General features: G+C 59.1%; 52 protein-coding genes and 2 pseudogenes (2 of these 54 running past the window's edge). 22 read left to right on the forward strand and 32 right to left on the reverse strand.

Annotated elements, in window-relative coordinates; genetic code table 11:
* The 3 genes in view from plsB to GIV26_RS15410 are tightly spaced (at most 51 nt apart) and all read left to right on the forward strand, a layout consistent with a single transcriptional unit that may run on beyond the window.
* Nucleotides 1-1,146, forward strand: partial view of a glycerol-3-phosphate 1-O-acyltransferase PlsB gene (plsB, locus tag GIV26_RS15400; RefSeq protein WP_236281398.1) — the end only. The gene continues 1,374 nt to the left of window position 1, outside the view; 1,146 of the gene's 2,520 nt are visible here — the last part of the coding sequence; its start codon lies beyond the left edge, outside the window; it ends in the stop codon at nt 1,144-1,146.
* Nucleotides 1,147-1,197: 51 nt separating this feature from the next.
* On the forward strand, nt 1,198-1,599 hold the full coding sequence (locus GIV26_RS15405) for a YbaY family lipoprotein (protein WP_014717218.1): 402 nt from the start codon (nt 1,198-1,200) through the stop codon (nt 1,597-1,599).
* 27 nt (nt 1,600-1,626) lie between these two features.
* Nucleotides 1,627-2,316, forward strand: coding sequence for a DUF4197 domain-containing protein (locus GIV26_RS15410; RefSeq protein ID WP_003189124.1), 690 nt, complete (start codon nt 1,627-1,629; stop codon nt 2,314-2,316).
* A 593-nt stretch (nt 2,317-2,909) separates the two neighbouring features.
* Here GIV26_RS15410 and GIV26_RS15415 read toward each other — a convergent pair.
* Together GIV26_RS15415 and GIV26_RS15420 are read right to left on the reverse strand one after the other, a co-directional pair.
* Nucleotides 2,910-5,975, reverse strand: a complete 3,066-nt coding sequence (locus GIV26_RS15415; RefSeq protein WP_054897123.1) for an efflux RND transporter permease subunit — start codon at nt 5,973-5,975, stop codon at nt 2,910-2,912.
* Between the two features lie 5 nt (nt 5,976-5,980).
* A complete protein-coding gene (locus tag GIV26_RS15420) occupies nt 5,981-7,081 on the reverse strand; it encodes an efflux RND transporter periplasmic adaptor subunit (protein ID WP_236281401.1) in 1,101 nt (366 codons plus the stop codon).
* A gap of 93 nt (nt 7,082-7,174) precedes the next feature.
* On the opposite strand from GIV26_RS15420, the gene GIV26_RS15425 reads away from it, so the two are divergent.
* From GIV26_RS15425 to GIV26_RS15435, 3 genes are all read left to right on the forward strand, one after another.
* Entirely contained in the window at nt 7,175-7,831 is a 657-nt protein-coding gene (locus GIV26_RS15425) for a TetR/AcrR family transcriptional regulator (protein WP_034126815.1), read from the forward strand.
* 1,303 nt (nt 7,832-9,134) lie between these two features.
* Nucleotides 9,135-10,865, forward strand: coding sequence for an S-type pyocin domain-containing protein (locus GIV26_RS15430; RefSeq protein WP_442962910.1), 1,731 nt, complete (start codon nt 9,135-9,137; stop codon nt 10,863-10,865).
* Between the two features lies 1 nt (nt 10,866).
* Nucleotides 10,867-11,136, forward strand: a complete 270-nt coding sequence (locus GIV26_RS15435; protein WP_034126525.1) for a hypothetical protein — start codon at nt 10,867-10,869, stop codon at nt 11,134-11,136.
* A gap of 76 nt (nt 11,137-11,212) precedes the next feature.
* Here GIV26_RS15435 and tnpC read toward each other — a convergent pair.
* Nucleotides 11,213-11,920 (reverse strand): annotated as a pseudogene (gene tnpC / locus GIV26_RS15440) (IS66 family transposase); the annotation flags it as partial.
* Nucleotides 11,921-11,952: 32 nt separating this feature from the next.
* Between tnpC and GIV26_RS15445 the strand changes: the two are divergent.
* A pseudogene (locus GIV26_RS15445) lies at nt 11,953-12,522 on the forward strand (transposase); the annotation flags it as partial.
* 128 nt (nt 12,523-12,650) lie between these two features.
* Here GIV26_RS15445 and GIV26_RS15450 read toward each other — a convergent pair.
* The gene (locus GIV26_RS15450; RefSeq protein WP_014717213.1) at nt 12,651-13,433 is read right to left on the reverse strand and encodes a class I SAM-dependent methyltransferase; all 783 of its coding nucleotides are present in this window, start codon (nt 13,431-13,433) and stop codon (nt 12,651-12,653) included.
* A 96-nt stretch (nt 13,434-13,529) separates the two neighbouring features.
* Here GIV26_RS15450 and GIV26_RS15455 point away from each other — a divergent pair, with 96 nt between their 5' ends.
* Nucleotides 13,530-14,150 carry an energy transducer TonB gene (locus GIV26_RS15455; RefSeq protein WP_236281407.1) on the forward strand — a complete coding sequence of 207 codons (621 nt, stop codon included), beginning with the start codon at nt 13,530-13,532 and terminating at the stop codon, nt 14,148-14,150.
* A gap of 3 nt (nt 14,151-14,153) precedes the next feature.
* Here the strand turns inward: GIV26_RS15455 and GIV26_RS15460 are convergent, their stop codons facing one another.
* The 6 genes from GIV26_RS15460 to ppc all read right to left on the reverse strand — a co-directional run bounded on the left by GIV26_RS15460 (nt 14,154) and on the right by ppc (nt 20,536).
* Nucleotides 14,154-14,852 carry an extensin-like domain-containing protein gene (locus GIV26_RS15460; protein WP_236281410.1) on the reverse strand — a complete coding sequence of 233 codons (699 nt, stop codon included), beginning with the start codon at nt 14,850-14,852 and terminating at the stop codon, nt 14,154-14,156.
* A gap of 10 nt (nt 14,853-14,862) precedes the next feature.
* Complete coding sequence (locus GIV26_RS15465) at nt 14,863-15,723, reverse strand: DUF72 domain-containing protein (RefSeq protein WP_057976012.1); 861 nt, start codon at nt 15,721-15,723, stop codon at nt 14,863-14,865.
* The gene (locus tag GIV26_RS15470) at nt 15,723-16,025 is read right to left on the reverse strand and encodes a hypothetical protein (protein ID WP_089041283.1); all 303 of its coding nucleotides are present in this window, start codon (nt 16,023-16,025) and stop codon (nt 15,723-15,725) included. The genes GIV26_RS15465 and GIV26_RS15470 overlap by 1 nt, the downstream gene beginning before the upstream one ends.
* 160 nt (nt 16,026-16,185) lie before the next feature.
* The gene (tsaB, locus tag GIV26_RS15475; RefSeq protein ID WP_236281413.1) at nt 16,186-16,872 is read right to left on the reverse strand and encodes a tRNA (adenosine(37)-N6)-threonylcarbamoyltransferase complex dimerization subunit type 1 TsaB; all 687 of its coding nucleotides are present in this window, start codon (nt 16,870-16,872) and stop codon (nt 16,186-16,188) included.
* 90 nt (nt 16,873-16,962) lie between these two features.
* Nucleotides 16,963-17,610, reverse strand: coding sequence for an adenylate kinase (adk, locus tag GIV26_RS15480; protein WP_003189104.1), 648 nt, complete (start codon nt 17,608-17,610; stop codon nt 16,963-16,965).
* Between the two features lie 280 nt (nt 17,611-17,890).
* Entirely contained in the window at nt 17,891-20,536 is a 2,646-nt protein-coding gene (gene ppc, locus GIV26_RS15485; RefSeq protein ID WP_236281416.1) for a phosphoenolpyruvate carboxylase, read from the reverse strand.
* Between the two features lie 197 nt (nt 20,537-20,733).
* Between ppc and GIV26_RS15490 the strand changes: the two genes are divergently transcribed.
* The 3 genes from GIV26_RS15490 to GIV26_RS15500 all read left to right on the forward strand — a co-directional run bounded on the left by GIV26_RS15490 (nt 20,734) and on the right by GIV26_RS15500 (nt 22,629).
* Complete coding sequence (locus GIV26_RS15490; protein WP_034126518.1) at nt 20,734-21,078, forward strand: hypothetical protein; 345 nt, start codon at nt 20,734-20,736, stop codon at nt 21,076-21,078.
* Between the two features lie 283 nt (nt 21,079-21,361).
* Entirely contained in the window at nt 21,362-21,787 is a 426-nt protein-coding gene (locus tag GIV26_RS15495) for a DUF4398 domain-containing protein (RefSeq protein WP_034126517.1), read from the forward strand.
* A 56-nt stretch (nt 21,788-21,843) separates the two neighbouring features.
* Nucleotides 21,844-22,629: an OmpA family protein gene (locus tag GIV26_RS15500; RefSeq protein WP_034126516.1), complete on the forward strand. Its 786-nt coding sequence runs from the start codon at nt 21,844-21,846 to the stop codon at nt 22,627-22,629.
* Between the two features lie 292 nt (nt 22,630-22,921).
* Here the strand turns inward: GIV26_RS15500 and GIV26_RS15505 are convergent, their stop codons facing one another.
* From GIV26_RS15505 to prfB, 7 genes are all read right to left on the reverse strand, one after another.
* Nucleotides 22,922-23,242 carry a hypothetical protein gene (locus GIV26_RS15505; RefSeq protein WP_034126514.1) on the reverse strand — a complete coding sequence of 107 codons (321 nt, stop codon included), beginning with the start codon at nt 23,240-23,242 and terminating at the stop codon, nt 22,922-22,924.
* 109 nt (nt 23,243-23,351) lie between these two features.
* Nucleotides 23,352-23,678: a hypothetical protein gene (locus GIV26_RS15510; protein ID WP_034126513.1), complete on the reverse strand. Its 327-nt coding sequence runs from the start codon at nt 23,676-23,678 to the stop codon at nt 23,352-23,354.
* Nucleotides 23,675-24,580 carry an alpha/beta hydrolase gene (locus GIV26_RS15515; protein WP_054897115.1) on the reverse strand — a complete coding sequence of 302 codons (906 nt, stop codon included), beginning with the start codon at nt 24,578-24,580 and terminating at the stop codon, nt 23,675-23,677. Before GIV26_RS15515 ends, GIV26_RS15510 begins: the two co-directional genes overlap by 4 nt.
* Before the next feature lie 154 nt (nt 24,581-24,734).
* Nucleotides 24,735-26,012: a flavohemoglobin expression-modulating QEGLA motif protein gene (locus tag GIV26_RS15520; RefSeq protein ID WP_014717201.1), complete on the reverse strand. Its 1,278-nt coding sequence runs from the start codon at nt 26,010-26,012 to the stop codon at nt 24,735-24,737.
* A 128-nt stretch (nt 26,013-26,140) separates the two neighbouring features.
* Nucleotides 26,141-26,857, reverse strand: coding sequence for a TetR/AcrR family transcriptional regulator (locus GIV26_RS15525; RefSeq protein WP_072447663.1), 717 nt, complete (start codon nt 26,855-26,857; stop codon nt 26,141-26,143).
* Nucleotides 26,858-27,000: 143 nt separating this feature from the next.
* Nucleotides 27,001-28,503, reverse strand: coding sequence for a lysine--tRNA ligase (gene lysS / locus GIV26_RS15530; RefSeq protein WP_003189082.1), 1,503 nt, complete (start codon nt 28,501-28,503; stop codon nt 27,001-27,003).
* A 79-nt stretch (nt 28,504-28,582) separates the two neighbouring features.
* Nucleotides 28,583-29,678 (reverse strand): peptide chain release factor 2 gene (gene prfB / locus GIV26_RS15535; RefSeq protein WP_096001736.1). Its coding sequence is split into 2 segments (ribosomal slippage): nt 28,583-29,605 and nt 29,607-29,678, totalling 1,095 coding nucleotides; the frame shifts between segments, so codons are not numbered across the junction.
* Between the two features lie 532 nt (nt 29,679-30,210).
* Between prfB and GIV26_RS15540 the strand changes: the two genes are divergently transcribed.
* Nucleotides 30,211-32,475: an S-type pyocin domain-containing protein gene (locus GIV26_RS15540; protein WP_236281419.1), complete on the forward strand. Its 2,265-nt coding sequence runs from the start codon at nt 30,211-30,213 to the stop codon at nt 32,473-32,475.
* Between the two features lie 2 nt (nt 32,476-32,477).
* Nucleotides 32,478-32,729, forward strand: coding sequence for a bacteriocin immunity protein (locus tag GIV26_RS15545; protein ID WP_054917816.1), 252 nt, complete (start codon nt 32,478-32,480; stop codon nt 32,727-32,729).
* 144 nt (nt 32,730-32,873) lie between these two features.
* Here GIV26_RS15545 and GIV26_RS15550 read toward each other — a convergent pair whose 3' ends face one another.
* The 8 genes from GIV26_RS15550 to GIV26_RS15585 form a co-directional block, all read right to left on the reverse strand.
* A complete protein-coding gene (locus GIV26_RS15550) occupies nt 32,874-33,875 on the reverse strand; it encodes a response regulator (protein WP_034126509.1) in 1,002 nt (333 codons plus the stop codon).
* Nucleotides 33,876-33,927: 52 nt separating this feature from the next.
* Nucleotides 33,928-34,938, reverse strand: coding sequence for a chemotaxis response regulator protein-glutamate methylesterase (locus GIV26_RS15555; RefSeq protein ID WP_089041286.1), 1,011 nt, complete (start codon nt 34,936-34,938; stop codon nt 33,928-33,930).
* Nucleotides 34,935-37,214: a hybrid sensor histidine kinase/response regulator gene (locus GIV26_RS15560; protein ID WP_236281422.1), complete on the reverse strand. Its 2,280-nt coding sequence runs from the start codon at nt 37,212-37,214 to the stop codon at nt 34,935-34,937. Before GIV26_RS15560 ends, GIV26_RS15555 begins: the two co-directional genes overlap by 4 nt.
* The gene (locus tag GIV26_RS15565; RefSeq protein ID WP_236281425.1) at nt 37,211-37,912 is read right to left on the reverse strand and encodes a chemotaxis protein CheW; all 702 of its coding nucleotides are present in this window, start codon (nt 37,910-37,912) and stop codon (nt 37,211-37,213) included. Before GIV26_RS15565 ends, GIV26_RS15560 begins: the two co-directional genes overlap by 4 nt.
* Nucleotides 37,909-39,171 (reverse strand): CheR family methyltransferase, encoded by a 1,263-nt coding sequence (locus tag GIV26_RS15570; RefSeq protein WP_127882179.1) that lies wholly within the window; start codon nt 39,169-39,171, stop codon nt 37,909-37,911. Before GIV26_RS15570 ends, GIV26_RS15565 begins: the two co-directional genes overlap by 4 nt.
* On the reverse strand, nt 39,168-39,680 hold the full coding sequence (locus GIV26_RS15575; RefSeq protein ID WP_127882178.1) for a chemotaxis protein CheW: 513 nt from the start codon (nt 39,678-39,680) through the stop codon (nt 39,168-39,170). The genes GIV26_RS15570 and GIV26_RS15575 overlap by 4 nt, the downstream gene beginning before the upstream one ends.
* Nucleotides 39,680-41,302, reverse strand: coding sequence for a methyl-accepting chemotaxis protein (locus GIV26_RS15580; protein ID WP_003189070.1), 1,623 nt, complete (start codon nt 41,300-41,302; stop codon nt 39,680-39,682). The genes GIV26_RS15575 and GIV26_RS15580 overlap by 1 nt, the downstream gene beginning before the upstream one ends.
* Nucleotides 41,303-42,038: 736 nt before the next feature.
* Nucleotides 42,039-42,746: a tellurite resistance TerB family protein gene (locus GIV26_RS15585; protein ID WP_054897107.1), complete on the reverse strand. Its 708-nt coding sequence runs from the start codon at nt 42,744-42,746 to the stop codon at nt 42,039-42,041.
* 304 nt (nt 42,747-43,050) lie between these two features.
* Here GIV26_RS15585 and GIV26_RS15590 point away from each other — a divergent pair, with 304 nt between their 5' ends.
* Nucleotides 43,051-44,676, forward strand: coding sequence for a glucan biosynthesis protein D (locus GIV26_RS15590; RefSeq protein ID WP_054897106.1), 1,626 nt, complete (start codon nt 43,051-43,053; stop codon nt 44,674-44,676).
* A 53-nt stretch (nt 44,677-44,729) separates the two neighbouring features.
* On the opposite strand, the gene GIV26_RS15595 is transcribed toward GIV26_RS15590, so the two are convergent.
* From GIV26_RS15595 to GIV26_RS15610, 4 genes are all read right to left on the reverse strand, one after another.
* Nucleotides 44,730-44,915: a hypothetical protein gene (locus GIV26_RS15595; protein WP_014717190.1), complete on the reverse strand. Its 186-nt coding sequence runs from the start codon at nt 44,913-44,915 to the stop codon at nt 44,730-44,732.
* 204 nt (nt 44,916-45,119) lie between these two features.
* Nucleotides 45,120-45,656 (reverse strand): GNAT family N-acetyltransferase, encoded by a 537-nt coding sequence (locus tag GIV26_RS15600; protein ID WP_054917808.1) that lies wholly within the window; start codon nt 45,654-45,656, stop codon nt 45,120-45,122.
* Nucleotides 45,657-45,759: 103 nt separating this feature from the next.
* Entirely contained in the window at nt 45,760-46,866 is a 1,107-nt protein-coding gene (locus GIV26_RS15605) for an NADH:flavin oxidoreductase/NADH oxidase (protein WP_236281428.1), read from the reverse strand.
* Nucleotides 46,867-46,992: 126 nt separating this feature from the next.
* Complete coding sequence (locus GIV26_RS15610) at nt 46,993-48,894, reverse strand: potassium transporter Kup (RefSeq protein ID WP_236281431.1); 1,902 nt, start codon at nt 48,892-48,894, stop codon at nt 46,993-46,995.
* A 414-nt stretch (nt 48,895-49,308) separates the two neighbouring features.
* Here GIV26_RS15610 and GIV26_RS15615 point away from each other — a divergent pair, with 414 nt between their 5' ends.
* The 7 genes from GIV26_RS15615 (at nt 49,309) to tsaA (ending at nt 54,204) form a co-directional block, all read left to right on the forward strand.
* Entirely contained in the window at nt 49,309-49,632 is a 324-nt protein-coding gene (locus GIV26_RS15615; protein WP_034126497.1) for a type II toxin-antitoxin system RelE/ParE family toxin, read from the forward strand.
* Complete coding sequence (locus GIV26_RS15620; RefSeq protein ID WP_034126496.1) at nt 49,629-49,964, forward strand: addiction module antidote protein; 336 nt, start codon at nt 49,629-49,631, stop codon at nt 49,962-49,964. Before GIV26_RS15615 ends, GIV26_RS15620 begins: the two co-directional genes overlap by 4 nt.
* A gap of 181 nt (nt 49,965-50,145) precedes the next feature.
* Entirely contained in the window at nt 50,146-51,486 is a 1,341-nt protein-coding gene (rimO, locus tag GIV26_RS15625; RefSeq protein ID WP_003231334.1) for a 30S ribosomal protein S12 methylthiotransferase RimO, read from the forward strand.
* 100 nt (nt 51,487-51,586) lie between these two features.
* Nucleotides 51,587-52,057: a GNAT family N-acetyltransferase gene (locus tag GIV26_RS15630; protein ID WP_236281434.1), complete on the forward strand. Its 471-nt coding sequence runs from the start codon at nt 51,587-51,589 to the stop codon at nt 52,055-52,057.
* Nucleotides 52,058-52,264: 207 nt separating this feature from the next.
* Nucleotides 52,265-52,975 (forward strand): rRNA pseudouridine synthase, encoded by a 711-nt coding sequence (locus GIV26_RS15635; protein WP_034126494.1) that lies wholly within the window; start codon nt 52,265-52,267, stop codon nt 52,973-52,975.
* Nucleotides 52,976-53,043: 68 nt separating this feature from the next.
* A complete protein-coding gene (locus tag GIV26_RS15640; protein WP_005785469.1) occupies nt 53,044-53,505 on the forward strand; it encodes a DUF1456 family protein in 462 nt (153 codons plus the stop codon).
* Nucleotides 53,506-53,508: 3 nt separating this feature from the next.
* Nucleotides 53,509-54,204 (forward strand): tRNA (N6-threonylcarbamoyladenosine(37)-N6)-methyltransferase TrmO, encoded by a 696-nt coding sequence (tsaA, locus tag GIV26_RS15645; RefSeq protein WP_057976027.1) that lies wholly within the window; start codon nt 53,509-53,511, stop codon nt 54,202-54,204.
* A gap of 181 nt (nt 54,205-54,385) precedes the next feature.
* Here tsaA and fpr read toward each other — a convergent pair whose 3' ends face one another.
* Complete coding sequence (gene fpr / locus GIV26_RS15650) at nt 54,386-55,165, reverse strand: ferredoxin-NADP reductase (protein ID WP_003189055.1); 780 nt, start codon at nt 55,163-55,165, stop codon at nt 54,386-54,388.
* A gap of 125 nt (nt 55,166-55,290) precedes the next feature.
* Here fpr and GIV26_RS15655 point away from each other — a divergent pair, with 125 nt between their 5' ends.
* Nucleotides 55,291-56,217, forward strand: coding sequence for a LysR family transcriptional regulator (locus tag GIV26_RS15655; RefSeq protein WP_003189054.1), 927 nt, complete (start codon nt 55,291-55,293; stop codon nt 56,215-56,217).
* 3 nt (nt 56,218-56,220) lie between these two features.
* Here the strand turns inward: GIV26_RS15655 and GIV26_RS15660 are convergent, their stop codons facing one another.
* Entirely contained in the window at nt 56,221-56,583 is a 363-nt protein-coding gene (locus tag GIV26_RS15660) for a diacylglycerol kinase (protein WP_003189051.1), read from the reverse strand.
* 75 nt (nt 56,584-56,658) lie between these two features.
* Nucleotides 56,659-57,117: the 3' portion of a response regulator transcription factor ErdR gene (gene erdR / locus GIV26_RS15665; RefSeq protein WP_003189050.1), read on the reverse strand. It continues 192 nt past the right edge of the window; the window shows 459 of its 651 coding nt (coding positions 193-651); its start codon lies off the right edge, out of view; the stop codon is at nt 56,659-56,661.

Here is a 57,117-nt window from a genome sequence, read left to right on the forward strand (position 1 = left end):
GTGGTCGGCGCGCTCAAGCAGCGCTTCGGCCAAGTGGCGGTCAACTTCGGTGAGCCGATCAAGCTGGCGGAGTTCCTCGACGCCGAGCAACCGGACTGGCGCGCCCAGGAACTGGGGCCGAACTACAAACCGGCCTGGCTCAACGAAACCACCAATCGCCTCGGCGAACAGGTGGCGCGCCACTTGAACGAAGCCGCTGCGGTGAACCCGGTGAACCTGGTGGCGCTGGCCCTGCTGTCCACCACCCGCCTGGCCCTGGATGAACAGGCCATGGCCCGCCAGCTGGACCTGTACCTGGCGCTGTTGCGTCGTGTGCCCTACTCGCCCCATACCACTTTGCCGGAGGGCGATGGCCTGGCGCTGATCAAGCACGTCAAGGACATGAACCTGTTGTCCGAACAGAGCGACGCCCTGGGCAAAATCGTTTATCTGGATGAGCAGAATGCCGTCCTGATGACCTACTACCGCAACAATGTGCTGCACATCTTCGCCCTGCCAGCGTTGCTGGCGAGCTTCTTCCAGAGCAGTTCGCGCATGACCCGCGAACAGATCCTGCGCTACACCCACGCGCTCTACCCGTACCTGCAATCGGAGCTGTTTATCCGTTGGTCGCTGGAGGATCTGGACAGCGTGGTCGACCAGTGGCTGGTCGCGTTTGTCGAACAAGGCCTGCTGCGTTTCGAAAACGCCGTATACCTGCGCCCGGCGCCGAGTTCGCGGCACTTTGTGCTGCTGACGCTGCTGTCCAAGAGCATCGCCCAGACCCTGCAACGTTTCTACATGGCGATCTCGTTACTGCTCAACAGCGGCCAGAACAGCATCAGCGCCGAAGAGCTGGAAGACCTGTGCACGATCATGGCCCAGCGCCTGTCGATCCTGCACGGCCTCAATGCCCCGGAATTCTTCGACAAGAGCCTTTTCCGACATTTTATCCAGACGTTGCTGGAGCAAGATGTGCTGCGCCGCGATGAAGCCGGCAAGCTGGGCTATCACGACCTGCTCGGCGAACTGGCCGAAGGCGCCGCCAAACGCGTACTGCCGGCGGATATTCGCCTGTCGATCCGCCAGGTTGCCTTGCACCGCGTGGACGGCGCAGCCGAGGCTGCGGCCGAACCGGTTGCCGTCAACCCTGAAGCACAGCGCTAGACTGAATGAGGCGCCGGGCGGATTCCGGCGCCGTTGAAAAGGAGCCGCACCTTGAAAAAACTCATCCTCCTGGGCCTGACCGCCCTGCTCGGAGCCTGCCACTCGATGACCCCAACCCCGAAGGCCAGCCTCGACGGCGAAGTGTTCTACCTGCAACGCATCGCCCTGCCGCCAGCCGCCACCTTGAGTGTCAGCCTGCAGGACGTGTCCCTGATGGACGCCCCGGCCGTGACCCTCGCCGAACAGAAAGGCCCGGTCAAAGGCCAGGTGCCGCTGCCGTTTCACCTGAGCTATGACCCGGCCCAGGTTAAGCCAGGCCACACATACTCGGTCAGCGCTCGCATCGAGCTGGACGGCAAGCTACTGTTTATCACCACCGAGCGGCACACCGTGCAGCTCAACGGCCAGGACCCACAACCGCTGCGCCTGCGCGTGGATGCGGCTGCACACTGATCATTCCCACTTCATAAGGAAGCGCCCATGCTCCGCAAATCTCTTCGCCTCACCGCCCTGTGTGCTGGCTTGCTATTCGGCGCCAACGCCATGGCCCTGGATCTCGGCAGCCTGTCCCAGGGTGACGCCAGCGGCGGCCTCAAGGATGCCTTGACCCAAGGTGCACAGATTGCTGTGAAACAGCTCGGGACGCCCGGTGGTTTCAGCAACAACCCGGACGTGAAGATCGGCCTGCCGGGCAAACTCGGCAAAGTCGCCGACAAGTTGAAAATGTTCGGCATGGGTGACCAGGTCACGCAGCTGGAAACCAGCATGAACAAGGCAGCGGAAACCGCCGTGACTCAGGCCCAGCCGATCCTGGTCAACGCTGTGAAGAACATGAGCGTGACCGACGCCAAGGGCATTCTCAGCGGTGGCCAGGACTCCGCCACCCAGTACCTGAACAAAAGCAGCCGTGAAGAGATTCGCGCCAAGTTCCTGCCTATCGTCAAGGCCGCCACCGACAAAGTCGGCGTGGCCCAGCAGTACAACGCCCTCGCCGGCAAGGCCGCGGCCTTTGGCGCGGTGGACGCCAAGAGCGCCAACGTTGAGAACTACGTGACCGAGCAGGCCCTGGATGGTTTGTTCAAGATGATTGCGCAGCAGGAAGAAACGATTCGCAAGAATCCAGCGGCTGCGGCTACCAGCTTGGCCAAGAAGGTGTTTGGCGCGCTGTAAAACCTGCCGATCTGCCCTGCCCCCCCCACAAGCGCCTCGTATTCTCGAGGCGTTTGCGCAAAAAAGAGCCTCAAAGTCAGTAATTTATGGCCGCCTTCATGACAATCGTCAGCTCAACGGTTTTTATGTAGCAACACTTCGGAGGGGGCTCGGGATTGCACTCTTCAGGAGGTTTGGGTTTGCATTCCTCAGGAGGCTTGGGTCTGCATTCCTCAGGAGGCTTGGGTCTGAAACTCTCAAGGGGCTTGGGTTTGCAATACCCAGGGCGCTTGGGCTTACAACGTTCCGGAGGGCTGGGTTTACACTTTTCAGGAGGTTTTGGCCTGCTGGGCGGACGCAGAAAAGCCTTCAAACTAGCTATACACATGGCGAACTCCTTAAATTCATTCCAATCACTACTGTTTCTGCCGACGAGCAAGAGCAGTAGGTACCTGCCAACCAGGTAACATTGAGTGGCAATCAATAAGGAAAGGTTCCTAGGCCCGTGTAGTGAGCTTCCTATCTCTCACATAGGAAAATTGCTCATTCTGCCGCATGCCCACGGTGACGGGGCGCGTACTCTCTACGCCCCGACAACCGAGATGACAGCCTGATTATCCAGCGTCCTTTTTGACGCGAAACCACGCGGCATAAAGCGCCGGGAGAAAGAGCAAGGTCAATGCCGTAGCCACGATCAACCCTCCCATGATCGCCACGGCCATCGGCCCGAAGAACACACTGCGCGACAGCGGAATCATCGCCAGCACCGCCGCCAGTGCCGTCAGAACAATCGGGCGAAAGCGTCGGACCGTAGCTTCGATAATCGCCTGCCAAGGTGCCAGGCCGGCCTTGATGTCTTGCTCGATCTGGTCCACCAAAATCACCGAGTTACGCATGATCATTCCTGACAGCGCGATGGTGCCAAGCATGGCGACGAAGCCGAAGGGTTGGTGGAATACTAGCAGGAACAGGGTCACGCCGATCAGCCCCAACGGTGCGGTGAGAAAGACCATCGCCGTGCGCGAAAAGCTGCGCAGTTGCAGCATCAGCAAGGTCAGCACCACCACGATAAACAGCGGCACGCCGGCCTTCACCGAGTTTTGCCCACGCGCTGAATCTTCAACCGTGCCGCCCACTTCCAGCAGGTAGCCATCCGGCAGTTCGGCACGTACATCGGCGAGCGTCGGCAAGATCTGCTGCACGAGGGTCGCCGGCTGTTCCTTGCCATAGATATCGGCCCGCACAGTCACCGTGGGCAAGCGGTTGCGATGCCAGATGATGCCTTCTTCGAAGCCATATTCAAGGGTGGCAATTTGCGACAGCGCCACGCTTTTACCATTGTCGGTGGGCACAGCAAGGCTCGGCAGGCGCGACAGTTCGCTACGCTCATGCACCGTGCCGCGCAGGAGGATCTCGATCAATTCGTTGTCCTCACGGTATTGGCTGACGCTGGAGCCGGTCAGGGAACTCTGCAGGAATTTCGCCAGGTTGGCAGTGCTCACGCCGAGGGCGCGGGCACGGTCCTGGTCGATATTCAGGTACACGATTTTGCTTGGCTCTTCCCAGTCCAAGTGCACATTGACCACATGGGTATTTTCGCGAACCTTCGCCGCCACTTTGCGCGCCAGCGCGCGCACCTCTTCGATGTGCTCGCCGGTCACGCGAAACTGCACCGGGTAGCCTACGGGTGGGCCGTTCTCCAGCCGTGTGACACGCGAACGCAGGTCGGGAAATTGCTCGTTGAGGGTTTCGATCAGCCAGGTGCGCAGGCTTTCTCGCTCCTCGATGGTGTTAGCCAACACCACAAACTGGGCGAAGCTGGCAGCGGGCAATTGCTGGTCCAGTGGCAGGTAAAACCGCGGCGAACCGGTGCCCGCGTAGGCGACATAGTTGTTGATGCCGGCATGCTCCTTGAGCAACGCCTCCAGGCGTTTGACCTGTTCGGCGGTGTTGCTGAGCGAAGCGCCCTCGGCCAGTTTCAGGTCGACCATCAACTCCAGGCGACCGGAAGCCGGGAAGAACTGTTGCGGCACGAAGCGGAACAGTGCAACCGAGCCGATAAACAGCAGCAAGGTCAGCACGATCACGGTTTTACGCCGTTGCACGCACCACTCCACCAGACGTCTTACACGCTGATAGAAGGGTGTGCCGTAAGGGTCCGGGCCGTCGGTACCGTGTTTGGCGGCGTGAATCTTCGCCAGGTCGGGCAGGAGTTTTTCCCCCAGGTACGGCACAAACACCACGGCTGCCACCCAGGAGGCCAGCAGTGCGATGGTCACCACCTGGAAGATCGAGCGGGTGTATTCCCCGGTGCTCGATTGCGCGGTGGCAATTGGCAAGAAGCCCGCCGCCGTGATCAGGGTGCCGGTGAGCATAGGGAACGCGGTACTGGTCCAGGCGAAACTTGCAGCCTTGAGCCGGTCGTAGCCCTGCTCCATTTTGATCGCCATCATTTCCACGGCGATGATCGCGTCATCTACCAACAAGCCCAGTGCCAGGACCAAGGCGCCAAGGGAAATCTTGTGCAGGCCGATGCCCAGGTAATACATGCTGGCAAAGGTCATCGCCAGTACCAGCGGAATCGTCAGGGCAACGACCATGCCGGTGCGCACACCGAGGGAGAAAAAGCTCACCAGCAAAACAATCGCCAACGCTTCAGCCAGTACCTGGACAAACTCGCCGACGCTGGTCTTTACCGCTGCTGGTTGGTCCGACACTTTGCGCAGCTCCATCCCTGCCGGAAGGTTCTTTTGCAGGCGTGCGAATTGCGCTTCAAGGGCCTTGCCCAATACGAGGATGTCGCCACCGTCGCGCATGGCCACGGCCAAGCCGATGGCATCTGCGCCCATGTAGCGCATGCGCGGTGCCGGTGGGTCGTTGAAACCTCGATGGATGTCAGCCACGTCACCGATGCGGAAAGTGCGATCCCCCACGCGTATCGGAAAGTTGCGGATCTCTTCCACCGTCTTGAAGTTGCCAGAAACGCGCAATTGCACGCGCTCGGTAGGGGTTTCAAAGAAGCCGGCGGTGGACACCGCATTTTGTTCCTGCAACGCCTGCTGTACCGCAGCCAAAGGCAAGCCGAGGGTAGCGAGCTTGAGGTTGGACAGCTCGATCCAGATCTTCTCGTCCTGCAAGCCGAGCAACTCGACCTTGCCCACATCCGGGACGCGTTGCAGCTGGATCTGGATACGGTCGGCGTAGTCCTTGAGCACGGCATAGTCGAATCCGTCGCCGGTCAGGGCGTAGATATTGCCGAACGTGGTGCCGAACTCATCGTTGAAAAACGGCCCCTGAATATCCGGCGGCAAGGTGTGGCGGATGTCGCTGATTTTCTTGCGCACCTGATACCACAGCTCGGGAATCTGCGCCGAACGCATCGAATCACGGGCAATAAAGGTGACCTGGGATTCACCGGGGCGGGAGAACGACACGATGCGTTCGTACTCACCGGTCTCCATGAGTTTTTTCTCGATTCGCTCGGTGACCTGGCGCGATACCTCCTGGGCCGTGGCCCCGGGCCAGTTGGTCTTGATCACCATGGCCTTGAAGGTAAAGGGCGGGTCTTCGCTTTGCCCCAGCTTGGTGTAGGACAAGGTGCCAACCACGGCCAGCAGGATCATCAGGAACAGTACGATCTGGCGATTACGCAACGCCCATTCGGAAAGATTGAAACCCATGGGGACTACTCCTTGGCCGCCAGATTAACCACACGGTTGGAGCGATCCACCGGGCGCACTAATTGGCCCTCATGGAGTACATGCACGCCTGCGGCAACCACCCAATCGGTGGCGGCCAATCCTTCCAGTATCGGTACGGTGTTCTCGCCAAAGGCACCAATGCGCACGGGAGTGCGTTCAAGGGTATTGTCCGGTTGTACGCGCCAGACGTAGGACGCGCCGTTTTCGGCACTCAGGGCAGACAAGGGTACCGACAGCGCAATGACACCGTCGGCCTGGATGAAAACCCGCGCACTTTGACCCAGTTCGGCGGGCACTTTGCCGCCGGTGAAGGCCACACGCGCGGCGAAAGTGCGGGATTTGGGGTCGGCTGCGGGAGACAGCTCACGAATGCGCCCGGCAAAACGTTGCTCTGGCTGGCTCCATAACTCCACCGACACTGGCTGGCCGACCTTGAAGCGGCCAAAGCCCTGTTCAGGCAGGCTGATCAACACTTCACGCTCGCCATCGGTGGCCAGGGTGAACACGGTCTGGCCAGCGGAAACCACTTGCCCCACTTCGACGGCACGCTTGGCGACCACCCCGTCCTGAGGCGCACGCAGCACGGCGTAGCCGGCCTGGTTGCTCGACACATCGAACTCGGCCTTGATCTGCTTGAGGCGCGCTTCACCGGCTCGGTAGAGGTTTTCGGAATTATCGTACTGCGACCGACTGACCATCTGCCGGTCCATCAAGGTCTTGTAGCGATCTCGCTCCGCACGCACCAGGCTGAGATTGGCCTCTGCAGCGGCTACTTGAGCGCGGGTCGCTTCCAGTTGCAGGCGCACGTCCTGGGGGTCGAGTTCGGCCAGCGGCTGGTTGACCTTGACCCGCTCGCCCTCCTCCACCAGGCGCTTGCTGACTTTACCGCCGATGCGAAAGGCCAGGTCCGGCTCATAACGGGCACGCACCTCACCGGGGTAGCTGTCCATCGCCTGTGCCGAAGGCTGCGGTTGCACCACCATGGCCGGACGTACGGTGGTCTGGGCCGCTTCTTCATGGCCGCACGCGGCCAACAGGAAGACCAGGCTGACAGGCAAAGCAAGGGGCAGGAAAGCGCTGCGCATGCTGAAGGACCTTTCGCAAATAGAGCTTGGAATAATTATACTGGCCGGTATGTTATTAATACCAAACTCACCAGTCCAGTATTAAAGGTGAAAATGTCCGACAATCCTCTGAACACCGCAAGCCCCGGGCGTCCCAAGGACATGGCAAAACGCCAGGCAATCCTCGAATCGGCGAAGTCGCTGTTCCTGGACAAGGGTTATGCGAACACCAGCATGGACGCCGTTGCCCTGGCGGCCGGCGTATCGAAGCTCACGGTCTACAGTCACTTCACCGACAAGGAGACGCTGTTCACCGCTGCGGTGGTGGCCAAATGTGAAGAGCAGTTGCCGGTGATGTACTTCGAGCTTCCCGAAGGCATGCCCGTCGAGACGGTGTTGCTCAACATCGCACGCGGCTTTCATCGGCTGATCAACAGCGAGGAGTCGGTAAACCTGCATCGCCTGATGATGACCACCGGCAATCAGGACGTGAAACTCTCCCAGATCTTCTTCAACGCCGGCCCCATGCGCATGCTGCAAGGCATGGAGCGCCTGCTCGGCAAGATTCACCAGGGCGGCGCCCTGAGCATCGACACACCGTTCAAAGCCGCGGAGCACTTCTTTTGCCTGCTCAAGGGCACGGCGAACTTCCGCTTGTTGTATGGCTGCGGCGGACAATTGAGTGCGCAAGAAGCCGAAGAGCATGTGCAGGACGTGGTGAAGTTGTTTATGCGGGCCTATCGCAGCACGGGGCTCGACAGCACTGCATAGGCGGTAGCAACCGACGGTAACCACGATGCGAAGCGAGTCGCTCTTGATCTGCTTTTGATTTTGATCTTAAGCGCCCCGTCAAACCACGCTGGCCGGAATTCGACAGGGATTTGGGGGGTAAACCGGCAGGGATGCCGGTTTAGCCGCCCCGCGCCATGGATGGCGCGTGGCGGCGGCCCCCCAAATCACTGGCGGATTACGGGCACACCGAGCCTAAGCGAGGTGCCGAGTGGTGGGGCAAGAGCGTTTTGCTTACTTTGGCCTGGGCCGGCATCCCGGCTTTTGCAAAGTGAGCCGCCGTCAGGGCGGAACCCTAAGCGGCCGTTACCGCAGCAATGGATATGTACTCGGTATAACTGCGTCGACTGTCAGGCCGCCATCGCAGGCAAGCCAGCTCCCACATTTAGATCGCAGGGCGTCAGGTAGATAGGTGTCGGCTTTCAGGCCGTCATCGCAGGCAAGCCAGCTTGTATGGTTAGATTTGTAGGGGTGGTGGGATTAAAAGCCAGTATCTGACTCTAGCCAGTACAGACCGTGGGAGACTTCGCCCCCCCTTCACCAAAGCTCCGATAAGTGTAGCGGCTCGCGTTTGAAAACACGCGGGCTCGCATTCAGCGGCATTTCTGGCTCACATTAACTGCAACCAGCCAAAGGCTCCGGCTCACATTAATTGCAAATGGGCTTGCATTCGACGCCGTAGACTCGCGTTCCATTGTGACAGGCTCACATTATCTGCAAATGACCGGCAGTGGTTGCGGTCACAGAGGTGTGCTCCTCCCACCGTCAAGCTCAGAGCCGTATCGTAAGGAATAGTGACCACTACCGTTTGTCGGTCGCGATATGCATAAGTGCATTTTTTGTTGCACCTCGACACTGGATACCCATACAGCATTAATGCGATATGGTGAAAAGTGGAGAAGACGGGGATTCTCGTTCGTTGAGCTTCTCAAAAACTGACAACCCAAGAGGCGAAGCCGTTCATCAGAGAGTAGTAAGGCAACGAGAGAACCATCCGTCCATCCTACTGAGATGTACAAAGCTCTTATGCTGTACCTAGCGAAAAGGAGAATTCACTATGGCTAATGGCGATACGATTCATCTGCCAGAAATTGAAATCAATGCTATTAATAAATATGAACCTCAGACATTCGGAGGGGGTGGTGGTGACAGTGATTTTTCACATAGTCACACCGGACAGCTCATTAACGTTGCAACGCGTACTTATGTGCTTAACACATACCCTCCCATCATTTCCCAGAATGTTAAGGACCAGGAAGCAAGCTTTGCAGCGAATCTTCAGTCGATGCCTGAATCTATTGCACAAAGCATTACTGCAATAGAACAAAATGAAGGCAGTCCCGCGAGCGAAGTCGAGAAAATCGAACAGCATATTCGTTCGGTAGATACGCTAATTGCTCAAAAAGCACAGGCTGCTGCTGCTCAAAAAGTGATTGCTGATAAGTACTACTATGGAGACTTCTTTTATTATCCGACGATGCAGTTTATTAAAGATGCAATCAGCGGAAGCAAGACAAATTACCCTCCGGATAAAAATTATAAAGAATGGTACGCCTCACTTGAGGCTTCGTATGCTGCAAAATATAGCAACCGCGAGATCGACTATTTGAATGCCCTGAAGCAGAACCTTCAGGCACAGGCTAATCAAGCACGTGCAGACGCCGAGGCTAAACGTATTGCCGATGAGGCGGCAGCTGCGGAAGCCGCAAGGGTTGCCAAACGCGTGGCTGATGAGGCAGCCGCTGCTGAAGCGGCGCGAGTCGCGGCAGAGGCAGAAGCTAAGCGTATCGCTGATGAGGCCGCTGCAGCAGAAGCTGCCAGGTTAGCCGCCGAAGCTGAAGCCAAGCGCATTGCTGATGAAGCGGCCGCTGCAGAGGCAGCAAGAATTGCTGCTGAAGCTGCAGCACTTAAAGCCGCTAATACGTATAGGCTGCCCGCTGACGGTGCGAGTCAGTTAAGTACTGCGGCTGGCTCTATCGCCATTACTGCCGGTTCAGGTCTTACGCTGGATGCGGCTATTCAGGCTGCAAAGGTAGCCTTAGGCACTGTTGTAAGTGCTGCCACGGCAGTGGGCATTGGCGCGCTGGTCTATTCACCATCACTGGATAATGGTGAGCTACCTTCGACCATGCTTAACACGCCGGCCAAGGATTTAGCGCCTAATCTTCCCGAAAATCTTGCCGAGATCGCCGCGGCGGGAGGAACTGTGGATGTGCCCTACCGAATTTATGGCGATCAGTCCAAATACTCGGTAGTGGCCACCCAGCCCACTGGAGGGTTAGCACCTACCGTCCCGGTAAGAGCGCTAGTGCTTGATCCTGTGGCCAATGCCTATACGTTCACTACAACTGACTCACCACCGATCACCCTGACGTTCCCAATCGCAGTACTAGGTAATAGCTCGACGGCGACGCCTGCGCAGCCTGTCGAAACCCCGGTGTATACCGGGATTACACTGACACCGATTGAGGTCAAAGCTGAGCCGTTTCCGGTAGTCGGCCAGTTGGATATTCGGGACGCTATTTACGTTTACCCCGCAGATTCGGGTTTACCGCCGATTTATGCGGTATTTAGTAGTCCGTACGAAGGGGCTACCACCAAAGGTGAGCACAGCGGTCGGATGTACAATCCTGATAAGGCGGGCGGACCCATTCAGAGTCTAGACTGGACAACCGCAGCGGTGACTCAGGAAGGTATTGACCTCGTTAAGCTGCATACGAGCAGATTCGACCCATCGGACGCAAATGTTGTGATGATTGACCGTCTGGAAAAAATCCTAACTGGCGAATTGGCCATTACCGATGTCGATAAGCGATTTTACACCCATGAGATTCGTGAGCTAGAGCGGTATAGGGCTCTAGGTATAGCGGATGGAGTGAAACCGAACGACGATGGCGCCACTTGGAATAATACTCATGCCGCGACTTTAGAGGATTTCAAGCTTAAAGATGCTGACGAATTAATCTATACGCCAGAAGCTATAGTCGCAGAAAACAAACAAATATACGGAGAATAACATGAGCAACATCAATGATATCGTAAACTCTGAATCCCCAAGAGATGTCGTTCTTTTTATAGTAAGAAATAAGTCAATTTCATATCCAATGCTGGATCGACTATATAACAGGAATGGCTGGGTAAATATTGGTAATAATCTTGAACTATTAAAGCTTGTTCATAACATGAGACTGGAAGGGCTGATTGATAATTCTGATGGGGGAATTAAAAAAGGTCCTAATTGGAAAGAGCCAGCCTTTATGGCTGAGAATAAGTATACGCTTGAGTGATATGTAGGTCTGCAAAAGAAAGCCCAGCTCAAGCTGGGCTTTCTTTGTAAGCGTACGGGCAAGCCGTCTTGCACGACTAAGCCGGACGCCACCTATGCGGCAGCAACTCTGCAATCTCACTTGCCCGCTGCGTAGGCAGGCGCGTCAGCACATCCTTCAGGTAGGCATAGGGATCGTGCCCATTGTTCCGGGCCGACTGAATCAAACTCATGATCGCAGCGGCGCGTTTGCCGCTGCGTAGCGACCCAGCAAAGAGCCAGTTCTTGCGCCCCAGCGCCCAAGGCCGTATCTGGTTCTCACACCAATTATTATCAATAGGCACGGCCCCGTCATCGAGGTAGCGCGACAGCGCCGTCCAGCGTTTCAAGCTGTAATCCAAGGCTTTGCCAATGGCCGAACCGTTATGCACGATGTCGCGCTGGGCAACCATCCAGGCATGCAACGCATCCATCACGGGTACCGCCTTTTCCTGCCGTATTCGGCGGCGTATGTCCGGTTCTAGATCCTCGATTTCCCCCTCGATCTCGTACAGCGCCTGCATGTAACGCAAGGCTTGCTCAGCCAGCGCGCTCTTGTGAGTCGCATGCAGTTCGAAGAACTTGCGCCGGGCATGAGCCATGCAGCCGATTTCAGTCACGCCGAGTTCGAAGCTGGCCTTGTAATCGCCGAAATCATCGCAGACCAGCTTGCCCTTCCAGTCTTGTAGGAAGTTACGCGCATGCTCGCCGGCCCGGCTGAGGCTGAAGTCGTAAACTACAGCCGAGGTTTCGCAAAACGGGCTGGTCCTTCGGCGGTTGCGTCAGGAAGGTGTGTTCGCTTCGCCGACGTGCCGCACTGGTGAAGATGCGTGTTGCTCTGAACCAGAGCTGGGCAGGTGAGCCGTTGCTCAAAGCCTCGTCCAAGAGCATTTCAGCTTGTCTTGATAGACATGAAGCGCTCATTGAAAAACGGATATTAGCTGCTGGCACTGAAGCGGGTGTCTTGCATCAAGTCAGGCGCTGCCAAGCCGTAGAGGGCATTGGTTTTCTTACGGCAGTTGCCCTGACCATGGCATTTCAACGAGGAGCGTTTGAAAGTGCTGACGCTTACATCGCATTTCTGGGAATGGACTTGAGGGTGTCCGACTCAGGGCAAATGAACGGACGTCGTTCGTTAAGCAAAAAAGGAGACTCAGAGATCCGCAGGTTGCTGCATAACGCGGCGTCAGCCGGTATTAGGTCAGAAGCCTGGAAGCCTTTATACGAGGGCTATCTGACCAGGGGCCTGAAAACAACTCAAGCCCTGGTCATCATCGCCCGCAAGTTAGCGCGTATCGCCTTTTCGCTCATGAAAAACCAGAGCGAGTACCAATCAAAAGCGGGTTTAGGGGCTTCCCCCCAACCATAGAATCTCCCACATTGGGATTGCGGCGCGCCAGAGAGATAGGCATCGGCTGTCAGGCCGTCTTCGCAGGCAAGCCAGCTCCCACAGTTGGATCTCGCCGCACCTGGGAGATAAGTGCTGCTGTTTGCAGCTTACGGCTTGAGCGCTTTCTTGGGATAAATGTCGTAGCGGCTGGACTTGCCATCCAGCGCATGGCTTGGCTTCGGCCCCTCAATACAGGGTGCCTTGCGCGGCCGCTTGACCACCACCCGATGGCTGGCCAAAGCCAGAGCGGCCGCAAGCAACGCCGGTGCATCCGGGTCATCGCCCACCAACGGCCGGAACAGGCGCATTTCCTTCTTCACCAGGGCAGTTTTCTCACGGTGCGGAAACATTGGGTCCAGGTAGATCACCTGAGGCGGCTCGCCCTGCCAATTGAGCATCACGTCGATGGAGTTGCCCTTGAGCAGCTTCATGCGCGCCACAATCGGCGCCACGTCAAAATCTTCGGCAGCGCGTGCCAGGCCATCTTCGAGCAAGGCGCCGATCAACGGCTGGCGCTCGATCAGGCTCATCTCACACCCGAGGCTGGCCAGCACGAACGCGTCCTTGCCCAAGCCAGCCGTGGCATCCAGCACTCGCGGGCGCACGCCCTGGGCGATGCCCACCGCCTTGGCGATCATCTGCCCGCTGCCACCACCATACAATCGCCGATGCGCCGCGCCGCCTTCGACAAAGTCGACCCGCACCGGCCCTGGCGCATCAGGCCCAAGCTGTTGCAACTGCAAGCCGTGCTCCCCCACTTGCAGGGAAAAATCCGCATCGGCCACCTGCAGAGGCAACCCCAGCAGCGAAGCCCACTGTTCAGCGCGGGCCTGGAAGCTGTCAGCCAAGGCTTGGACCTGGATGCGGCTGGCCGCTGGTTGTTCGTTCATCAATCGCCACGCTCAAAAATATTAAGGATCGGCAAACAACGGCCGATAAAAATCACAGTCAGGTATTTTGCCAGAGCTGAGCGTCGACCGAGAAAAATGTCAGACATTCTTCCCCTTTCCATCGGTGTACTGCCGACCCACAACCATTACGGCCTGCGCAATACCCAAGCGCTGGCCGGGGTGAGTCATGTGTGGCAGGACTTCTTTGCCCGCGCGTTGGCCGAGCAGCTCGGTGAAACGCCGGACGCGCTCGCCGCCAAGGCGCCCGCCCCGGCAGACCCGGCAGTTGAACCCCGCGAAGGTGCCGACCTGCTGGCGCAGATCCTCACCCAGCGTGAGTGCGATGTGAAAGACACCGAGATCGCCCCGCCTGAGCCGCTCTTCCTGCCGATTGCCGAGTTCGAAACCGAGCTGCTGCCACCGGCCGCGACGCCGTTCCCGGAAGAAGAAGTCATCGCCCAGCAACGCCAGCAAGCGTTTGAGAGCGAGTGGGTGCGCCCCATCGTGCTGAACGCCGGCCAACCGCTACCCGAGCCAGGCCCGGCGCCACAACCACGCCCACTGCACCTGCCGATTGCCGAATTCGAGCTGGACCTGCTGCCACCGGCCGCCACGCCGTACCCTGAAGAAGATTTGCTGGCGCAGCAAAAGGCCCTGGATTTCGATTACTACTGGGCACGCCCGCTGGTGACCCACAACCTGCGCCTGGCCGCCTGAACCCTAGCGACACACCCACCAACGCCCCATGTCCAGATGGAAATGGTTGCGATGAGCCGCGTTGTAGTCCGGGCTCAACACCACGTTGAAATCATCACAGGCGCCATCGCGTACCAAACGCAGGAAACGCGCACTGTCGCTCTGCCCCGGCCAATCCTTGAGCACGCTGATGCTGCGCCCATCCGCCAGGCGAAAACCGGCGATATCCAGCGCATTGGCCGAGGCATGCTGGCTGAGTCGACCGTCGGCGCGGTTGTAGATATTACGGCAGGCAAAACTGCCCAAATGCTCGACGCGGCTCACCGCCTGGCCAAACACGGCCTGGGCCGCCGGTTGCAGGCTATGGCGCTCGAACAAGGCGAACGCCACCGCCAGCGGGCAACTGGCGAGAAAGCTGCTGCTCAAGGCCACGTCAGCGCCCTGCACACGCAGAATATTGCGCAAGGGGCACGCCGTATCAGCCGGTGTATCGGCCTGGCGGCTCACGCGCAGACCAGAGGTGTTCAACACCTGGTCACACAGCGCCGGATCGTCCTGCAAACGACTGAGCTTGTAGCGCGTCAACAGGTTGGGGCTGGCCCGCACATCCAAGGGCGCCCAGGGGTTCCACTCGGCCGGCATCGGCACCCAACCCCGCCAGACGGCCAACGCAAATGCGCCCACCAGCACCAGCAACACACTCAATGTCTTGACCACACCCACGGCTCGACCCTCAAAGTAGCCCGAGCTGCTCCGCCACGGGTTCTCGATGCAAGGCAGGCAGCGGCGGTAGCCCTGGCAGACGCACCATCAGCTTGGCGTGGAAGCGCAGCGCCAGTTGCGCCGCGAGACGATTGTCCGAGGTGTGCAGGAACATATAGGGCGTGCGGCCCTCTTCGATCCAACTGGCGATCTTTTCCACCCATGGAATCAGGAACGGGTCATTGGCCTCAAGGTCCGGATGCCCGATGAAGCGCACCTGGGGAAACTGCGTGAGCGCCGCTGGGCGCGGTGGCACCCGGGGCTTTTTGGACTGGGCATGCAGCACCGCTTCCGAGGTAGAGGTACAACTGAACAGGGCACGTGGATCGAGGCAGATGCGCTCGACACCGCGATCGCGCAACAGGCGGTTGAGCATGCGCTCAGCATCACCCCTGGCGAAGAACTGTTCATGACGCACCTCCACGGCCAGCGGCCGATCAATGCCATCGAGAAATCCAGCCAGCTCCGCCAGGCGTGGCGGCGTAAAGCTCTTCGAGAGCTGCAGCCACAGCGGTGAAACGCGCTCACCCAAAGGGCTCATCAAGCCGACAAAACTTTCTGCCGCCGGCAGCTGTTCACGCAAATCGCCAGCATGGCTGATATCGCCGGGAAATTTGGCGGTGAAGCGAAAATCATCAGGCATGATTTCGGCCCAGCGCTGCACAGTGGCGGCCGAGGGGCGAGCATAAAAAGTGGTATTGCCCTCAACGGCGTTGAAGACCTGGGAATAGAGCCCGAGGTAATCGCTGGAACGTGCCTCAACGGGATACAGGTACTCGCGCCAGGCGTTTTCACTCCAGGACGGGCAGCCGATGTAATAAGGCAAACGCATCAGATATGGATATCGAGACCCAGCACTTCCATATCCCATTCGACAAAGCCGGCAGTGGTCAGGTAGCTGGCCAAGGCGGTGGCAACGCTTTTGCTCATGGAACGGGGAAAGACCATGTCTTGCTGACGGGCAGGAACGCCGCTGATGCGTGCGCTCGAGGCGCCTTGGGCTTTGGAAGGCGTATCGGCGTGTACTTCAATGAAGTCCGGTGAATCCTCGACGGACTCGTCTACCGTCACGCTCGCCTTGCGCGGCTTACGCTTGAGGGGGTACGACTGTGAGGAAAAACCGTCTATACGCATACATGCAGACTCGGTATCAATGATGGCAATTTAGCGGCACTTTCCATGGCGCGCAAATGCTCTGGTGATAACTAGAACACATAATTTGTAAAAGGTTTAAAAACCCAGGCAAATTCTGACGATTGGCGAAATTTGCCGCGTAACACCCACATTTCTGGCGTCAAATAATCCCGCGTTCGGCCTTGGTCTGCGCGACTTTATCGCGCAGGTACACCGGTGCTGCCTGGTCCGCCGCAATCGCCTCGCCGCGCTCGAATGCGAAACGTGCCAACGCCAGCAGGTCTTCGGCGTGTGGCAACATCGCTGCGTCCTGCTCGGCACACGTCACGTTGATGCGTTCGCCATAACCCCAGCCCGTGCCGGCACCGAACCAATCACCGTTGGCGTCAGCGGGCAACTGCGCCGCTTCGGGGGCCAGCACCGCTTCCGCACCGACCAGGCGCATTTCGCCTGCGGTCTCACGGTAGCAACCCCAGTAAACCTCATCCATGCGCGCATCAATTGCCGCTGCCACTTGCGACGCCCCGTGCTCACGCAACGCGCGCTGGGCCAGTACCGCCAGGTTGGACACCGGCAGCACCGGGCGCTCCAGCGCAAAGGCCAGGCCCTGCACCACGCCGATGGCGATGCGCACGCCAGTGAACGCACCTGGGCCACGGCCAAACGCGATGGCATCCACGGCAGCCAGGGTGGTACCGGCGTCTTCAAGCAGTTGCTTGATCATCGGCAACAATTTCTGCGCGTGCAGGCGCGGGATCACCTCGTAGTGGCTCGTGACCTTGCCATCGTGCAGCAAGGCAACGGAGCAAGCTTCAGTCGCGGTGTCCAGGGCCAGCAGGGTACTCATCGGTGTGGGTGTCCAAGTCGGAAAAAAGTGCGCCAGTATAAACAACAACGACCCGCAAGCGGGCCGTTGTCTGTGCCGCTGATCAAGGGATCAGCTCAGTGCTTGCAGCACCTTGGCGGTGATGGCCTCTACCGAGCCCACACCAGGGATGTGGCTGTATTTCGGCTTGCCCTGGGCTGCGGACAGCTTCTGGTAGAAGTCCACCAGGGGCTTGGTCTGGGAATGGTAGACCGACAGGCGATGACGCACGGTTTCTTCGGTGTCGTCTTTACGCTGCACCAGGTCTTCGCCGGTGACATCGTCCTTGCCTTCCACTTTCGGCGGGTTGTAGACGATGTGGTACACGCGGCCCGAGCCTTCGTGAACACGACGGCCAGCGATACGCTGGACGATCTCTTCGTCTTCAACCGCGATTTCGACCACGGCGTCCAACTCCACGCCCGCCTTCACCAAGGCTTCAGCCTGGGGAATGGTGCGTGGGAAGCCGTCGAACAGGAAACCGTTCTTGCAGTCTTCCTGGCTGATGCGTTCCTTGACCAGGTTGATGATCAGGTCATCGGAGACCAGGCCGCCGCTGTCCATCACGCTCTTGGCGATCAGGCCCAGTTCGGTGCCAGCCTTGACGGCCGCACGCAGCATGTCGCCGGTGGAGATTTGTGGAATGCCGAATTTTTCAGTGATGAACTTTGCCTGAGTACCTTTACCGGCCCCGGGAGCTCCCAGCAGAATGACGCGCATCGATGTGCTCCTCAATTTTTTATAGAGATGACGCTCGGATTCGCCGCGTGGGGCCAATCTCGTAAAAATGTGGTTCTAGGCCGATCAAACGGCCAAAGGCTGATCAAGATACACAGCGGGCCCTCACCATACAAGCCGCCAAAAGTAGGAGAAACCCGCGCCGCACATGCGTCAGCGCCAGGGTGTGCCTGAGCGCAACCCACCCTCTCAAACGACGACCGCCCGTTTCCGGGCGGTCGTCGCGGTTTATCCGCAAGCCATTGAGTACACGCAAAAAACCTCAGCCGGTGTTGCGCAAACCGGCCGCGATACCGGCCACGGACACCAGCAGCGCCTGTTCCAGAGGGCTGTCTTGGGCAGCCTCCTGCTGACGGGAACGTGCCAGCAACTCGGCCTGCAATAGGTGCAAGGGGTCGAGGTAGGTGTTGCGCAGGCGGATGAACTCCAGGGTGTCGGGGCTATGGGCCAGCAGCTGCGACTGGCCGGTCAGGCCAAGCACCACGTCACACGCCTGCGACAATAGGTCGCGTAAGTGCGCACCCAATGCCAGCAGGTCCGGCTGCACCAGGCGCTCATCATAAAGACGGGCGATATCGGCATCGGCCTTGGCCAGGACCATTTCCAGCATGTCGATGCGCGTGCGAAAGAACGGCCACTGCTCGCGCATCTGCCCCAGCAATTGACCTTCACCGCGCTCCAGCGCCTTGCTCAGTGCCGCTTCCCAGCCGAGCCAGGCGGGCAGCATCAGGCGCGTCTGGGTCCAGCCAAAGATCCATGGGATGGCGCGCAAGCTCTCAATCCCGCCCGCACGACGCTTGGCCGGGCGACTGCCCAGAGGCAAACGGCCCAACTCCTGCTCCGGCGTGGACTGGCGGAAGTACTCGACGAACTGCGGATTTTCCCGCACCACGGCACGGTATGCGCTGACACCGTCTGCCGCCAGTTCGTCCATCAGATGACGCCAGGCAGGCTCGGGAGGCGGCGGCGGTAACAGGGTCGCTTCCAGTACCGCGGCCAGGTAGAGATTGAGGTTCTGCTCAGCGATATCCGGCAGGCCGAATTTGAAGCGAATCATCTCTCCCTGCTCAGTGGTGCGGAACCGCCCCGCTACCGAGCCCGGTGGCTGCGACAGGATGGCAGCGTGCGCCGGGCCACCGCCACGACCAACAGTGCCGCCGCGACCGTGGAACAATAACAGCTCCACCTGTTGCTCGCGGCAGATGTCCACCAGACGCTCCTGGGCGCGGTACTGTGCCCAGGCGGCGGCCGTGGTGCCGGCGTCCTTGGCCGAGTCCGAGTAGCCAATCATCACTTCCTGCGGGCCCTGCAAGCGCGCGCGGTAACCCGGCAGTTGCAACAGGCGCTCCATCACCGGCCCGGCGTTGTCCAGGTCGGCCAGGGTCTCGAACAATGGCGCTACGCGCATTGGCCGCTGTACACCGGATTCCTTCAACAGCAGTTGCACCGCCAGCACATCCGACGCGGCGCCGGCCATGGAGATGACATACGAACCTAATGATGCGGCTGGTGCGGCGGCGATTTCCTTGCAGGTATTGAGCACCTCGGCAGTGTCCGCCGAGGGTTTGAAGTAACCCGGCAGCAATGGCCGCCGATTGGTCAGTTCCTGGGTGAGGAAGCTGATACGCGCATCCTCATCCCAGTCCTCATAACGCCCCAGGCCCAGGTAATCGGTGATTTCGGTCATGGCCGCCGAGTGACGGCTGGAGTCCTGGCGCACATCCAGGCGCACCAGGAACAGGCCGAACGTCACGGCACGGCGCAGGCAGTCGAGCAGCGGGCCATCGGCGATCACGCCCATGCCGCATTCGTGCAGGGACTGGTAGCACAGTTGTAGCGGGTCCAGCAGGTCGCGGTTGTTCTGCAACACCTCGGCCGGCGCCGGGGTGGTGCTGGTCAACGAGGTGTGGGCCCACTGGCGCGTGGCGCGCAGGCGTTCACGCAGTTGCTTTAGCAAGGCACGATAAGGTTCGACGCTGTCGCCGACTTTGGCTTGCAACGCCGGGCTGGCCTGTTGCATCGACAGCTCGGAGGCCAATTGATCAATGTCACGCAGATACAAATCCGCCGCCATCCAACGCGCCAGCAACAGCACTTCGCGCGTGACCGGCGCGGTGACGTTCGGGTTGCCGTCACGGTCGCCACCCATCCACGAAGCAAAGCGAATCGGCGCAGCCTCCAGGGGCAGGCGCAGGCCGGTGGCGGCGTGCAGGGCCTGGTCGGCCTTGCGCAGGTAATTGGGGATGGCGTGCCACAGCGAATGCTCGATCACCGCAAAGCCCCATTTGGCTTCGTCCACCGGGGTGGGCCGCACCCGACGGATTTCTTCGGTGTGCCAGGCTTCGGCGATCAAGCGTTGCAAGCGCTCGCGAATCTGCTCGCGCTCGGCGGTGGTGAGGTCGCGGTGATCCTGCAATGCCAGTTGCGCAGCAATGGCATCGTATTTCTGGATCAGCGTGCGGCGGGCCACTTCGGTGGGGTGGGCGGTGAGCACCAGCTCGATGTCCAACCGCGCCAACTGCCGGGCCAGGGATTCATTGCTGTGACCTTCGCTTTGCAGACGGGCCAGCAACTCCGGCAAAACCCGGGATTCGAACGGCGCGGGTTGCGATTCATCGCGCCGATGAATCAATTGATATTGTTCGGCAATGTTGGCCAGGTTGAGGAACTGGTTGAAGGCTCGGGCCACCGGCAGCAGTTCGTCCTCCTGCAACTGGTTGAGGCTGGCGCTCAACTCATCGCCAGCGGCTTTCTCTGAAACGGCTCCGCGACGGTCGGCCTTGGCGCCTTTGCGGATCTGCTCGATCTTCTCGAGGAAAGCCTCGCCGTACTGCTCTCGAATGGTGTTGCCCAACAGCTCACCCAGCAGGTGAACATCCTCACGCAAGCGTGCATCGATATCACTCATCAGCCAATCTCCAGCCAGAAATCCGGGACGCGCAGGTGCTTCAGAGTGCCGCCGACGTCGGTTTCTGACAAGGCCGAACGCAAACGACTTTAAACCTTGGCGCTTGCAGCTAGTCTCAACGGTGAGTCGCCGCGTCATCCGCGCAGGCGGCTGGTCGCTCATCACCGCCTGCCATCGCAGGCTTTATTGAGGTAGCCATGAAAATTCGAGAACTGGCCCAGCATTGGGAAGAAACCGCCAAGGGTCGTTTGACCAAGACTGAATACGCCATTCATCTGGATGTAGAAGCCGCTGCACGGCTGGCGGCCATTGCCGAGATGTACCCCAAGCGCCATGTCGAAGAACTGCTCGGCGAGTTGATCGGTGCCGCCCTTGAAGAGCTGGAAGCCAGCTTTCCCTACATCCAGGGCCAGCAGGTAATTGCCACCGACGAAGAGGGTGACCCGCTGTATGAAGACGTCGGCCCCACGCCACGCTTTCTTACTTTATCCCGTCGCCACTTACATGATTTGTCGGCCGGCGCTGACGAACAAAAACACTGATAAACATTTATTGACGTCAATTAAACCCACGTATTTCGGGCCTTTTACAGGCCCGGAGGTACCGCTGCGCACCGCGAAAGTTCCATTTTTCAAACACTGACCAATCAGTCAGATATTTTTTTAGGCAAATCGCCATATCCGCTGAACTTTTGAAAAAAGCCTCCGGTCACAGCCAGTAGCCATCACTTGTGGAACGGTCGTTTGAACGGACGCCATGTGCTTTACCGACGGGCCCGAAATCGATACGCCCCGATGGATTTTGATGTTTTTCAGGAGTTATCCAATGGAGTTGAAGACGATGAACACCAGCACTGCCAAATCCTCGTTTAACCACCTGCGCGGGCTCAAATTGGCCGCGCTGGCAATCGGCACCAGCTTCGTTCTGGCTGGCTGCGCCGGCAACCCTCCAACCGAGCAGTACGCCGTAACCCAATCGGCCGTCAACAGCGCAGTCAGCGCCGGCGGTACCGAGTATGCGGCGGTGGAAATGAAGTCGGCCCAGGACAAGCTCAAAGAAGCTGAGATTGCCATGCACGACAAGAACTACGACAAGGCTCGCCAATTGGCTGAACAAGCCGAGTGGGATGCTCGCGTCGCTGAGCGTAAAGCCCAGGCTGCCAAGGCTCAACAGGCTGTGAAGGATTCCCAGAAGGCTGTTGAAGAACTGCGTAAGGAAGGCATGCGCCCAGCTGCAATCATGCAGAAGTAAGCCGCAGCCCCTTGACTGCATCGCACCTGATATCGAATTGAAAGGACGACACGACTATGCGTAAACAATTGATGATCCCTGCCCTGCTGGCGATGAGCGTTGCCTTGGCGGCCTGCTCCACCCCGCCGAACGCGAACCTGGAAAATGCGCGGACCAATTTCTCGTCCCTGCAAACCAACCCGCAAGCCACCAAGCTGGCGGCGCTGGAAACCAAAGACGCCAGCGAATGGCTGGACAAGGCTGACAAGGCCTACCGCGACAAGGAAGACGAGAAGAAAGTCGACCAGTTGGCCTACCTGACCAACCAGCGCGTTGAAGTAGCCAAGGACACCATCGTCCTGCGCGAATCCGAGGCCAAGCTGAAAAACGCTGGTGACGAACGTGCCCGCGCCCTGCTGGACGCTCGTGACGCACAAATCAAGCAACTGCAAAACAGCTTGAACGCCAAACAGACCGATCGCGGCACCCTGGTGACTTTCGGTGACGTGCTGTTCGCCACCAACAAGTCCGATCTGAAATCCAGCGGCCTGGTGAACATCACCAAGCTGGCTCAGTTCCTGCGCGATAACCCAGACCGTAAAGTGATCGTCGAAGGCTATACCGACAGCACCGGTTCCGACTCGTACAACCAGAGCCTGTCTGAGCGTCGTGCCGCTTCTGTTCAGCGTGCACTGGCTCAACAAGGCGTGGATATCTCGCGTATCGTGACCCAGGGTTATGGCAAGGAATACCCGGTTGCCGATAACGGCAGCGTCTCCGGCCGCGCCATGAACCGTCGCGTGGAAGTGACCATTTCCAACGACAACCAGCCGGTCAAGCCACGGTCTTCCGTTGCTAACTGATTGATGCTGGATAAAAAACCCACCTTACGGTGGGTTTTTTTTGGGTTCGTCGAACCCGACTGGACGATGTGTATCTTCGAGCGGCATTTCTATCTTCGCGCTCGATAGCTTGTCCATCAGTTGGCTAAGCTCATGCGTCTGGGCAACTTTGCGCTCCAGTTCTTCATGCCCTCTCGCCATGTTCAACATATTGCGTATCGCAGCAATAGTAATCGCCACTGTCTCGGCCCCAATCTTTATGAGTCATGACGCTTTTGTGGCTTCTGACGCAAGACGGTTCCCGTTATTCATGTTACTGCTGGAAATCAATGGAAATCTTTGCGCTACCTTCGCCACCAGGCTTGCTGCCTTCGCCATCGGCGCCTTTACCCTCTTGGCCTTCCATTGCTTTAAGCTTTTCCTCGAGTTCTTTCAGCAGTTTTTTAAGGTCATCCATAGCGCCTCCCGAACCGCCGCCGCCCTCTGAACCACCGGCACCTTGAGATTGCATCTGACCTATTTGCTTCTTCAGATCCTCAATCTCTTTCTTGAGGCTGCCTACGTCACCGGATTGTTGACCTGCATCTTGAGCGCCAAAACCACCTTGGGAAGGACCAACTCCACTTATAGACATATGTGACTCCAAATCAAGTTAAAGAGTTAACCGAATCAGCGTTGCTGCTCGGTCCCAAATCAGTGGCAACTCACTCAAAATGGTTCCAGCTTTCCCCACACTGCCTGTCCTACTGCTCCAGTTTCGGCGTTTCTTGACCTATACAACGTACGGCCTGCTTCTTGTTGTTCACCAGCACGCCGCTCAAGCCTTTCTGCTCGGTATCAAACATCACCAATACGCCGTCAACACACTGCGCCACTTGCGCGGCCGGGGTCAGGGAGACTTTGTAATCTTCGCCCGGTATGGTCTTGAGCATGGTGAAATCGCTGAGCAGCAACGCATCTTCCGGCTTGGCGAAGTGCAGATAGCCGTAGTACCACAGGCAGCCAACGGTGCCGAGGATGGTACCGATGCCGGTGAGGATCAGCGGGATCATGTTGCGTTCTTCGCTCATTGCGGGCTCTCTGATGAGTCAACTTTAGGAATAGGGTAATTCGGAATTTCCCCCAGGCGACGCAAGCCGTTGAAGTGCTGAGGGTCGTCCAGATAACGCAGCATGACGGTCTGCCAAGTTTTGTCGGCAAAGGTCTGCACATGGCCGCCGCGGGTCAGTTGCAACACCCTGGGCGGTGGCGCCGCTTGATACAGGCGGATCCCATTGGCCACCGGCACGATCGGGTCATCCAGGCTGTGGAACAGCAGCTTGGGCACGCCGGTCAACCGGGGCATGGCATTGATCGCACTGTCGGCGTCGGGCACCAGCCACGACAGCGGCACCTGCAACGGCCAGGTTAACCAGGAAGTGCTCAGGGCGAATTGTCCTACGTCACGATAACTGGCAGGCACGCCATCCAATACCAAGGCTTTTAGTTGGGCTTGACGCTCCGGGTGGGCTGCCAGGTAATGCACCGCCAGCGCACCGCCCAGGCTTTGCCCGAGAATAATCAGCGGTTGACCCTGGGTTTCAGGCGCCTTGTCGATCCAGCCGAAGGCGGCGTCGATATCCTGGTAGATCGCCGGCAACGACGGCTTGCCTTCCGACAGCCCATAGCCGCGATAGTCCAGCAACAGCACTTGATAACCCTGCTCCGGCAACCACCAACTGCCCCCCAGGTGCCAGGCGAGGTTGCCGCCATTGCCGTGCAAATGCAGGACTGTGCCCTTGAGCGGGACACCGGGTTTTGCCGGCAGCCACCAGGCGTGCAGTTTCACGCCATCTGCGGTGGTGAGCGTGACGTCGCGGTATTGCAGGTGGGCTTTTTCCGGTGTGAAGGGTAGGCCGGGCTCGGGGTAGAACAGCAAGGAGCTGCAGCCGTTCAATGTGAGTAGCAGGCATAAAATGCCGAGGATTCTCATCCGTTGAAACCTCGCGAAAGTTCTGAAGACCAGTAAAGATCAAATGTGGGAGCTGGCTTGCCTGCGATAGCGCTGGGTCAGCCAGCACTCAGTCACTGATAGACCGCTATCGCAGGCAAGCCAGCTCCCACATTTTTTGATTCGGTTTCGTCAGTTACAGGATATTGGAGTAATCCGCCTCGATCCGGTCCAGGCTCAAGTGGTTGAGGAAGTTGGAGAAGCACATCCAGGCCGCCAGCGCGTTCATGTCGCGAAACTGCTCCGGCAGGTACTTGGGCGGCACCACCAGGCCTTCGTCGACCAACTGGCGCAGGGTACGCATGTCTTCAAGGGTGGTCTTGCCGCAGAACAGCAGCGGCACTTGCTCCAGCTTGCCTTTGCGCACGGCGAGCTGGATGTAGTTGTAGACCATGATAAAGCCCTTGAGGTAGGACAAATCCTTGGTAAATGGCAGGCCGGTGGGCACCGAACCACGAAATACCCGGCTGGCATTCCCATAGCTTTCGGCCATTTCAAAGCCTTGCTCACGGAAGAACTCGAACACCTGCAGGAAGTCGGCGCCCTCCTCCACCATATGGATGGCGCGGGTCCGGTTGGTGAGTTTGCGCAGGCGGCTGGGGTAGGAGGCAAACGTGATGATTTCCATCAGGATCGCCAGGCCTTCCTGGGTGACGGTGGACGACGGCGGGCCCTTGGACAGAAACGTGCAGATCGGCTGGTTCTGGCCGTTAAGGGTGGTGCCCACATGCACCAACCCTTCATGCACTTCGAGGGCGCGAACGTCGCGGTCATTGAACATCGCATCGGCGCGGATCTTGATGTAGTCGGCGCCCGCTGCCGCATCGGCGACGATGCCGTCGGACTCGAACACGCGGATGGTCTCTTCGGCTTCGCCAAACACCTTGTTCAGCCGCGTTTGCAGCAGGCTGACCGCGTCCTTGGCGGTGAGGGTCTTGGCTTCGTCCTTGAGGTCACCCCGGCCATCGATGTTGTTCAGGTAGTCGGAGAGCATCAGGCCAAGGTCGGCCAGGGTCGGGTCGCCGGCGTGGAACGCATCGGAGGCGGCGCCGTAAAGCTCTTGGGAAATCAGACCGAAGTCCTCGGTGCCGCGCGCTTCAAGCATGCGCACCACCATGCGGTATTCACGGCACATGCGCCGCATGATCTGCCCAACCGGACTGAATTGCCCAAGGCGACGGGTGATGTCGCGCTCGATGTTCTGAAACTCCAGCTTCACCGCACTGGAATCGAACGACAGCGGCCGGTTCAGGTAGTAATCACGGTCTACGGCAGGCATCGCCTTGCCCTTGGCCTTGAGAAATCCCTGACGAATGTTCTCGTCCCATTTCACCGCATCAAGGACGCGGATCGGTGTTTGCGCCAGCACAATGCGATCGGACAAGGTGCGTATCGTCTGCTGGTAATCGTCCACCCGGTGCTTCCTCTTTAAACGTTATTGGCCCACGCGCAGTTAGCGCACGGCTTCACATCTGAGCAGCAGGCCCATCAGAGGTAGGAGCTGGCTTGCCTGCCCCCACCCAAAGCAGATTGCGCACAGGGCTAGGCCGAGGCCAATACCAGGTGCATGTGACGCTTGAGGATTTCAAGCATCTCGTCACCCGTCAAAGGCTCTGCGCCGCCCAACAGGCCCTGATATTCCATCCGACTGATGATAGCCGTCAACACCTTGGCATCCTGCTGTGGCTCACGGGAACCCAATACCTGGAAAAACTGCCCGGTGCCCTGCAACAGGATCTGTTGGTGGGAGCGTACCAGTTCGGCCAGGCGCGGGTTGAGCAGGGCTTCCTGGCGAAAAGCCTGCTCGGCCATCAGGTATTCGCGGCGGTTGGTCAGCTGGCGCAGCACATAGTCGGCGGTCAGGCGGGCGATATCATCGGCCAGTTGCGAACGCGACTGCGGGCTGCCGTCACCATAGGCGACCATCTCGCGCAACAGGCCTTCGTTGCGCACCCACAGCTTGCCCATGAAAGCGGCGCTGCGCTCCACGTATTGGGCGAAGGTGTCGGTGAGCAGGTCGTCGATGTCTTTGAAGTAATAGGTGGTGGCCGACAGCGGCACCCCCGCCTCTGCCGCCACTGCCCGATGACGTACGGCCCGCACGCCATCGCGCACGACGATACGCATGGCCGCATCGAGAATGTCTTGCCGGCGCTGCTCGCTGCCCCGCCGACTGGCCTTGCGGCCCTGGTACTGAACGCTTTCAGCCACGGCAGCAGCAATGCCGGCGGCACCTTCTTGAGCCATTACGCGGTTCACCACACTTCTTCCTTTAGAGGTGACGCGGAGCGTCACAGGGTGCATTCCCATGCGGAGCGTGGGAACGATCAATGACGAGCACCACTTGAACAGGCCACATAAAAAAGCCGCCTTATAAAAGGCGGCTTCGGATTTCGCTACGGTTACGCTTGTGGCCGCATGTGCGGGAACAGGATCACGTCGCGGATCGACGGCGAGTTGGTCAACAACATCACCAGACGGTCAATGCCGATACCTTCACCGGCAGTCGGCGGCATGCCGTACTCCAGGGCCCGAACGAAGTCGGCATCGTAGTGCATGGCTTCGTCGTCACCTGCGTCCTTGTCGGCCACCTGGGCCATGAAGCGCTCGGCCTGGTCTTCCGCATCGTTAAGCTCGGAATAGGCGTTGGCGATTTCGCGGCCACCGATGAACAGCTCGAAACGGTCGGTGACGTTCGGGTTGTCGTCGTTGCGACGGGCCAGCGGCGACACTTCGAACGGGTATTGGGTAATGAAGTGCGGCTGTTCCAGCTTGTGCTCCACCAATTCTTCGAAAATCATCACCTGCAGCTTGCCCAGGCCTTCGAAGCCCAGCACCTTGGCGCCGGCTTTCTTGGCAATGGCACGGGCCTTGTCGATGTCGTTGAGGTCGTCAGCGGTCAGCTCGGGGTTGTACTTGAGGATCGAGTCGAACACCGACAGGCGCACGAATGGCTCGCCGAAGTGGAACACCTTGTCGCCGTACGGCACGTCAGTGCTGCCCAGCACCAGCTGTGCCAGCTCGCGGAACAGCTCTTCGGTCAGGTCCATGTTGTCTTCGTAGTCGGCGTAGGCCTGGTAGAACTCCAACATGGTGAATTCAGGGTTGTGACGGGTCGAGACGCCTTCGTTACGGAAGTTGCGGTTGATCTCGAACACCTTTTCAAAGCCGCCAACAACAAGCCGCTTGAGGTACAGCTCAGGCGCAATGCGCAGGAACATTTCCATGTCCAGCGCGTTGTGGTGGGTCTCGAACGGCTTGGCTGCGGCACCACCCGGGATGGTCTGCAGCATCGGGGTTTCCACTTCCAGGAAGTCACGCTGCATCAGGAAGCTGCGGATGTGAGCAATGACTTGCGAGCGTACGCGGAAGGTCTGGCGCACGTCTTCGTTGACGATCAGGTCAACGTAGCGCTGGCGATAGCGCTGTTCGGTGTCGGTCAGGCCGTGGTGCTTGTCTGGCAGCGGGCGCAGGGACTTGGTCAGCAGGCGTACATTGGTCATCTCGACGTACAGGTCGCCCTTGCCGGAACGGGCCAGGGTGCCTTCGGCGGCGATGATGTCGCCCATGTCCCAGGTTTTCACCGAGGCCAGGGTTTCTTCGGACAGGGTCTTGCGGTTGACGTAGACCTGGATGCGGCCGGTCATGTCCTGGATCACCATGAACGAGCCACGGTTGAGCATGATGCGACCTGCCACCTTGACCGGGATCGCAGCCTCTGCCAGTTCTTCCTTGGTCTTGTCCGCGTATTGCTTCTGCAAGGCATCGCAGTAGTTGTCGCGACGGAAGTCGTTGGGGAAGGCGTTACCCTTGGCGCGCTCGGCAGCAAGCTTTTCCTTGCGCAGGGCGATCAGGGAGTTTTCTTCCTGTTGCAGGGCTTGCGGGTCGAGTTGTTGGTCGCTCATGTCTTTAAATATTCCATCAGGTTCGTTGCCCCCAGCCTTCGGCGGGGGATCGCGGGCAAGCCCGCTCCCACAGAGGGTATTAGAGGCCGGATTTCAGGCTGGCTTCCAGGTATTCGTCGATATCGCCGTCGAGTACCTTGTCGCAGTCGCTGCGTTCGATGTTAGTGCGCAGATCCTTGATCCGCGAGGCATCGAGCACGTACGAACGGATCTGGTGACCCCAGCCGATATCCGACTTGGTGTCTTCCAGCGCCTGGGAAGCGGCGTTGCGCTTCTGCATTTCCTGCTCGTACAACTTGGCCCGCAGCATTTTCATGGCGGTGTCCTTGTTGGCGTGCTGGGAACGTTCGTTCTGGCAGCTAACCACGGTGTTGGTCGGTACGTGGGTGATACGTACGGCCGAGTCAGTGGTGTTTACGTGCTGACCACCGGCGCCGGAGGAACGGTAGGTGTCGATCCGCAGGTCGGCCGGGTTGATCTCGATTTCCACTTTGTCGTCGATCTCTGGCGAGACGAACACCGCAGAGAATGAGGTGTGGCGACGGTTGCCGGAGTCGAACGGGCTCTTGCGCACCAGGCGGTGCACGCCGATCTCGGTGCGCAGCCAGCCAAAGGCGTATTCGCCCTTGATGTGTACGGTCGCACCCTTGATACCGGCCACTTCACCGGCGGACAGTTCCATGATGGTCGCGTCGAAACCGCGCTTGTCGGCCCAGCGCAGGTACATGCGCAGCAGGATGTTGGCCCAGTCCTGGGCTTCGGTGCCACCGGAACCGGCCTGGATATCCAGGTAGGCGTTGTTCGGGTCCATTTCGTGGCTGAACATGCGGCGGAATTCAAGCTTGGCGAGGTTTTCCTCGAGACGGGCCAGCTCGGCGACAACATCGCCCACTGCGCCTTCGTCGTTTTCTTCGACGGCCATGTCCAGCAGGTCGCGGCAATCACCCAGGCCGGTGTTCAGTTCGTCGAGGGTATCGACAATCTGTGCCAGCGCAGCGCGCTCGCGCCCCAGTTCCTGGGCGTATTCAGGTTTGTTCCAGACACTCGGATCTTCAAGCTCGCGATTGACCTCGGTCAGACGCTCATGCTTTTGATCGTAGTCAAAGATACCCCCGAATAGTTTCGGAGCGCTCGGACAGGTCCTTGATGGTGTTAAGGATCGGGTTGATTTCCATGGCGGGCAGCACTCGTTGGCGAACTTTTGAAAGCCGGCGAGTATAACGGCAAACGGCTGGAAACGGCAGCCCGCTTGGTCGATTCTGCCAAGACAGCGCTTCCCTCTCGTCACGCTTGCTTCGGTGACGGATACGCGACCATCAGAGCATTTCCTATAGATTGACGATGCCGCGCGTTAGAAAACCCGACCTACTACTCGCTAAAACCAGACCGTTCATCTGTTTATACAAATAATTTGAAAATCCAAATCAGAGCCTGCCTAAAAGACCACAAACCAACCCACTCCAATAAAAAACAAACAATTAGGTTTCTAGCCAAATCATCCCAAGACTCAAGTGATAAACATACAAGAATATAAATACATCAGTTTCAGAACCGTCTTACAGAGTCTCCTACACGCATAAAATCAAATCAAAACGCCATCAGTTTTTTCTTTCTTCCCTCTCAAATAAGTTTGATCAAAGCGCCTGAGTTTTTTTCTTCAGGACGCACAAACTCTAACGATCACTCTCATAAAAATGGAGAGGCCCTATGGCACAACAAGGGTGGCAGCCAGGACAACCTTTAGAACTCAAACCGACGATAATTACCGCCGGGAGACGAAACACCTATTGGGGTGGTGAAGGCGGAGGCTACGTAGGAAGTGGAGATGGCTGGGGCCTTCAAGAAGGGCCACGTCGGGGTGAAGGAGACCGTAGCCGCTTCAAGCAGTTTGACTTCCCTAGCACCACCGCCGATTTCATTGGAGAGCAAAAGTACAATCAATCCTTGATTGACGCGGAGTACAGCGCACGGTTCGCAACCCTCACTACTGACACTGAACGCGAACTCGCAGAGAAACAGCAAGCCGCGAAAGCTTCACAGGCACTCACAGAGACAGCCTCAGCCATTCTCGATCAAAAAATCGCATTTGAAATCATCGACGCGAAAAAATCCAAATACGCCAGTACTGCGCCCCTCATCTATGGGCTCTATGATCAAAGCCCTTTTTACCTGATGGAAAACTTAACTTATACAAAGCTACGTGAAACGCTTGCCTCTTCTGACCCGATAAAAAATCTGGGCGATGCCTACACACTTTACGACAACGTCTGGAGGGCCGCACAAGAACTCAAGGCTCTCTCGCTCTCCATAGACATTCTGACTAAAAAACTTTCAGGGTTGGCAAAGGCCCGGCAAACGCTGGAGGCCAATTTAGCCGAACAGGATCCTGGCTGGGAAAATTTACACAATGAGTATCTGAAGGCCATTGCAGATGAGTTGGAAATTCAGGTGCAGTTGCTGCCGGAATACCTGCAGGTGGAACTCGCCTCTCTTGCCGGTTCGGTCGTTGGATTGACACCCGACCAGACCCTCATGCGTTACAAAAACACGCTGGACAAAATGATCGAAAAAACGATGGCTGCGATCAAACCTATTGACCCACCGTTAGCCATAAACCGGAACGGGTTGATGATTTACTATCCCGCAGCCAACCCACAGGTTACACCGCCACTCAGCAAACCCGAGCTTGAGGGACTCAAACAGCTTATTTATCTGCAGCAGAACACCGCGCTTGGGGTGAGATGGCTCAGCCACCATGATTTTGTGCTGAAGTCAGAGTCCGCGCGGTTTCTTGCCAACGCCTCCAATGCAATCAGCGACCTCGCAGAACGTGCGCAGCAGGTAGCAACGGCCCAAGCGCGTATTGAAGCGGTACGAGTAGCCAATACCTATCGACTGTCGGGCACTGCTTCTGCGACTCAAGCGATAGTCATGACCTCAGTCGGGACTATCGCTACAGCAGAAGGGATTACCATCACGCTGCAAGCTGCCATTCGGTCAGCAGTGGCCGCATTGACGGAGTTGGTCGCAAGCACGGCAGGCGGCTTACTTGTCGGTGTTTCAGCTCTGGTCTATTCACCCAAGCTTGCAAACGGAGAACTGGCGGAGCGTTACGCACTCGGTACCCCGGTTTCAACGTTTTTGCCAGACGTCAACGAGTCAACGCTCACCACCGCACTCAATGGCACAATCGACCTGCCAGTGCGAATGAGTTCAAAGACGGCGGAGGATGGACGCTCCGAAGTGTTTGTGGTCATTGCCGACGGTACAAGCGTGCCTTCCAAGGTCAAGGTGGTTGCCGCGACCTACGATCCAGCGCGGAAGGTGTACACCGTCACGACAAGTGACGTCCCACCCAGGACGTTGGTCTGGACACCTATCGTTGCCCCCGGGGATAGCTCAACAACTCTGCCCGTTGACCAGCCTGAACCGCCCGTTTACGTTGGAGCTACGGTGACGCCGGTTGCTGGCAGAGTTGATTCGTTTCCAGGAGTCCGTGAGTCACGTTTTGATGACTTTATAACCGTATTCCCTATAGATTCCGGGTTGCCTCCTATCTATGTGATGTTCAGGGATAGGCGGGAGGATCCGGGAGTTGCTACCGGGATGGGCCAACCTGTGTTTGGCAACTGGCTTGGAGCAGCGACCACAGACGACGGCGCACCCATTCCATCGCAAATCGCTGATCAGTTGAGAGGCCAGCAGTTTAAAAATTTCAAGGCATTTCGTGAGGCTTTCTGGAAAGCAGTGTCTACAGATTCAGAGTTGGCTCAGCATTTTGCACCTAGTGAGTTAGCCACCATGAAAAATGGACGTTCGCCGATTGTTAAAAAAAGTGAAGCAGTGGGTAAACGGATACGGTTTGAGCTTCATCATAAAAAATATGTGTCTACTGACGGTGAAGTATACGGCATCGACAATATCGTGATTCTAACGCCAAAAAAGCATATCGACATTCACAGAGGCTCCTAAAAATGGGCACATTAATTAGCGAGATGACGGAGCGTGAGTTTTTAAACTTGGTTGTAAAAATCTATAACGACGACTACGCCACAGAAAAAGAGCACACCGATGCAATTTTAAAATTTGAAGCGTTAACGGAACACCCTTCTGGTTCAGATCTAATATTTTATCCGGAGCCTGAAAAAGATGGACCTGAATTTGTAGTAAAAGAAGTTAAAGAGTGGCGATCCGCCAACGACAAAACTGGTTTTAAAGCAGATTAATCACAAGCGCCATTATCAACACAGCACTGACAATGGCGCTTTATTCTTCAGCCTCTTAACCATAGTGATTTCATACTCAGCCTCGAAGATCCAATGTGGGAGAGATTCGCGCCCTCTCCACTTGGCTTTGCGCTGGTCTCGAATTTATTCGATGCCCACCTGATTACGCCCATTGTTCTTGGCCGTGTACAACCCCTTGTCCGCCGCCATGATCAGCTGCCGGCAGTCCGTACCCTGGACAGGCGTCAACGTCGACAGCCCGATACTGATGGTCAGGCTGGCACCTTCAGCCGGGGCGATGTGCGGGATTTTCAACGCCGCCACCGCCATGCGCAGTTTTTCCGCGACCAGGCGTGCGCCGCCCGGCGAGGTGTTGGGCAGGACCAGTGCGAACTCTTCGCCACCGTAGCGCGCCGGCAAGTCCGAAGGGCGGCTGCTGGCATCGCGAATGGTGGCGGCGACTTTGCGCAAGGCTTCGTCGCCCTCGACATGGCCGAAGCTGTCGTTGTAGGTCTTGAAGAAATCCACATCGATCATCAGCAACGAGAGTTGGGTCTGGTCGCGCATGGCGCGGCGCCATTCCAGCTCCAGGTATTCGTCGAAGTGACGGCGGTTGGACAGCCCGGTCAGGCCATCGGAGTTCATCAGGCGTTGCAGCACCAGGTTGGTGTCCAGCAACTGTTGCTGGCTGACCCGCAACGCACGGTAGGCCGCGTCGCGCTGCAACAGGGTCATGTAGGAGCGCGAGTGATAGCGGATGCGCGCTACCAGTTCGATGTTGTCCGGCAGCTTGACCAGATAATCGTTGGCCCCGGCCGCAAAGGCCGCGCTTTTGATCAGCGGGTCCTCTTTGGTGGACAGCACGATAATCGGGATATTCGCGGTGGCCGGGTGATTGCGGTACTCACGCACCAGGGTCAGGCCGTCCAGGCCCGGCATCACCAGGTCTTGCAGGATCACCGTGGGCTTGATGCGGATCGCCTGGGCAATCGCCTGGTGCGGGTCGGCGCAAAAGTGGAAGTCGATGTTCTCTTCATGGGCCAGGCCACGCCGCACAGCTTCACCGATCATGGCCTGGTCGTCGACCAGCAGCACCATGGCGGCGTTTTCGTCGGTCTTGAAGTCGTCGAGCTGTAAATCATTCATGTGCAATCACCTGAATTACTACCTGCAAGCCAGCACGGCGGGAGATTTTTGTTCATTTTGCAAAGACCTCCAGCAATCGGGGCGCAATTCTATCCAGTGGGCGAATTTCAACAGCAGCATCAATCGCCGCCGCCGCTTTGGGCATGCCATACACCGCCGAGCTCTGTTGGTCCTGGGCGATGGTCAAATATCCTTGCTCACGCATCAGCTTGAGGCCCTGGGCGCCGTCGCGCCCCATGCCGGTGAGCAAGACGCCAACGGCGTCACCGTTCCAGTAGCTGGCGACGCTTTCGAAAAACACGTCGATAGAGGGCCGGTAAATCTCGTTCACCGGCTCTGCGGTATAGGCTAGCGTGCCATTTTTCAACAAGCGAATATGGTGGTTGGTTCCGGCCAGCAATACCACGCCGGGTTGAGGCGGCTCGCCCTCACAGGCCAGGCGCACCGGCAGGCCGGAAGCGCTGCTCAGCCACTCGGCCATGCCGGCGGCGAAGACCTGGTCCACATGCTGTACCAGCACGATGGCGGCGGGAAAATCCCGGGGCAAACCCTTGAGCAGAACTTCCAGTGCCGCCGGCCCACCAGCCGAAGAACCAATGGCCACCAGCCGTTGACGCTTGCCGGTGACCCGCTGCGGCGGGGTTTCGGCACGCACCCGCGTGCCGCGCTGGCCGATCAGCCAACCAATATTGAGGATCTTGCGCAGCAGGGGCGCGGCCGCATCCTTGGGATTGCCAACGCCCAGTGCCGGGGTGTCCACCACATCCAGGGCGCCGTGGCCCATGGCTTCGAATACGCGGCTGACGTTGGCCTGGCGGTCGACAGTGACGATCACAATCGGGCAAGGCGTGTCGGCCATGATCTGCCGGGTGGCCTCCACCCCATCCATCACCGGCATGATCAGGTCCATCAGGATCAGGTCCGGGGTCAGCTCGGCGCAACGCTGTACCGCTTCCAGGCCATTGCTGGCCACCCATACCACCTCGTGGGCGGGCTCGTAACTCAGGGCGCGGCGCAAGGCCTCCACCGCCATGGGCATGTCATTGACGATCGCAATCCTCATGCCCGGGCGCCTCCAATCAGTTCAACCACGGCGTCGAGCAAGGCGTCGTCATGGAAACTGGCTTTGGCTAGATAATAGTCGGCCCCGGCGTCGAGGCCACGGCGGCGGTCTTCTTCACGATCCTTGTAGGAAACCACCATCACCGGCAACGATTGCAGGCGACTGTCACGGCGCAAAAGTGTGACCAATTCAATACCGTCCATGCGAGGCATATCAATATCAGTGATAAGCAGGTCGAAGTCCTCGGAGCGCAATGCGTTCCAGCCATCCATGCCATCGACCGCAACAGCGACTTCATAACCACGGTTGAGTAATAATTTGCGTTGCAGCTCGCGCACCGTCAGTGAGTCGTCCACCACCAGCACACGCTTGCGCGGCGCTTCGGTGGCCTGCTGGCTACGCCGGGCAATGCGCTCCAGGCGACCGGTGTTGAGCAATTTATCCACCGAACGCAGCATGTCTTCGACATCGACGATCAACACCACCGAGCCGTCATCGAGCAAGGCCCCGGCGGAAATGTCCTGGACTTTCCCCAGGCGATCATCCAGCGGCAACACCACCAGGGTGCGCTCGCCGATAAAACGCTCCACGGCAATCCCGTACACGGCATCGCGCTCGCGGATCACCACCACCTTCAAGGTATCTGACGGGCTCTGCCCCGGCGGGCGCTGCAGCAACTGGCTGGCGGCAACCAGGCCGACGTGCCGGCCCTCATGCCAGAAGTGCTGGCGGCCTTCCAACTGCACGATGTCGTCGGGCGCCAGGTCGCACATGCGTTCGATATGCGCCAGGGGAAAGGCATAGGCTTCTTCGCCGACTTCCACCACCAGGCTGCGCACCACCGACAGGGTCAACGGCACCTCAAGATGGAAGCGGCTGCCCTGCCCCGCCGTCTGCTCCAGCACCACCGCGCCGCGCAGTTGACGAACCATATGCTGCACCGCGTCCAGGCCGACCCCGCGCCCGGACACTTCGGTGACTTTGTCGCGCAGGCTGAACCCTGGCAAGAAGAGGAACGTGAGCAGTTCCTCTTCACTCAGACGCAGGGCCGTTTCAACCGGCGACAGATGGCGGTCGACGATGGTGCCGCGCAGGCGCTCGAGGTCGACACCGTTGCCGTCATCGCTCAATTCCAGCACCAACAACCCGGCCTGATGGGACGCACGCAGGCGAATCAAGCCTTCCGCCGGCTTGCCCGCCAGCACGCGTTGCTCAGGGGTTTCGATGCCGTGATCGACCGCATTGCGTAATAGATGGGTGAGCGGCGCTTCGAGTTTTTCCAGCACGTCCCGGTCGACCTGGGTCTTTTCGCCCTCAATCTCCAGGCGCACTTGCTTGCCCAGGCTGCGACCTAAGTCACGCACCATGCGCACCTGCCCGGCCAGCACATCGGCAAACGGCCGCATGCGGCAGGCCAATGCGGTGTCGTAGAGCACCTGGGCGCGCTGGCCGGCCTGCCAGCCGAACTCATCCAGCTCGGCGTTTTTTTCCGCCAGCAGGGCCTGGGCTTCACTCAGCAGGCGACGGGTATCGGCCAGGGCCTCCTGGGCTTCCAGGTTCAGATCCAGCGACTTGAGCTGGCCGTCCAGGGCATCCAGCGCACGCAAGCTGTTACTTTGAATGCGCTTGAGGCGTTGCAGGCTGGCCAGGTACGGCTTGAGCCGCTGGGTTTCCACCAGGGATTTGCTGGACAAGTCCAACAGACTGTTCAAGCGCTCAGCCGTCACCCGCAGCACACGCTCGCCGCCTTCGGTCATGCGCTTGTTCTGGCGCGGCGCGTCACTGCCGAGCGGTGGCGCAGGCTCCAGCTCGGGCTCCAGCAGCAGCGCGTCAACCCGCGGCGCGGGGATGGGCTCGGGTTTTGGCGCGGGCGTCGCAATCGGCTGCGAGGGATCGAGCAAGCGCTCCATCAGCGCTACGTACGCCTCGATATCCGCCGGCCCCACATCGTTGCCCGGGGTGGCGATACGCATCAGCAGATCAGTACCTTGCAGTAATGCGTCGATATGTTCAGGTTGCAGATACAGACGGCCTTCCTGGGCGCTGACCAGGCAATCTTCCATGACGTGGGCCACGCTGACGCCGGCATCCACACCGACAATCCGCGCCGCCCCTTTAAGTGAATGCGCGGCGCGCATGCAGGCTTCGAGCTGGTCGGCCTGGGTCGGGTTGCGTTCCAGCGCCAGCAGGCCCGCGCTCAACACTTGGGTCTGCGCATCAGCCTCCAGGCTGAACAGTTCCAACAGCGAGGCATCGCGCATCTGGTCGGGGGTCATGCGAGGCTCCGGGTCACGGCGGACAACAATTGCGCTTCGTCCAGCCAACGCAGGCTGCGGCCTTTCCACTGCAACACGCCTTGGGTGTAGCGTGCGCTGGCCTGGGTGCCGGACACCGATGCGGCCTTCAAGGTGCGCTCATCGATGGCATGGATGCCGTCTACTTCATCCACCGGCACCACGACCGGGCCGTCCTGGGCAGCGATGATCAGCATGCGCGGCATGATCCGCCCGCCGCTGGCGCCGGCACTGATGCTGTCCAGGCCCAACAGTTCCACCAGTGACAGGCACGCCACTAGCGCCCCGCGTACGTTGGCCACGCCCAGCAGCGCTCGGGAACGCTGGTGCGGCAGCGAGTGGATCGGCTGCAACGGCGCCACTTCCACCAGGCAACGGGTGGCGATACCGAGCCATTCTTCGCCGAGGCGGAACATCAACAGCGAACGGGTGACCACCTCGTTATCCGCTTCGGCAGTTGCCTGCGCGTGATGGTCGTCCTGTTGCAGTGCGTAGCGGTCGAGCAGGCGTGTGGCGGCGGCGGAATACACCGAGCAATTGCGGCAGTGGATATGCTCGGCCAACAACGGGCAGGACTTGTCGCCATGAATACCGATGCGGTTCCAACAGTCGTCAATGGCTTGGGTATCGGTCAGCGTCAGGTCCAGGCCTGCGGTGTCGAGCGCGTCAGGGCTACTCATCGTTTGGACTCACTGTCAGCTCGCTCGCTACGGGCGGCGCGTGCCTGAAGACGGCGCGCGCCGGCACTGTCACCCTGGGACTCGAGCAACGCGGCCAGGTGCATCAGGGCCTGGGGATGCTGCGGTTCCAGATACAGGGCTTTTCGGTAATACCCTTGGGCCTCCAGGGCACTGCCAGCCACATCGCTGAGCAGCCCCAACCAGTAAAACACCTGGGCGGCCGGCGGGTGACTGCTCAAATACCGTTCGCAGGCCGCTCGGGCCTCGGCACTTTTGCCCTCGTTGGCCAGGGTTGCGATCTGGCTGAGCAAATCCCCGGCATCGGTAGTCACCACTTTGACCGGTGGCACGTTGGGGCTGACGGTGCTGAACGGCCGCGGCTTGAGCGGTATCGGCGCCGCCCTGCGCTGCGGTAGCGGCGCGGGCGTCGGTTTGACCACAGGTGCAACCGGCGGGGCCGGTTCTACATGCCGACTGAAGGCAAAGGACTGCGGCACACCGATGGAGCGCATGCCGTGACGCCCCAGCAGGCTGCCCTCGGCCGGGCCGATAAACAGCACACCGTCTACGTGAGTCAATGCCTTGAGCACATCAAAGACCTGTTTCTGGGTCGGCTGGTCGAAGTAGATCAGCAAGTTGCGGCAGAACACAAAATCGTAGGTTGGCTCATTCGCCAGCAGTGCCGGGTCCAGCAAGTTGCCGACTTGCAGGCGCACTTGTTCGCGCACCCGGTCGGCGATGCGGTAATTACCTGCGTCTTCAGTGAAGTGACGGTCACGAAACTCAAGGTCGGCGCCGCGAAACGAGTTCTTGCCGTACACGCCCCGCCGCGCGCGCTCCACCGACAGCGGGCTGACATCCATGCCCTGCACTTTGAACTGGTGGGGCGCCAGGCCCGCATCGAGCAAGGCCATGGCAATCGAATAGGGTTCTTCGCCCGTCGAACACGGCAGGCTGAGAATACGCAGGGCGCGCAGCTGATTGATCTCGGCCAGACGCACCTGGGCCAGGCGGGCCAGGGTTGCAAAGGATTCGGGATAGCGGAAAAACCAGGTCTCGGGGACGATCACCGCTTCGATCAGCGCCTGCTGCTCGTCATGGGAGGTTTGCAGGTGTTGCCAGTAAGCCTCCGCCGACTGCGACTGGGACGACTGGCAGCGCTGGCGCACCGCGCGTTCGATAATCGCCTCGCCCACCGAAGCGACGTCCAGGCCGATGCGTTCTTTCAAAAACGCGAAAAACCGCGGGTCATTGCTCATAGGCTCAACTCGGCGGAAAACAGCAAGGCGCGCACTGGCGCGGTCAACAGATCCGCAACGCCAATCCACTGCATCAAGCCCTGGGCATCTTCACGCACCGGCCCCAGGTACGGCGCCTGCCGGTTGTCCAGGCCATAGGGCTGGAATTCGGCGGGATCGCAACGCAGGGTGTCGGTGGCCTGTTCCAAAATCAGCCCCAGCCAACGCGCCTCACTCCAGGGCTGCGGCTGGTAATTGACCAGCACCAGGCGCGTGCTGGTACGCGCCTGGGCCGAAGTGCCGAACGTCAGGGCGCTCAAGTCGATGACCGGCACCAGCACCCCACGATGGGCGAAGATACCCGCCACCCACAAGGGCGCTTGGGCGATAGGTTTGAGCGCCAGGCGCGGCAGCACCTCGGCCACTTCCGTAGCCTTGAGGGCAAAGCGTTCGTTGCCGATGCGAAACACCAGGAACAACACCTTTTTCGCTGCCGGGACGGCACCGCGTTTAGCCGCGAGCTCGCTCATCAGACTTTGAAACGCGAGACGCCGCTGCGCAGACCGACCGCAACCTGGCTCAGTTCATCAATGGCAAAGCTGGCCTGGCGCAGGGATTCGACGGTCTGGCTGCTGGCATCGCCCAATTGCACCAGCGCGTGGTTGATCTGCTCGGCACCGGTGGCCTGGGCCTGCATACCTTCGTTGACCATCAACACCCGCGGCGCCAGGGCCTGTACCTGATGGATGATCTGCGACAGTTGCTCGCCCACTTGCTGCACCTCAGACATGCCGCGGCGCACCTCCTCGGAGAATTTGTCCATGCCCATCACCCCTGCGGATACCGCCGACTGGATCTCACGCACCATTTGCTCAATGTCGTAGGTCGCCACAGCGGTCTGGTCGGCCAGGCGGCGCACTTCGGTGGCAACTACGGCAAAGCCGCGGCCGTACTCGCCGGCTTTCTCAGCCTCGATCGCAGCATTGAGGGACAACAGGTTGGTCTGGTCGGCCACCTTGACGATGGTGACTACCACCTGGTTGATGTTGCCAGCCTTCTCATTGAGGATCGCCAGCTTGGCGTTGACCAGGTCGGCAGCGCCCATCACCGAGTGCATGGTTTCTTCCATGCGGGCCAGGCCCTGCTGGCCGGAACCGGCAGCCACCGAGGCCTGGTCGGCGGCGGTAGACACTTCGGTCATGGTGCGGACCAAGTCCTTGGACGTGGCGGCAATTTCGCGGGAAGTGGCGCCGATTTCTGTGGTCGTGGCCGCTGTTTCGGTAGCGGTCGCCTGTTGCTGCTTGGAGGTCGCGGCAATCTCGGTGACCGAGGTGGTGACCTGCACCGATGAACGCTGCGCCTGGGACACCAGGGCAGTCAGCTCGGTCATCATGTCGTTGAAGCCGGTTTCAACCGCGTTGAATTCGTCCTTGCGCTCCAGGTTCAGGCGCTTGCTCAGGTCACCGGTGCGCATGACTTCGAGGATTTGAACGATGCGCTGCATCGGCGCCATGATCGCGCGCATCAGCAACAGGCCACACAGCGCGGCGGCGAGAATCGCCAGCAACAGCGAGACGCCCATGCTGATCTTCGCGGCCGCTACCGCATCATCGATGGCGGCGGTGGCGTTGTCGGCGACCTGTTTGTTTTCGTTGATAATGTCATTGAGCTTCATGCGGCCTGCGGTCCAGGCGGGGGTCAGTTGCTCGTTGAACAACCTCAGTGCTTCGGCCGCGTTATTGCTCTGATGGGCTGCCAGGACTTGGGCGAGAATCTGGTTGTAGTTCTGGTGCAGTTTTTCGAAGGCATCGAATTCGGTGCGATCCTGGGTGATATTGATCGTCCCTGCGTAGCTGGCCATATGTTGCTCAAGCCGAGCCTCGAAAGACTTGTAGTCCTGTTTGTCGGTTTCGGAAATGCCCTGGTTCTCGTGGATCCCGACCAACTCCTGGGTCTGCAGGTAGCTGTCGACCCAGGCGCTGCGAATCATGGAGCTGAAAAACACCCCGGGCACCGCATCGTCCCGCACTGAGTTTTCGCTGATTTCGATTTTCAGCAGGCGCGAATACGAGACCACGACCATCAGCAGCATGATCGCGATAATTACCGCAAAGCTCGCCAAAATCCTTTGGCGCAGGGTCCAATTCTTCACAGTAATTCCTCGCAGGGCCATTCAAATGGAGGGGAGTATAGCTGAGCGGCTGCGCGCTTTTATCAAGGCTTTTGATGTGCAGTGCACAGAATGCAGATGTGCTCGCGTTGGCCACAGCTATCTACACAATTTTGGTACGGCGCTGGACCTGTGGCGAGGGAGCTTGCTCCCGTGACGGCCTGACAGCCGACGCCTACCCACCTGCCCCCCCACGATCTGAATGTGGGAGCTGGTTGCCTGCGATGGCGGCCTGACAGTCAACACAGCTGGATTGTGTACATATCCATTCCTGCGGCAATGGCCGCTTAGGGTTCCGCCCAACGGCGGCTCACTTTTGAAAAGCGCAAAAGTAAGCAAAACGCTCTTGCCCCACCACTCGGCACCTCGCCCAGGCTCGGTGTGCCCGTAATCCGCCAGTGATTTGGGGGGCCGCCGCCACGCGCCATCCATGGCGCGGGGCGGCTAAACCGGCATCCCTGCCGGTTTACCCCCCAAATCCCTGTCGAATTCCGGCCAGCGTGGTTTAACGGGGCGCCTGAGATCAAGATCACAAGCAGATCAAAAGCAAGATCAAGAGCGGCTCGCTTCGCATCGTGGTTACGGTGTTGGTGCCTATGCCGCGATGGCGTGAGTCAGTCAGTCAGTCAGTCAGTCAGTCAGTCAGAAATAGAGTGACTGGCCCACCGCATTCGCGGGCAAGCCTGCTCCCACAGGTTTGACTGGCGTGTGGCCCTATTTATGCGTTTAGCCGTACTTGTTTTTCCAGCTCAAGCTTCAAGCCTGGTTCAAGTTTCAGTTGGCGTGCCAGTTCGTCCAGGTAGGCTTTTTCCATGAAGTTTTCTTCGTCCACCAGCATCACGCTGGCGATGTACATTTCGGCGGCCATTTCCGGGGTGCTGGCGGCGCGGGCAACGTCGGTTGGGTCCAGGGGCTTGTTGAGTTCGGCGTGCAGCCAGTGTTGCAGCTCGTGGTCGTTGTCCAGCTTGGTAAATTCGCCTTCGATCAAGGCGCGCTCGCGCTCATCCACATGCCCATCAGCCTTGGCCGCGGCCACCAGTGCCTTGAGAATGCCCTGGCTGTGTTGCTCCACCTGGTCAGCCGGCAGGCGGTCGATGGTTTGCGGCTCGCCTTGGGGCGCGCTGGCCTGCTGGGCTTGCCAGTTGCCGTAAGCCTTGTAGGCAATCACACCCAGTGCGGCCAAGCCGCCGTAGGTGAGCGCCTTGCCGCCGAATTTGCGGGCTTTCTTATTGCCCAGCAGCAAGCCCATGGCCCCCGCCGCCAGGGCGCCGCCGCCGGCACCGCCGAGCATGCTGCCGAGCCCGCCACCGCTGAGCAAGCCGCCGAGGGCGCCCTTGTCATTGGATTTGCGTTGGCCGCCGGCCTTGTTTTGCAACATGTCCTGGCCAGACTTGAGCAACTGATCGAGCAATCCACGGGTATTCATTCGTAGCCTCCAGACACTTGGGTTCGTAGGACCAATAGGCCTCCAGCGTAAAACTAAGTGCCAAAAAGCCGCGATCTAGAGTGCTTCCAGATGTAACGTCCTCCTGCGATGCTGGAAATGTCTTGTTGCACATGCAACGCCATCATCCCGCCATCAATCAATTTGCCTTGTTCATCGAACCGCTTAAGCTATCCGGCGTCTGTTTATTGTCCGTTGCGTTTGGCCGAAGGCATGTCCGAACCGTTATTTCTGATCCGATACGTGCCAGGAACGGCGCGGGATTTGCTCACGACAGGTTGTCTCTATGCACCGCAGGAATTTGCTCAAAGCATCCATGGCCATTGCGGCTTACACCGGTTTGTCGGCCAGTGGCCTGCTGGCCGCGCAGGCCTGGGCCGGGAATCGGGCTGCCGATGGCAAGGCCGTGGCGTTCGATTTCGAATCGCTCAAGGCCCAGGCCAAGCAATTGGCCACCCGTGGCTACCAGGACACTAAGCAGGTGCTGCCGCCGACCCTGGCCACCATGACCCCGCAGAATTTCAACGCCATCGGCTATGACCGTAACCATTCGCTGTGGAAGGAGTTGAACGGCCAACTGGACGTGCAGTTCTTCCACGTCGGCATGGGCTTCAAGACGCCGGTGCGTATGCACAGCGTCGACCCAAAGACCCGTGAAGCCCGCGAAGTGCATTTTCGCCCTTCACTGTTCAACTATGAAAAAACCACGGTGGACACCCAGCAACTGACCGGGGACCTGGGTTTCTCCGGCTTCAAGCTGTTCAAGGCGCCGGAGTTGGACCGCCATGACGTGCTGTCGTTTCTCGGCGCCAGCTACTTCCGTGCGGTGGATTCCACCGGCCAGTACGGCCTCTCGGCGCGTGGCCTGGCGATTGATACCTACGCGAAAAAACGCGAGGAATTCCCCGATTTCACGCAGTTCTGGTTCGAAACTCCGGACAAGAACGCCACGCGCTTTGTGGTCTACGCCCTGCTCGACTCGCCAAGCGCCACCGGCGCCTACCGCTTCGATATCGACTGCCAGGCCAACCAAGTGGTGATGGCGATCGACGCGCACATCAATGCGCGCACCGCCATCGAGCAACTGGGCATCGCGCCCATGACCAGTATGTTCAGCTGTGGCACCCATGAGCGCCGCATGTGCGACACCATCCACCCGCAAATCCACGACTCGGACCGCCTGGCCATGTGGCGCGGCAACGGCGAGTGGATCTGCCGGCCCCTGAACAACCCGGCCAAGCTGCAATTCAACGCGTTCGCCGACACCAACCCCAAAGGCTTCGGCCTGGTGCAGACCGACCATGAGTTCGCCAGCTACCAGGACACCGTCGACTGGTACAGCAAACGCCCAAGCCTGTGGGTTGAACCGACCACGGCCTGGGGCGAAGGCTCCATCGACTTGCTGGAAATCCCCACCACTGGCGAAACCCTGGACAATATCGTGGCCTTCTGGACCCCGAAAAAGCCCGTGGCCGCCGGTGATTCGCTCAACTACGGCTACAAGCTGTACTGGAGCGCACTGCCGCCGGTGAGCACGCCGCTGGCACAGGTCGACGCGACCCGTTCGGGCATGGGCGGCTTTACCGAAGGCTGGGCACCCGGCGAGCATTATCCGAAGGTATGGGCGCGGCGTTTCGCCGTAGACTTCAAGGGCGGCGGCCTGGATCGCCTGCCAGCGGGCACCGGCATCGAGCCGGTGGTGACTTGTTCCCATGGTGAGGTGAAGGATTTCAGCGTGCTGGTGCTGGATAACATCAAGGGCTATCGCATCCTGTTCGACTGGTACCCCACCAGCGACAGCGTGGAACCCGTCGAATTGCGCCTGTTTATACGAACCCAGGACCGCACCCTGAGTGAAACCTGGCTGTATCAGTACTTCCCGCCAGCACCGGAGCAGCGCAAGTACACCTGAAACTAACCGCCTGATCATTCCCACGCCGCAGCGTGGGAATGATCACAGGTGGCTTAGAACCGCGACACGCTTTTCATCGCACCAATCAGATACCGCATCGCCACCTGATCGCTCTCGGTCAGCGCCCGGTATTGCACCAGCAACTCCATCTCATCTGAACTCAACCTTCGACCCCGCAAGGACATCCGACGGCTCAGAAAAGACGCCACCGCACCCGCTACGCCATAGGACTTGGCCATGGACCGCTACTCCTGATATCAGTCAAACACTCCTGGTGCCCATTTCCAAACTCCCGGGAAGCGCAACGGCTTCGCGGACCAACCGCCTGTCTCCCTGGGCCAGGAGTCGGGCTTACCCTTAGCGTAGAAACTATCTCATCATTCGTGGGATTTTTTTAGAGTATTAACTTAAAAAATAACGGCGGTAATAAAAACCTACAGCCATTACTCACGCAGGGGTCGATACAGGTGAATGTCTAGCGGTTCTTGCGCATAAAGCTCAGCGTGGGGTTGCTGCAACAGACGGCAACCATGGCGCAGGTAAAAGTCCACAGTGTTACGCGACTCCGTCGCCGAGATATAGAGCGCTTGGGCCCCCACTTGCCGGCCGTGCTCGCAAGCCAGCGCCAACAACCGACCGCCCAGGCCAGAACCGCGGGCACTGTGGCTGACATGCAGGAATTTCAGCTGCCGCATCAGCAGGCCCTGGTGATGGAACGGCCGATTGTCCACCACCACTGCGGCAACCAGCACCTGGCCGTCGAATACGCCCCATAACCACCCGCCGCGCTGGAGGCAGGCACGCAGCGCCACCGCATCCTGTTCAGCCTCGCCTTCGGGCCAGCCGCGCATATCATGATGTGTGGCATACAACACCAGTTCGCCGCAGTCCATGCGATAGCACGCCGGGATCAGCTCCGTACGATCGATGGTAGCCAGCAAAGGGATATCGTCTTCGGTTAACGCGCGTTCCACCAGCATAAGCTTCTCCTGCTTAACAACCGCCAAGGATCAGCCTTCCTATAAACGCGAGCAAGAAAAAACCCACCGTATCAGGGTGGGTTTGGCACAGAGGTAAGTAGGGTCAATCCCGCAGATCCGACTCATGGATCGGCTGGTCCCGATGGGTTGCCCGCTGGTACTGCGCCGGCCAGATGGCTTTGCGTCCGCCCAGGTCATCGTCGGCATGCAACGGCCAGTACGGGTCGCGCAGCAGTTCACGGGCCAGAAAAATAATGTCAGCCTGGCAGGTACGCAGGATGTGCTCGGCCTGGGCCGGTTCGGTAATCATGCCGACCGTGCCGGTGGCGATGCCCGATTCCTTGCGCACGCGCTCGGCGAAGCGCGTCTGGTAGCCGGGGCCGGTGGGAATCTCGGCTTTGGCGGCGGTACCACCGGACGACACGTCGACCAGATCCACCCCGAGGTCTTTCAGGCGGCGCGCCAATTCCACGGTCTCATCCGGGTTCCAGCCGTCTTCCACCCAATCGGTGGCCGACACGCGTACAAACAGCGGCAACTCCTCAGGCCACACGGCGCGCACGGCCTTGGTGACTTCCAGCACCAGGCGAATGCGGTTTTCGAAGGAGCCGCCGTAGTGGTCCTGACGCTGGTTGCTGATCGGCGAGAGAAACTGGTGCAGCAGGTACCCGTGGGCGGCGTGGATTTCCACCACTTCAAAGCCAGCGGTCAAGGCGCGCCTGGCGGCGGCGACAAAGTCGGCGATTACTTGCTGGATCTGCCCTTCGTCCAATGGCTTGGGCTGGGTGTGATTGGGGTCAAACGCAATTGGCGAAGGCCCCACCGGCACCCAGCCGCCCTCCTCCGGCTTGACGCTGCCGTGTTTGCCGATCCATGGCCGGTGGGTGCTGGCCTTACGCCCGGCGTGGGCCAATTGAATACCCGCCACCGCGCCCTGGGCCGCGATAAAACGGGTGATGCGCCGCAATGGTTCGATCTGGGTGTCGTTCCACAGACCCAGGTCCTGGGCGGTGATACGGCCATCGGCGGTCACCGCCGTGGCCTCGGTAAAAATCAGCCCGGCGCCACCCACGGCCCGGCTGCCGAGGTGCACCAGGTGCCAGTCATTGGCCAGGCCATCGTCGCTGGAGTATTGGCACATGGGTGAAACCGCGATGCGGTTTAGCAGGGTCAATTGGCGCAGGGTATAAGGTTCGAGCAGCTGACTCATGGCGCACCTCTTCTGGGTTCTGTGGGCACTGTTCAACAGTGCATAGAGCCTAGTCGACAACCATCGTTTGCACAGGGTTCAGAAAGGAAAGCGGGAGCCGATTGCCGGCTCCCGGTAGGCAGCGCCTTACATCTCGACCTGGGTGCCCAGCTCGATCACACGGTTGACCGGCAGTTTGAAGAACCGCAGGTTGCCGTTGGCGTTTTTCAACATGAAGGCAAACAACACTTCACGCCAACGGGCCATGCCTTTGATGCGCGAGGCAATTACCGTTTCACGGCTGAGGAAGTAGGTGGTGCGCATCGGGCTGAAGTCCAGGTCATCCAGATGGCACAGTTTCAGCGCTTCAGGCACGTCCGGTTCATCGGTGAACCCGAAGTGCAGGATCACCCGGAAGAAGCCTTCGCCATAGGCATCCACCTCGAAGCGTCGCGCCGCAGGCACCCGTGGAATGTCTTCGTAGACCACGGTCAACAGCACCACCTGCTCATGCAGCACCTGGTTATGCAGCAGGTTGTGCAACAGCGCATGGGGCACGGCGTCGGGCCGCGCGGTGAGGAACACCGCCGTGCCCTGAACGCGATGGGGCGGCTGTACGCGGATACTGCTGATAAAGATCGGCAACGGCAGGCCACCCTCGTCGAGACGGCCGACCAGCAATTGCTTGCCGCGCTTCCAGGTGGTCATCAGCACGAACAGCACGATCCCCGCCAGTACCGGGAAGGCGCCGCCCTGGAGGATCTTCGGCGCGTTGGCGGCGAAGAACAGGCCATCCACCAACAGGCAGCAGAGCAACAGCGGCACGGCCAGCACCGGTGGCCATTTCCACAGCAGCAGCATCACCGCTGATACCAGGATGGTGGTCATCAGCATGGTGCCGGTCACCGCCACACCGTAGGCCGAGGCCAGAGCGCCGGAGGATTCGAAACCCAGCACCAGCAGGATCACGCCGACCATCAACGACCAGTTCACTGCACCAATGTAGATCTGGCCCTGTTCGGCACTGGAGGTGTGCTGGATATGCATGCGCGGGATGTAACCCAGCTGGATTGCCTGGCGGGTCAACGAGAACGCGCCGGAAATCACCGCCTGGGAAGCAATCACCGTGGCCATGGTGGACAAGCCCACCAACGGGACCAGTGCCCAGCTCGGCGCCAGCAGGTAGAACGGGTTGCGCGCCGCCTCCGGATCGCCCAGCAGCATCGCGCCCTGGCCAAAATAGTTCAGCACCAGCGCCGGCAGCACCAGCAGGAACCAGGCGCGGGCGATGGGTTTGCGGCCAAAGTGGCCCATGTCGGCGTACAACGCTTCAGCGCCGGTCAATGCCAGCACCACCGCGCCGAGGATCGCCACGCCAATACCGGGGTGAACCATGAAGAAGCGCACGCCCCATGCCGGGTTCAGCGCATTGAGCACTTCGGGTTGCTGCAGAATGCCGTACACCCCCAGGCCGCCCAATACCAGGAACCAGGTAACCATCACCGGGCCAAACAGCTTGCCGATGCGGTCGGTGCCGTGTTTCTGGATCAGGAACAGCGCCACCAGCACCACCAGGGCAATGGGCACTACCCATTTTTCCAGGCCGTCGAACGCCAGTTCCAAGCCTTCGATGGCCGACAACACCGAAATTGCCGGGGTGATCATACTGTCGCCGTAGAACAACGCCGCGCCACACAGGCCACACACCACCAGGAAACTGCGCAATTTCGTGCGCTTCCCGGCAGCTCGCCGGGCCAACGCGGTGAGGGCCATGATGCCGCCCTCGCCCTGGTTGTCGGCACGCAGCACGAACAATACGTACTTGATCGACACCACCCAGATCAGCGACCAGAAGATCAGCGCCAGGATCCCCAGGACGCCGTCATGGTTGACCTGCACCCCATAACCACCGTTGAACACCTCTTTAAGGGTGTAGAGCGGGCTGGTCCCGATATCGCCATAAACCACCCCGACCGCCGCTACCAGCATGCCAATCGGCTTGGCTTTTGAATGCTCGGCACCTGCTGCCTGACTACTTGCCTGACCCATCAACCACTCCTGCCCTTTGACCTGAGGTCTTTTATAAACAGCGCTTCTAAGCTGACCCTAGCATGCGCCGTTTTACTTCTCGTAACAGACGTTTTATTGACCCAAGGGCTTTACCCGTGCGCAACGGCGCGAAGCATAGCGCAGCACTCGTCGTATTTCCCCGTTCAAGTGAACGGGGTGTCGTTTTAGGCAATCAGTCATAGCGGGCACAGCAGCACTTTGGCGCCTTTTTGCCTGCATTGATCACATTTACGGCCAACCGTATATTCCTGGCCCGGCTCAGTCGTGCTGCGTGGGTGGTGTGAGCAGGAGCGCCTTGGCCGGATTACCTGATCAGTCATTCGTGCATTCGCATGGCGGGCAGTCGATATAAAAACTCAACTATCGGACTGTCTCTTTTAAGGTACACTCCTCATGTACGAAGTGAAACACGTACTGTCAATCAACGGCGTGGATATCTACCAGGCTTGGCTGGATACAGTGCAGGACACGCGTTCGAAAGCAAGAATCACCACCAGAGTGGATCGGGCGTCCCTTGGTCACTTTGGCGTTACCGAGCCAGTGGGTGATGGGGTCTTTGAGATGAAGCTCGATTTCGGCCCGGGGTTTCGCGTGTATTACGCAGTCCAGGATCGAAAAATCATTTTCCTATTGGGCGGTGGTTCGAAGGCCAGACAGCAGAACGATATCGATCAGGCCAAGGCTCTCTGGAAATCTTACAAGGTGCAGCAAAAATGACCATTCGTACCCGCCCGCACGAAGATAGCGTTCTGGAAATGCTTCGCAACGACGAAGCATTCGCCCTGGAATATTTATCTGTCGCGCTTGAGGAAATAGATGAAGCCGGTGGCGAGGACGCTTTCCTTGTCGCTATCCGTCGAGTGGCGGAAGCTCGTGGTGGGATGCTCAGCTTGTCGCAGAACACAGGACTCAATCGAGCAAACCTCTACAGGTCCATCGGCGTCGGCGGTGATCCTAAGCTCTCCACTTTGCTTAAAGTCCTCCAGGCGTTAGGTGTGGGCATGTCTAAAGTGGTATCGCACCGAACAGAACAAGACGTCCAGGCTTAAGCGCGCGCCAGTAGCTATGGGGATTACCCGGCGCAGCACTCGTCGCATTTCCCTGCATAAAGCTGGTCAAGTGCGCTGCCCGCCGATAGAATTGCGCACTTTTTGATCAGAGGCGCACCAAGCGCCCATCCGTTGCCTTGTCGTGCACGACCGGCAGCGTCATTCAATACCGAGGTTAGACATGTCCACCACCATCGCAAAAGCCAACCCCAAGGTTGGCTTTGTTTCCCTGGGTTGCCCGAAGGCGCTTGTCGACTCCGAGCGCATCCTCACGCAATTGCGTATGGAAGGCTACGACGTCGTGTCCACTTACCAGGACGCCGATGTGGTGGTGGTCAACACCTGTGGCTTCATCGACTCGGCCAAGGCCGAATCCCTGGAAGTGATCGGCGAAGCCATCAAGGAAAACGGCAAGGTCATCGTGACCGGCTGCATGGGGGTGGAAGAAGGCAATATCCGCAACGTGCACCCGAGTGTGCTGGCGGTGACCGGCCCGCAGCAGTACGAGCAAGTGGTCAACGCTGTGCACGAGGTGGTGCCGCCACGCCAGGATCACAACCCGCTGATCGACCTGGTGCCGCCTCAAGGCATCAAGCTGACCCCGCGTCACTACGCATATCTGAAGATTTCCGAAGGCTGCAACCACAGCTGCAGCTTCTGCATCATCCCGTCGATGCGCGGCAAACTGGTAAGCCGCCCGGTGGGTGATGTGCTCGACGAGGCCCAGCGCCTGGTCAAGTCTGGCGTCAAGGAGTTGCTGGTGATCTCCCAGGACACCAGCGCCTACGGCGTCGATGTGAAATACCGCACCGGTTTCTGGAACGGCGCGCCGGTGAAAACCCGTATGACCGAGCTGTGCGAAGCCCTCAGCAGCCTGGGCGTGTGGGTGCGCCTGCACTATGTTTACCCGTACCCGCACGTGGACGAGTTGATCCCGTTGATGGCCGCCGGCAAGATCCTGCCGTACCTGGATATCCCGTTCCAGCACGCCAGCCCGAAAGTGCTCAAGGCGATGAAACGCCCGGCGTTCGAAGACAAGACCCTGGCACGCATCAAGAACTGGCGCGAGATCTGCCCGGAGCTGATCATCCGCTCCACCTTCATCGTCGGTTTCCCCGGCGAGACCGAGGAAGACTTCCAGTACCTGTTGGACTGGCTGACCGAAGCGCAGCTAGACCGCGTCGGTTGCTTCCAGTATTCGCCGGTGGAAGGTGCACCGGCCAACCTGCTGGACTTGGCCGTGGTGCCGGACGACGTCAAGCAAGACCGTTGGGAGCGCTTCATGGCGCACCAGCAGGCCATCAGCTCGGCACGCCTGCAACTGCGCATCGGCAAGGAAATCGAAGTGCTGATCGATGAAGTCGACGAGCAAGGCGCGGTGGGTCGTTGCTTCTTCGACGCCCCTGAAATTGACGGTAACGTGTTTATCGACGATGCCAGCGGCCTGAAGCCGGGTGACAAAGTCTGGTGCACCGTGACCGACGCCGACGAGTACGACTTGTGGGCTGAAAAGCGCGACTGATCGCAACGGTGATAAAAAAGCCTCGCCTCTGAGAAGATGCGGGGCTTTTTTAGGTCTATCGTATTGTCCATCAACCCCGAATACAGCAGGGACAGCGGGTATGCGTCAGCATTCGGTGATTCACACACCTAAAACCAGCGACTACACGCGCCTGGTGCAGATCTGGGAGGACTCGGTACGCGCCACCCACGACTTCCTCCCGGACAGCTATATCGACATGTTGAAAAACCTGGTGCTGACCCGCTACCTCGATGCGGTCATGCTGATCTGCACCAAGGACTCATGCCAACGCATCACCGGGTTCGCCGGAGTGTCGGGGGGCAAAGTGGAAATGCTGTTTATCGACCCGCACCACCGTGGCCAGGGACTGGGCCGGCAATTGCTGGGTTACGCGATCGAACACATGAATGCCGATGAACTGGACGTCAACGAACAAAACCCCCAGGCCCTGGGTTTTTACCTCAAGCAAGGCTTCGAGGTGATCGGGCGAACGGACCATGATGGGCTTGGGCAGCCTTATCCATTGTTGCACCTGCGTCTGCGCCAGCAGCAACAGGCCCGTAATGCCTGAACTGTGGGAGCTGGCTTGCCTGCGAAGGCGTCGGGTCAGTCTACCCATCCGATGCTGGTATACCGCCATCGCAGGCAAGCCAGCTCCCACATTTGACCCGTGTTGTGTCAGTTAAGTAATTGTTATGGCCCATGTGCTGAAATGGGGCCGGGATTAACCGGCGCCAGGCAGGTACAATAGTGGCCCCCTTTTGTTACGGCCCTTGTCATGACTGACCCCATACGCCTCTCCAAACGCCTTATCGAACTGGTCGGTTGCTCCCGTCGGGAGGCTGAGTTGTTTATCGAAGGCGGCTGGGTCTCGGTGGACGGCGAAGTGATCGACGAGCCGCAGTTCAAGGTCACTGACGAGAAGGTCGAGCTGGACCCGGAAGCTAAAGCCACCGCGCCAGAGCCGGTGACTATCCTGCTGCACGCTCCCGCAGGCGTGGATGCTGAAACCGCCATGGCCTCGATCAGCGCCGAAACCCTGTCTGAAGAGCACCGTTTCGGCAAGCGCCCGCTCAAGGGGCACTTTCTGCGCCTGAGCGCCAGCGCCGACCTGCAAGCCAAGGCCAGTGGCCTGCTAGTGTTCACCCAAGACTGGAAGATTCTGCGCAAGTTGACCGCCGATGCCGCCAAAATCGAGCAGGAATACGTGGTGGAAGTCGAAGGCGACATGGTTGCCCACGGCCTTAACCGCTTGAACCACGGCCTGACCTACAAAGGCAAAGAGCTGCCTGCCGTCAAAGCCAGCTGGCAGAACGAGAACCGCCTGCGCTTTGCGATGAAAAACCCGCAACCCGGCGTGATCGCGCTGTTCTGCGAAGCCGTTGGCCTGAAAGTCATCGCCATCCGCCGCATCCGCATCGGCGGCGTGTCCATCGGCAAGGTGCCAGTGGGCCAATGGCGTTACCTGTCCGGCAAAGAAAAGTTTTAAGCCGTTCCCTTTTCCCGACACCGCCTGATTCCGGCGGTGTCATCAGTTGAATACCAGGATTGCCCACCATGATTCACAACGACGTACTGCGCAGCGTGCGCTACATGCTCGACATCAGCGACAACAAGATGGTCGAGATCATCAAGCTCGGCGGCATGGACGTGACCAAGGAAGACCTGCTGACCTACCTCAAGAAAGATGAGGAAGAAGGCTTCGTGTTCTGCCCGGATGAAGTCATGGCCCACTTCCTCGATGGTCTGGTGATCTTCAAGCGCGGCAAGGACGAAAGCCGCCCGCCGCAACCGATCGAAACCCCGGTGACCAACAACATCATCCTGAAAAAGCTGCGCGTGGCCTTCGAACTGAAGGAAGACGACATGCATGCAATCCTCAAGGCGGCGGAGTTCCCGGTGTCCAAGCCAGAGCTGAGCGCGCTGTTCCGCAAGTTTGGTCATACCAACTACCGCACCTGTGGCGATCAGTTGCTGCGTAACTTCCTCAAGGGCCTGACCTTGCGGGTCCGTGCCTAAGCCATGAGTTACCAGGTCTCGCCCGTCGGCTTCGTACGCTCCTGTTTCAAGGAGAAGTTCGCCATCCCGCGCCAACCGCAACTGGCACCGGCTGCCCGTGGCGTGCTGGAGCTGGTGGCGCCGTTCGACCAGGGTGAGGCGGTGCAGGGGCTGGAGCAGGTCAGCCATGTGTGGCTGCTGTTTCTGTTTCATCAGGCCCTGGAAGACAAACCACGCCTGAAAGTGCGCCCGCCACGCCTGGGCGGCAATACGTCCATGGGCGTGTTTGCCACCCGCGCAACCCATCGCCCCAATGGCATCGGCCAGTCGGTGGTGAAGCTGGACAAGGTGGAACGGGGGCGCCTGTGGATTTCCGGCATAGATTTGCTCGATGGCACGCCGGTGTTGGATATCAAGCCGTATGTGCCTTATGCCGATATCGTGGATGCGGCCACCAACGACATCGCCAGCGATGCGCCCGCGCTGATCGGCGTGCAATGGCTCAAGGCTGCACTGCAACAGGCGCAAGGCCATGCACAGCGCCTTGGTGAACCGTTGGTGGAGTTGATTGAACAGTGTCTGGCACAGGACCCGCGGCCGGCGTATCAGGTTCCTACCTCAGAACGGGAATACGGTGTGCGGTTCTGGGACGTGGATGTGCGCTGGCACTACCCGGAGCCGGGGATGATTTGTGTGCTGGAAGTGGTTTCGGCGCAGTAAATCGCAGAAACGCAAAAGCCCGCGCTGCCTTCACAGGCAACGCGGGCTTTTCTTTGCAACGCATTCGACTGTAGGAGCGAGCTTGCTCGCGAAAAACGAGCAGGCACCGCGTTCAGTCAAGATGCCAGCGTTATCGTTGGCGTTCTTCGCGAGCAAGCTCGCTCCTACAAGTGACCCGAAGTCACTTCTCGACGAACGCACGCTCGATCAGGTAGTCACCCGGCTCACGCATCCGTGGCGAAACCTTGAGGCCGAAGCTGTTCAACACTTCGCTGGTCTCATCCAACATACTTGGGCTGCCACACAGCATGGCGCGGTCGTCTTCGGGGTTGATCGGCGGCAGGCCGATGTCGCTGAACAGCTTGCCGCTGCGCATCAGGTCGGTCAGGCGGCCTTCGTTTTCGAACGGCTCGCGGGTCACGGTCGGGTAGTAGATCAACTTGTCACGCAGGGCCTCACCGAAGAACTCGTTCTGCGGCAGGTGCTCGGTGATGAATTCGCGGTAGGCGACTTCGTTGACGTAGCGCACGCCGTGGCACAGGATGACTTTTTCGAAGCGCTCGTAGGTCTCAGGGTCCTGGATCACACTCATGAACGGGGCGAGGCCAGTACCGGTGCTGAGCAGGTACAGGTGTTTGCCCGGCTTCAAATCGTCAAGCACCAGGGTGCCCGTCGGTTTTTTGCTGATGATGATCTCGTCGCCTTCCTTCAAATGCTGCAATTGGGAAGTCAGCGGGCCATCGGGCACCTTGATGCTGAAGAACTCCAGATGCTCTTCCCAGTTCGGGCTGGCAATGGAGTAAGCGCGCATGAGCGGGCGGCCGTTGGGCTGTTGCAGGCCGATCATCACGAACTGACCGTTCTCGAAGCGCAGGCCCGGATCGCGGGTGCACTTGAAGCTGAACAGAGTGTCGTTCCAGTGATGAACACTGAGGACACGCTCGTGGTTCATGTTGCTCATGTACGGGGGACTCCTGGAAATGGGTCTGCGCCAAAGGTATGGATGCGCAATTGCACAGCATTCTAATGGCGGCGACAATATCTGTTAACTGGATTATTAAGATAAGGGTTATCGGTTATATCGATATGCGATTTACTCTCCGTCAACTGCAAGTTTTCGTCGCCGTCGCCCAGCAGGAAAGCGTCTCGCGCGCTGCTGGCCTTCTGGCCTTATCTCAATCCGCCGCCAGCACCTCAATTACCGAGCTGGAGCGTCAATCCAGCTGCCAATTATTCGACCGCGCCGGCAAACGCCTGAGTCTCAACGCCCTCGGTCACCAGCTGTTACCCCAGGCCGTGGCATTGCTGGACCAAGCCAAGGAGATCGAAGACCTGCTCAACGGCAAGTCCGGCTTCGGTTCCCTGGCAGTCGGCGCCACCCTGACCATCGGCAATTACCTGGCGACACTGCTGATTGGTAGCTTTATGCAGCAGCATCCCGAGAGCCAGGTGAAACTGCATGTGCAGAACACTGCGCATATCGTGCATCAGGTGGCGCACTACGAAATTGACCTGGGTCTAATCGAAGGTGACTGCAGCCACCCGGATATCGAGGTACAGACGTGGGTAGAAGATGAGCTGGTGGTGTTCTGTGCGCCCCAGCATCATTTGGCCAAGCGTGGCGTGGCCACCATGGACGAGTTGACCCACGAAGCGTGGATCCTGCGAGAACAAGGCTCGGGCACGCGCCTGACCTTCGACCAGGCTATGCGTCACCACCGTAGCGCACTGAATATCCGCCTGGAGTTGGAACACACCGAGGCAATCAAGCGAGCTGTGGAGTCAGGCTTGGGGATTGGCTGCATTTCGCGGCTGGCGCTGCGTGATGCCTTCCGCCGTGGCAGCCTGGTGCCGGTAGAAACCCCGGACCTGGACCTGGCCCGGCAGTTCTACTTCATCTGGCACAAGCAGAAGTACCAGACCTCGGCGATGCGCGAGTTTCTCGAACTGTGCCGCGCCTTCACCGCTGGGGTGCAGCGCAGCGACGAGATCGTGCTGCCGAGTATCGCTTGATCGTCAGATCAGGATCACGGCCCATACCAGGGTGATCATGGTCAGTGCCACGAATTGCGCGGCGCTGCCCATGTCCTTGGCGTTTTTCGACAGCGGGTGGCGGTCCAGGGAAATACGGTCAATGGCCGCTTCTACCGCTGAGTTGAGCAATTCGACGATCAGCGCCAACAAACACACTGCAATCAGCAGCGCCCGTTCAACCCGGCTGACCTGCAGGAAAAAGCTCAAGGGGATCAGGATGACGTTCAGCAACACCAACTGGCGGAATGCCGCCTCGCCAGTGAAAGCCGCACGCAGGCCATCCAGGGAATAGCCCCCTGCGTTGAAGATACGTTTGATACCGGTTTGACCCTTGAAAGGCGACATAGATGTAGGCAACTGAACCAAAGAAGTGGGGAAGCTAGATCACGCAAAGTCAAAAAAGCGTGAAGCGGCTGTAACTTAATGTTGCGAGATAGACTCAAGTTGCTGCAAAAGCAACGCCGCCTGAGTGCGCGTACGCACGCCCAACTTACGGAAAATCGCCGTAACGTGGGCCTTGATGGTCGCTTCCGACACACTCAATTCGTAGGCAATCTGCTTGTTCAACAAACCTTCGCAAACCATGGTCAACACCCGGAACTGCTGGGGCGTCAAGCTGGCCAGGCCATCGCGGGCGGCCTTGGCTTCATCGGACACATTGATTTCTTCAAACGCCTGGGGTGGCCAGGACACATCGCCGTCCAACACCGTGCGCACGGCTTTCTGGATATCTTCCATTGCGCTGGACTTGGGAATGAAACCGCTGGCGCCAAACTCCTTGGAGCGCACCACCACGTCGGCTTCTTCCTGGGCCGACACCATCACCACGGGGATCTGCGGGTATTGGCCACGCAGCAGCACCAGCCCGGAAAAACCGTA

Source organism: Pseudomonas sp. PA-1-3F, assembly GCF_021609665.1.
Classification (GTDB): domain Bacteria; phylum Pseudomonadota; class Gammaproteobacteria; order Pseudomonadales; family Pseudomonadaceae; genus Aquipseudomonas; species Aquipseudomonas paracarnis.

What these genes read in the sequence shown, in the direction of transcription:
- GIV26_RS15410 (WP_003189124.1), top strand. Translation starts at nt 1,627, where the DNA reads ATGCTCCGCAAATCTCTTCGCCTCACCGCCCTGTGTGCTGGCTTGCTA.
- GIV26_RS15415 (WP_054897123.1), bottom strand. Translation starts at nt 5,975, where the DNA reads ATGGGTTTCAATCTTTCCGAATGGGCGTTGCGTAATCGCCAGATCGTA.
- GIV26_RS15420 (WP_236281401.1), bottom strand. Translation starts at nt 7,081, where the DNA reads ATGCGCAGCGCTTTCCTGCCCCTTGCTTTGCCTGTCAGCCTGGTCTTC.
- GIV26_RS15425 (WP_034126815.1), top strand. Translation starts at nt 7,175, where the DNA reads ATGTCCGACAATCCTCTGAACACCGCAAGCCCCGGGCGTCCCAAGGAC.
- GIV26_RS15430 (WP_442962910.1), top strand. Translation starts at nt 9,135, where the DNA reads ATGCCTGAATCTATTGCACAAAGCATTACTGCAATAGAACAAAATGAA.
- GIV26_RS15435 (WP_034126525.1), top strand. Translation starts at nt 10,867, where the DNA reads ATGAGCAACATCAATGATATCGTAAACTCTGAATCCCCAAGAGATGTC.
- GIV26_RS15450 (WP_014717213.1), bottom strand. Translation starts at nt 13,433, where the DNA reads ATGAACGAACAACCAGCGGCCAGCCGCATCCAGGTCCAAGCCTTGGCT.
- GIV26_RS15455 (WP_236281407.1), top strand. Translation starts at nt 13,530, where the DNA reads ATGTCAGACATTCTTCCCCTTTCCATCGGTGTACTGCCGACCCACAAC.
- GIV26_RS15465 (WP_057976012.1), bottom strand. Translation starts at nt 15,723, where the DNA reads ATGCGTTTGCCTTATTACATCGGCTGCCCGTCCTGGAGTGAAAACGCC.
- GIV26_RS15470 (WP_089041283.1), bottom strand. Translation starts at nt 16,025, where the DNA reads ATGCGTATAGACGGTTTTTCCTCACAGTCGTACCCCCTCAAGCGTAAG.
- tsaB (WP_236281413.1), bottom strand. Translation starts at nt 16,872, where the DNA reads ATGAGTACCCTGCTGGCCCTGGACACCGCGACTGAAGCTTGCTCCGTT.
- adk (WP_003189104.1), bottom strand. Translation starts at nt 17,610, where the DNA reads ATGCGCGTCATTCTGCTGGGAGCTCCCGGGGCCGGTAAAGGTACTCAG.
- ppc (WP_236281416.1), bottom strand. Translation starts at nt 20,536, where the DNA reads ATGAGTGATATCGATGCACGCTTGCGTGAGGATGTTCACCTGCTGGGT.
- GIV26_RS15490 (WP_034126518.1), top strand. Translation starts at nt 20,734, where the DNA reads ATGAAAATTCGAGAACTGGCCCAGCATTGGGAAGAAACCGCCAAGGGT.
- GIV26_RS15495 (WP_034126517.1), top strand. Translation starts at nt 21,362, where the DNA reads ATGGAGTTGAAGACGATGAACACCAGCACTGCCAAATCCTCGTTTAAC.
- GIV26_RS15500 (WP_034126516.1), top strand. Translation starts at nt 21,844, where the DNA reads ATGCGTAAACAATTGATGATCCCTGCCCTGCTGGCGATGAGCGTTGCC.
- GIV26_RS15505 (WP_034126514.1), bottom strand. Translation starts at nt 23,242, where the DNA reads ATGTCTATAAGTGGAGTTGGTCCTTCCCAAGGTGGTTTTGGCGCTCAA.
- GIV26_RS15510 (WP_034126513.1), bottom strand. Translation starts at nt 23,678, where the DNA reads ATGAGCGAAGAACGCAACATGATCCCGCTGATCCTCACCGGCATCGGT.
- GIV26_RS15515 (WP_054897115.1), bottom strand. Translation starts at nt 24,580, where the DNA reads ATGAGAATCCTCGGCATTTTATGCCTGCTACTCACATTGAACGGCTGC.
- lysS (WP_003189082.1), bottom strand. Translation starts at nt 28,503, where the DNA reads ATGAGCGACCAACAACTCGACCCGCAAGCCCTGCAACAGGAAGAAAAC.
- GIV26_RS15540 (WP_236281419.1), top strand. Translation starts at nt 30,211, where the DNA reads ATGGCACAACAAGGGTGGCAGCCAGGACAACCTTTAGAACTCAAACCG.
- GIV26_RS15545 (WP_054917816.1), top strand. Translation starts at nt 32,478, where the DNA reads ATGGGCACATTAATTAGCGAGATGACGGAGCGTGAGTTTTTAAACTTG.
- GIV26_RS15550 (WP_034126509.1), bottom strand. Translation starts at nt 33,875, where the DNA reads ATGAATGATTTACAGCTCGACGACTTCAAGACCGACGAAAACGCCGCC.
- GIV26_RS15555 (WP_089041286.1), bottom strand. Translation starts at nt 34,938, where the DNA reads ATGAGGATTGCGATCGTCAATGACATGCCCATGGCGGTGGAGGCCTTG.
- GIV26_RS15560 (WP_236281422.1), bottom strand. Translation starts at nt 37,214, where the DNA reads ATGACCCCCGACCAGATGCGCGATGCCTCGCTGTTGGAACTGTTCAGC.
- GIV26_RS15565 (WP_236281425.1), bottom strand. Translation starts at nt 37,912, where the DNA reads ATGAGTAGCCCTGACGCGCTCGACACCGCAGGCCTGGACCTGACGCTG.
- GIV26_RS15570 (WP_127882179.1), bottom strand. Translation starts at nt 39,171, where the DNA reads ATGAGCAATGACCCGCGGTTTTTCGCGTTTTTGAAAGAACGCATCGGC.
- GIV26_RS15575 (WP_127882178.1), bottom strand. Translation starts at nt 39,680, where the DNA reads ATGAGCGAGCTCGCGGCTAAACGCGGTGCCGTCCCGGCAGCGAAAAAG.
- GIV26_RS15585 (WP_054897107.1), bottom strand. Translation starts at nt 42,746, where the DNA reads ATGAATACCCGTGGATTGCTCGATCAGTTGCTCAAGTCTGGCCAGGAC.
- GIV26_RS15590 (WP_054897106.1), top strand. Translation starts at nt 43,051, where the DNA reads ATGCACCGCAGGAATTTGCTCAAAGCATCCATGGCCATTGCGGCTTAC.
- GIV26_RS15595 (WP_014717190.1), bottom strand. Translation starts at nt 44,915, where the DNA reads ATGGCCAAGTCCTATGGCGTAGCGGGTGCGGTGGCGTCTTTTCTGAGC.
- GIV26_RS15600 (WP_054917808.1), bottom strand. Translation starts at nt 45,656, where the DNA reads ATGCTGGTGGAACGCGCGTTAACCGAAGACGATATCCCTTTGCTGGCT.
- GIV26_RS15605 (WP_236281428.1), bottom strand. Translation starts at nt 46,866, where the DNA reads ATGAGTCAGCTGCTCGAACCTTATACCCTGCGCCAATTGACCCTGCTA.
- GIV26_RS15610 (WP_236281431.1), bottom strand. Translation starts at nt 48,894, where the DNA reads ATGGGTCAGGCAAGTAGTCAGGCAGCAGGTGCCGAGCATTCAAAAGCC.
- GIV26_RS15615 (WP_034126497.1), top strand. Translation starts at nt 49,309, where the DNA reads ATGTACGAAGTGAAACACGTACTGTCAATCAACGGCGTGGATATCTAC.
- GIV26_RS15620 (WP_034126496.1), top strand. Translation starts at nt 49,629, where the DNA reads ATGACCATTCGTACCCGCCCGCACGAAGATAGCGTTCTGGAAATGCTT.
- rimO (WP_003231334.1), top strand. Translation starts at nt 50,146, where the DNA reads ATGTCCACCACCATCGCAAAAGCCAACCCCAAGGTTGGCTTTGTTTCC.
- GIV26_RS15630 (WP_236281434.1), top strand. Translation starts at nt 51,587, where the DNA reads ATGCGTCAGCATTCGGTGATTCACACACCTAAAACCAGCGACTACACG.
- GIV26_RS15635 (WP_034126494.1), top strand. Translation starts at nt 52,265, where the DNA reads ATGACTGACCCCATACGCCTCTCCAAACGCCTTATCGAACTGGTCGGT.
- GIV26_RS15640 (WP_005785469.1), top strand. Translation starts at nt 53,044, where the DNA reads ATGATTCACAACGACGTACTGCGCAGCGTGCGCTACATGCTCGACATC.
- tsaA (WP_057976027.1), top strand. Translation starts at nt 53,509, where the DNA reads ATGAGTTACCAGGTCTCGCCCGTCGGCTTCGTACGCTCCTGTTTCAAG.
- fpr (WP_003189055.1), bottom strand. Translation starts at nt 55,165, where the DNA reads ATGAGCAACATGAACCACGAGCGTGTCCTCAGTGTTCATCACTGGAAC.
- GIV26_RS15655 (WP_003189054.1), top strand. Translation starts at nt 55,291, where the DNA reads ATGCGATTTACTCTCCGTCAACTGCAAGTTTTCGTCGCCGTCGCCCAG.
- GIV26_RS15660 (WP_003189051.1), bottom strand. Translation starts at nt 56,583, where the DNA reads ATGTCGCCTTTCAAGGGTCAAACCGGTATCAAACGTATCTTCAACGCA.